At 71.5% G+C, this 57,462-nt stretch carries 48 protein-coding genes (1 of these 48 only partly in view); 21 read left to right on the top strand and 27 right to left on the bottom strand.

Features of this window, described 5'->3' with window-relative positions; genetic code table 11:
* The 3 genes from ACIBG7_RS35615 to ACIBG7_RS35605 form a co-directional block, all read right to left on the bottom strand.
* On the bottom strand, nt 1-244 hold the 5' portion of the coding sequence (locus ACIBG7_RS35615) for a polyprenyl synthetase family protein (RefSeq protein WP_397339111.1). It extends 764 nt beyond the left edge of the window; only the first 244 of its 1,008 coding nucleotides appear in the window; the start codon lies at nt 242-244; its stop codon lies off the left edge, out of view.
* Between the two features lie 253 nt (nt 245-497).
* Nucleotides 498-1,853 (bottom strand): cellulose binding domain-containing protein, encoded by a 1,356-nt coding sequence (locus ACIBG7_RS35610; RefSeq protein ID WP_397339110.1) that lies wholly within the window; start codon nt 1,851-1,853, stop codon nt 498-500.
* Between the two features lie 152 nt (nt 1,854-2,005).
* The gene (locus ACIBG7_RS35605; RefSeq protein ID WP_397339109.1) at nt 2,006-2,623 is read right to left on the bottom strand and encodes a TetR/AcrR family transcriptional regulator; all 618 of its coding nucleotides are present in this window, start codon (nt 2,621-2,623) and stop codon (nt 2,006-2,008) included.
* A gap of 201 nt (nt 2,624-2,824) precedes the next feature.
* Between ACIBG7_RS35605 and ACIBG7_RS35600 the strand changes: the two genes are divergently transcribed.
* Nucleotides 2,825-3,781: an alpha/beta hydrolase gene (locus tag ACIBG7_RS35600; protein ID WP_397339107.1), complete on the top strand. Its 957-nt coding sequence runs from the start codon at nt 2,825-2,827 to the stop codon at nt 3,779-3,781.
* Nucleotides 3,782-3,783: 2 nt separating this feature from the next.
* On the opposite strand, the gene ACIBG7_RS35595 is transcribed toward ACIBG7_RS35600, so the two are convergent.
* From ACIBG7_RS35595 to ureA, 4 genes are read right to left on the bottom strand one after another with little or no spacing between them, the layout of a single operon-like run.
* The gene (locus tag ACIBG7_RS35595) at nt 3,784-5,403 is read right to left on the bottom strand and encodes an amidohydrolase (protein WP_397339106.1); all 1,620 of its coding nucleotides are present in this window, start codon (nt 5,401-5,403) and stop codon (nt 3,784-3,786) included.
* The gene (locus ACIBG7_RS35590; protein ID WP_397339105.1) at nt 5,403-6,671 is read right to left on the bottom strand and encodes an MFS transporter; all 1,269 of its coding nucleotides are present in this window, start codon (nt 6,669-6,671) and stop codon (nt 5,403-5,405) included. Before ACIBG7_RS35590 ends, ACIBG7_RS35595 begins: the two co-directional genes overlap by 1 nt.
* 10 nt (nt 6,672-6,681) lie before the next feature.
* Complete coding sequence (locus tag ACIBG7_RS35585) at nt 6,682-8,313, bottom strand: urease subunit alpha (protein WP_397339104.1); 1,632 nt, start codon at nt 8,311-8,313, stop codon at nt 6,682-6,684.
* On the bottom strand, nt 8,310-8,873 hold the full coding sequence (gene ureA, locus ACIBG7_RS35580) for an urease subunit gamma (RefSeq protein WP_397339103.1): 564 nt from the start codon (nt 8,871-8,873) through the stop codon (nt 8,310-8,312). The genes ACIBG7_RS35585 and ureA overlap by 4 nt, the downstream gene beginning before the upstream one ends.
* An 88-nt stretch (nt 8,874-8,961) precedes the next feature.
* Here ureA and ACIBG7_RS35575 point away from each other — a divergent pair, with 88 nt between their 5' ends.
* A complete protein-coding gene (locus ACIBG7_RS35575) occupies nt 8,962-10,122 on the top strand; it encodes a PucR family transcriptional regulator (protein ID WP_397339102.1) in 1,161 nt (386 codons plus the stop codon).
* A gap of 25 nt (nt 10,123-10,147) precedes the next feature.
* Here the strand turns inward: ACIBG7_RS35575 and ACIBG7_RS35570 are convergent, their stop codons facing one another.
* The gene (locus ACIBG7_RS35570; RefSeq protein ID WP_397339101.1) at nt 10,148-10,531 is read right to left on the bottom strand and encodes an NAD(P)H-binding protein; all 384 of its coding nucleotides are present in this window, start codon (nt 10,529-10,531) and stop codon (nt 10,148-10,150) included.
* A 33-nt stretch (nt 10,532-10,564) separates the two neighbouring features.
* Nucleotides 10,565-11,479: an acyl-CoA desaturase gene (locus ACIBG7_RS35565; protein ID WP_397339100.1), complete on the bottom strand. Its 915-nt coding sequence runs from the start codon at nt 11,477-11,479 to the stop codon at nt 10,565-10,567.
* 149 nt (nt 11,480-11,628) lie between these two features.
* Here ACIBG7_RS35565 and ACIBG7_RS35560 point away from each other — a divergent pair, with 149 nt between their 5' ends.
* From ACIBG7_RS35560 to ACIBG7_RS35545, 4 genes are read left to right on the top strand one after another with little or no spacing between them, the layout of a single operon-like run.
* Nucleotides 11,629-12,924, top strand: coding sequence for a cytochrome P450 (locus ACIBG7_RS35560; RefSeq protein WP_397339099.1), 1,296 nt, complete (start codon nt 11,629-11,631; stop codon nt 12,922-12,924).
* Nucleotides 12,925-12,961: 37 nt separating this feature from the next.
* On the top strand, nt 12,962-14,530 hold the full coding sequence (locus tag ACIBG7_RS35555; protein WP_397339098.1) for a peroxidase family protein: 1,569 nt from the start codon (nt 12,962-12,964) through the stop codon (nt 14,528-14,530).
* Entirely contained in the window at nt 14,527-16,710 is a 2,184-nt protein-coding gene (locus ACIBG7_RS35550) for a hypothetical protein (RefSeq protein ID WP_397339097.1), read from the top strand. The genes ACIBG7_RS35555 and ACIBG7_RS35550 overlap by 4 nt, the downstream gene beginning before the upstream one ends.
* A 12-nt stretch (nt 16,711-16,722) precedes the next feature.
* Nucleotides 16,723-16,941: a hypothetical protein gene (locus ACIBG7_RS35545; protein WP_397339096.1), complete on the top strand. Its 219-nt coding sequence runs from the start codon at nt 16,723-16,725 to the stop codon at nt 16,939-16,941.
* 468 nt (nt 16,942-17,409) lie between these two features.
* On the opposite strand, the gene ACIBG7_RS35540 is transcribed toward ACIBG7_RS35545, so the two are convergent.
* The 4 genes from ACIBG7_RS35540 to ACIBG7_RS35525 form a co-directional block, all read right to left on the bottom strand.
* Entirely contained in the window at nt 17,410-18,516 is a 1,107-nt protein-coding gene (locus ACIBG7_RS35540; RefSeq protein ID WP_397339094.1) for an ABC transporter ATP-binding protein, read from the bottom strand.
* A gap of 11 nt (nt 18,517-18,527) precedes the next feature.
* The gene (locus ACIBG7_RS35535) at nt 18,528-20,102 is read right to left on the bottom strand and encodes an ABC transporter permease (protein WP_397339093.1); all 1,575 of its coding nucleotides are present in this window, start codon (nt 20,100-20,102) and stop codon (nt 18,528-18,530) included.
* A gap of 97 nt (nt 20,103-20,199) precedes the next feature.
* The gene (locus ACIBG7_RS35530) at nt 20,200-21,234 is read right to left on the bottom strand and encodes an ABC transporter substrate-binding protein (RefSeq protein WP_357935905.1); all 1,035 of its coding nucleotides are present in this window, start codon (nt 21,232-21,234) and stop codon (nt 20,200-20,202) included.
* Nucleotides 21,235-22,444: 1,210 nt separating this feature from the next.
* On the bottom strand, nt 22,445-22,684 hold the full coding sequence (locus tag ACIBG7_RS35525) for a hypothetical protein (protein ID WP_357935907.1): 240 nt from the start codon (nt 22,682-22,684) through the stop codon (nt 22,445-22,447).
* Between the two features lie 101 nt (nt 22,685-22,785).
* Between ACIBG7_RS35525 and ACIBG7_RS35520 the strand changes: the two genes are divergently transcribed.
* Nucleotides 22,786-22,935: a hypothetical protein gene (locus ACIBG7_RS35520; protein ID WP_397339092.1), complete on the top strand. Its 150-nt coding sequence runs from the start codon at nt 22,786-22,788 to the stop codon at nt 22,933-22,935.
* Nucleotides 22,936-23,006: 71 nt separating this feature from the next.
* Here ACIBG7_RS35520 and ACIBG7_RS35515 read toward each other — a convergent pair whose 3' ends face one another.
* The 8 genes from ACIBG7_RS35515 to ACIBG7_RS35480 form a co-directional block, all read right to left on the bottom strand.
* Nucleotides 23,007-24,707 carry an amylo-alpha-1,6-glucosidase gene (locus ACIBG7_RS35515; protein WP_397339091.1) on the bottom strand — a complete coding sequence of 567 codons (1,701 nt, stop codon included), beginning with the start codon at nt 24,705-24,707 and terminating at the stop codon, nt 23,007-23,009.
* 22 nt (nt 24,708-24,729) lie between these two features.
* Entirely contained in the window at nt 24,730-26,430 is a 1,701-nt protein-coding gene (locus ACIBG7_RS35510; protein WP_397339090.1) for a hypothetical protein, read from the bottom strand.
* Between the two features lies 1 nt (nt 26,431).
* A complete protein-coding gene (locus tag ACIBG7_RS35505; protein WP_397339089.1) occupies nt 26,432-28,339 on the bottom strand; it encodes a glycoside hydrolase family 127 protein in 1,908 nt (635 codons plus the stop codon).
* Nucleotides 28,340-28,357: 18 nt separating this feature from the next.
* Entirely contained in the window at nt 28,358-29,164 is an 807-nt protein-coding gene (locus tag ACIBG7_RS35500) for a carbohydrate ABC transporter permease (RefSeq protein WP_397339088.1), read from the bottom strand.
* Complete coding sequence (locus ACIBG7_RS35495) at nt 29,161-30,090, bottom strand: carbohydrate ABC transporter permease (RefSeq protein ID WP_397339087.1); 930 nt, start codon at nt 30,088-30,090, stop codon at nt 29,161-29,163. Before ACIBG7_RS35495 ends, ACIBG7_RS35500 begins: the two co-directional genes overlap by 4 nt.
* A gap of 11 nt (nt 30,091-30,101) precedes the next feature.
* Nucleotides 30,102-31,352 carry an extracellular solute-binding protein gene (locus ACIBG7_RS35490; RefSeq protein WP_397339086.1) on the bottom strand — a complete coding sequence of 417 codons (1,251 nt, stop codon included), beginning with the start codon at nt 31,350-31,352 and terminating at the stop codon, nt 30,102-30,104.
* A gap of 66 nt (nt 31,353-31,418) precedes the next feature.
* The gene (locus ACIBG7_RS35485) at nt 31,419-32,444 is read right to left on the bottom strand and encodes a LacI family DNA-binding transcriptional regulator (protein WP_397339219.1); all 1,026 of its coding nucleotides are present in this window, start codon (nt 32,442-32,444) and stop codon (nt 31,419-31,421) included.
* A 135-nt stretch (nt 32,445-32,579) separates the two neighbouring features.
* A complete protein-coding gene (locus ACIBG7_RS35480) occupies nt 32,580-33,482 on the bottom strand; it encodes an NB-ARC domain-containing protein (RefSeq protein WP_397339085.1) in 903 nt (300 codons plus the stop codon).
* A 13-nt stretch (nt 33,483-33,495) separates the two neighbouring features.
* On the opposite strand from ACIBG7_RS35480, the gene ACIBG7_RS35475 reads away from it, so the two are divergent.
* A complete protein-coding gene (locus tag ACIBG7_RS35475) occupies nt 33,496-36,603 on the top strand; it encodes an AfsR/SARP family transcriptional regulator (protein ID WP_397339084.1) in 3,108 nt (1,035 codons plus the stop codon).
* A 39-nt stretch (nt 36,604-36,642) separates the two neighbouring features.
* On the opposite strand, the gene ACIBG7_RS35470 is transcribed toward ACIBG7_RS35475, so the two are convergent.
* The 3 genes from ACIBG7_RS35470 to ACIBG7_RS35460 form a co-directional block, all read right to left on the bottom strand.
* On the bottom strand, nt 36,643-40,545 hold the full coding sequence (locus ACIBG7_RS35470; protein WP_397339082.1) for a hypothetical protein: 3,903 nt from the start codon (nt 40,543-40,545) through the stop codon (nt 36,643-36,645).
* A 21-nt stretch (nt 40,546-40,566) separates the two neighbouring features.
* Nucleotides 40,567-41,166 carry an RICIN domain-containing protein gene (locus ACIBG7_RS35465; protein ID WP_357935939.1) on the bottom strand — a complete coding sequence of 200 codons (600 nt, stop codon included), beginning with the start codon at nt 41,164-41,166 and terminating at the stop codon, nt 40,567-40,569.
* 63 nt (nt 41,167-41,229) lie between these two features.
* Nucleotides 41,230-41,784: a hypothetical protein gene (locus ACIBG7_RS35460; RefSeq protein ID WP_397339081.1), complete on the bottom strand. Its 555-nt coding sequence runs from the start codon at nt 41,782-41,784 to the stop codon at nt 41,230-41,232.
* A 1,752-nt stretch (nt 41,785-43,536) separates the two neighbouring features.
* On the opposite strand from ACIBG7_RS35460, the gene ACIBG7_RS35455 reads away from it, so the two are divergent.
* From ACIBG7_RS35455 to ACIBG7_RS35400, 12 genes are all read left to right on the top strand, one after another.
* Nucleotides 43,537-43,728 carry a GNAT family N-acetyltransferase gene (locus tag ACIBG7_RS35455; protein ID WP_357935946.1) on the top strand — a complete coding sequence of 64 codons (192 nt, stop codon included), beginning with the start codon at nt 43,537-43,539 and terminating at the stop codon, nt 43,726-43,728.
* 270 nt (nt 43,729-43,998) lie between these two features.
* Nucleotides 43,999-44,325, top strand: coding sequence for a carboxymuconolactone decarboxylase family protein (locus ACIBG7_RS35450; protein WP_397339218.1), 327 nt, complete (start codon nt 43,999-44,001; stop codon nt 44,323-44,325).
* A 124-nt stretch (nt 44,326-44,449) separates the two neighbouring features.
* Complete coding sequence (locus ACIBG7_RS35445; RefSeq protein WP_397339080.1) at nt 44,450-44,779, top strand: hypothetical protein; 330 nt, start codon at nt 44,450-44,452, stop codon at nt 44,777-44,779.
* Nucleotides 44,776-45,480 (top strand): SDR family oxidoreductase, encoded by a 705-nt coding sequence (locus ACIBG7_RS35440; RefSeq protein ID WP_397339079.1) that lies wholly within the window; start codon nt 44,776-44,778, stop codon nt 45,478-45,480. Before ACIBG7_RS35445 ends, ACIBG7_RS35440 begins: the two co-directional genes overlap by 4 nt.
* 206 nt (nt 45,481-45,686) lie before the next feature.
* Nucleotides 45,687-46,835: a serine hydrolase domain-containing protein gene (locus tag ACIBG7_RS35435; RefSeq protein WP_397339078.1), complete on the top strand. Its 1,149-nt coding sequence runs from the start codon at nt 45,687-45,689 to the stop codon at nt 46,833-46,835.
* 11 nt (nt 46,836-46,846) lie between these two features.
* Nucleotides 46,847-48,280 (top strand): MFS transporter, encoded by a 1,434-nt coding sequence (locus tag ACIBG7_RS35430; protein WP_397339077.1) that lies wholly within the window; start codon nt 46,847-46,849, stop codon nt 48,278-48,280.
* Between the two features lie 71 nt (nt 48,281-48,351).
* Complete coding sequence (locus ACIBG7_RS35425; protein WP_357935958.1) at nt 48,352-48,840, top strand: carboxymuconolactone decarboxylase family protein; 489 nt, start codon at nt 48,352-48,354, stop codon at nt 48,838-48,840.
* Between the two features lie 206 nt (nt 48,841-49,046).
* Nucleotides 49,047-49,232, top strand: a complete 186-nt coding sequence (locus ACIBG7_RS35420; protein ID WP_397339075.1) for a hypothetical protein — start codon at nt 49,047-49,049, stop codon at nt 49,230-49,232.
* 15 nt (nt 49,233-49,247) lie between these two features.
* Nucleotides 49,248-50,291: an alpha/beta fold hydrolase gene (locus ACIBG7_RS35415; RefSeq protein WP_397339074.1), complete on the top strand. Its 1,044-nt coding sequence runs from the start codon at nt 49,248-49,250 to the stop codon at nt 50,289-50,291.
* 284 nt (nt 50,292-50,575) lie between these two features.
* On the top strand, nt 50,576-51,463 hold the full coding sequence (gene sigJ, locus ACIBG7_RS35410; protein WP_397339073.1) for an RNA polymerase sigma factor SigJ: 888 nt from the start codon (nt 50,576-50,578) through the stop codon (nt 51,461-51,463).
* A 368-nt stretch (nt 51,464-51,831) separates the two neighbouring features.
* Nucleotides 51,832-52,008, top strand: coding sequence for a hypothetical protein (locus ACIBG7_RS35405; RefSeq protein WP_397339072.1), 177 nt, complete (start codon nt 51,832-51,834; stop codon nt 52,006-52,008).
* A gap of 266 nt (nt 52,009-52,274) precedes the next feature.
* Complete coding sequence (locus ACIBG7_RS35400; protein WP_397339071.1) at nt 52,275-53,051, top strand: lysostaphin resistance A-like protein; 777 nt, start codon at nt 52,275-52,277, stop codon at nt 53,049-53,051.
* Between the two features lie 31 nt (nt 53,052-53,082).
* Here ACIBG7_RS35400 and ACIBG7_RS35395 read toward each other — a convergent pair whose 3' ends face one another.
* From ACIBG7_RS35395 to ACIBG7_RS35385, 3 genes are all read right to left on the bottom strand, one after another.
* Nucleotides 53,083-53,772: a response regulator gene (locus ACIBG7_RS35395; RefSeq protein WP_397339070.1), complete on the bottom strand. Its 690-nt coding sequence runs from the start codon at nt 53,770-53,772 to the stop codon at nt 53,083-53,085.
* On the bottom strand, nt 53,769-54,953 hold the full coding sequence (locus tag ACIBG7_RS35390) for a sensor histidine kinase (protein WP_397339069.1): 1,185 nt from the start codon (nt 54,951-54,953) through the stop codon (nt 53,769-53,771). Before ACIBG7_RS35390 ends, ACIBG7_RS35395 begins: the two co-directional genes overlap by 4 nt.
* 727 nt (nt 54,954-55,680) lie before the next feature.
* Nucleotides 55,681-56,709: a helix-turn-helix transcriptional regulator gene (locus tag ACIBG7_RS35385; protein ID WP_397339068.1), complete on the bottom strand. Its 1,029-nt coding sequence runs from the start codon at nt 56,707-56,709 to the stop codon at nt 55,681-55,683.
* A 51-nt stretch (nt 56,710-56,760) separates the two neighbouring features.
* On the opposite strand from ACIBG7_RS35385, the gene ACIBG7_RS35380 reads away from it, so the two are divergent.
* On the top strand, nt 56,761-57,198 hold the full coding sequence (locus tag ACIBG7_RS35380) for a VOC family protein (protein ID WP_397339067.1): 438 nt from the start codon (nt 56,761-56,763) through the stop codon (nt 57,196-57,198).
* Nucleotides 57,199-57,462 lie beyond the last annotated feature (264 nt).

The following is a 57,462-nucleotide window of genomic DNA, read 5'->3' as shown; positions in this document are numbered from 1 at the left end:
CGGCGGCCACCACGGTCTCCAGGTCCTCGTCCCGGCCGCCGGCGGCACGGTGACCCCAGTACACGAACATCGGGCGCAGCCGTTTGCCGCTGTCGCCCAGAAACGGCGCGAGCGCCTCCCGCAGGACCGCCACGTGCTCGTCGCCGACGAATCCGAGCTCGTCGAGCCGCTGTGCGGCGAACGTGTCCAGCTTGGCGTCGACCAGGGTGCGCACGTGATCGGCGGGCGCGGTCGCAACGGTCATGCGCTGACTCCTCAGGGCTGTGGCGGTGGGGATGCCGGGGGGCGCCCTGCGGCGAACACATCCGCACTGCCGATGCTCAGCTTGCTCAACGAGTCTTCGCGGCCATCCCGGCCGCGGTTGCGCATGACACCGATGAATTGTTCAGAACTTACTCATCCCCAGGTCAGGGCAGGGCCGTCCGGAGAGGGACTCACCGCGCGGTGCGAACCGGGCGCCAGTCACCTCCCGGACGGCCGAGGCCTCGGGACGCTCCCTAGGGGTTGGGGACGGTGTCGACGAAGGCGGTCGACGAGGCGCGGTAGGCGGCGACGCGGCTCAGCACCTCGGCGGGCGCGACGACCTCGTTCTGCGCGTGGTAGACCCAGTCGACCTGCTGCCGGTAGGCGCGCGGCGTGGTCGAGCCCTGCAGGTCGATGAACCACTGGTTGAACATGATCCACATGGGCGTCTCGGGATAGTAGATGCCGCCGTGCTCACCGAACAGGCGGCCGTCGAGGTAGTAGCGGATCGTGCCGCCCGACACCTGGATCACCAGGTCGTGCCAGCCCGCGAAGCTGACCCGCTCGGCGGTGTGGGTGTTGACGGCCTGCCACGGGTCGGCCTGGTAGGTCTCCCAGCTCGTGGCGTACATGATGGCCGAGGGCTCGCCCCAGCCGCCGTTGGGCAGGTACTCGAAGTCCAGCTCGCCGTAGTTCGGGTCCATGTTCTGCTGCAGCGGGGTGATCGTGAAGAAGGTCTGCACGATGTGCTCGCCGTCGGGGCCGCTCACCGGGGCGTCGCTGAAGTTCACCCGGGCGGCGTAGGTGCCCTCGAAGAACTTGCGGTTGCTGGTCGACAGCTCCGTCTGCACCGTGCCAGAACCGGTGCCGTTGGTCGACGACTCCAGTTGGAGCAGGCCGTTCGGGAAGGTGACGCCCGCGGGCGACCAGGTCGCGCCGGGCACGCCGGGACCGCCCGAGCTGGAGCGGACCGTCCAGCCGCGCTGGGCCAGGCGGGGGTCGCCGGAACCGGTGTAGCTGAAGTCGTCGAACAGCTTGCCGCCGCCGGGGTTGCCGGTCGGCGTGACGGTCGGGCTGGGTGACGGCGAGCCGCCGGTCGGCGGGACGCCCCAGACCAGCGAGCCGCCCTGGAAGACGGCGGCCTTGGTCCAGTCGGCGTAGGCGGTCTGGACGCCGAAGGAGTGGTCGTCGCTCTGCGTGAAGGTCTGCCAGTCGGCGCGGTAGAAGCGCAGTTGCAGGTCACCGGTGTTCGCGCCGGGGGCCAGCGAGCCGGAGGTGAAGCCCACCTCCAGGTACTGCCGGCCGCCCGTCAGCGGGACGAAGGTCCCGGTCACCGTGGAGCAGCCGACGACCGCCCAGGAGCAGGCGAAGCGGTAGCTCTCGCTGCCCGTCAGGTAGTAGCGGATCTTGACCTGGCTGAGCGGGACCGGGCTCGACCCGTCGTTGACGAGCTTGAACCACGGCTCGGCCTGTGCGGTGGTGGCCCCGGTCGAGCTGTTCTTGTACTGCAGGCGCAGCCCGGGCGCTGCCGCCGCGCTGGCCTGCGCGACGCCGAACAGCGCCAGGGGCAGGGCTAAGGCGAGGATGATCTTCATGGGGTGGCGGAACAAGATGTTTCTCCTTCTCGATGGACCCCCGGGGCAGTGCGGGACACCCCCTTAGTGTGAAAATTATGCTCAGTGCATGGGGGTTGCAAGAGGTTGGGTGATAATTATTGATGTCAGACGCCGATGGAGTGTCGGCGGAAATAATTATCGAAACGTCAGGGGTAGTCGCCCGGCAGGCCCAGCCCGCGGTGGATCGTCCGGTGCAGGTGCAGCCGGAAGCGCTGGGCGCTGCGCGGGTCGGCGAAGCCGGAGCGGTTGCCGTGCTCGCGCGGCACCCCGCCCTGGCCGAAGCCGTGCACCATCCACATCAGCGTGTGCCAGGTGTACTCCAGATCGGCGTCCGCGCGGATGAACCCGCGTTCCTGCGCCGGGCCGAGGATGCCGAGCGCGGCGCTGTAGAGCGGTTCGGCGTAGCGGCGCTCCAGCTCGGTGAGGTCGGTCGCGTCCGACAGCCACCGGTGCAGCCACAACGCCAGCACCTCGGGATGCTCGGCGGCGAAGTCGAGGTAGCCGTCGATCAGGTGGTGGATCCCGCGCACGCAGCCTTCCTGGGTGTCGCAGGACACCTGCTCCAGGCACGCGGCGAACGCCGCCTGCTCGGCCTGGAAGCCGCGCTCCATGACGGCGAGGTAGAGCTCCTGCTTGCCGCCGAACTCGCGGCGCAGGTCCTCGGCCGTCCGGCCGCTGGCATCGGCGACCTGCTCCAGCGAGGTCGCGTCGTAGCCCATCGCCGCGAACAGCCGGGTCGCGGCCTCGATGACCTGTGGGTCCATGGTGCCGACCCTACGCAAGGGCGATCAAGCGGCCGGTAAGGACGCCGTCAAGGGTGGGACGGGGTTCGTGGGAGCACGCTCCCAGCCCGGCGGCTCGCCGTACTCCCCGAGAGCTACGCGCGGAGGGGCCGTGATGAGGAGGTGACGGGCCGAGCCCGCTGAGAGCCTGATCTCCGAGGGCTGACCAGGGGAGGCAGACGCATGGGAGCGGTTCCGAAGCGGTCGCGGAGGGTGCGGAGACTCGCCGGACGGGCCGCGCTCGTGCTGCTCCTCCTGGCCGCGGGCGGGTTCGCCGCCGAGACGATCGCCAGGACGGGCGACGCCGCCGGGCACGCGCCGCCCGGCCGGCTGGTGGACGTGGGCGGGCACCGGCTGCACCTGCACTGCGTCGGCACGGGCGGCCCGACCGTGGTGTTCGAGGCCGGTTGGGGCGAGTCGGCGGCGAACTGGGCCGGCGTGCAGGCCAGTATCGCGGCCGGGATCGGCGGCCGGTCGATGCGGGCCTGCGCCTACGACCGCGCCGGCTACGCCTGGAGCGAGCCCGGGCCCGGCCCGAGGGACGCCGCCCGAGCCGCGGACGAGCTGCGGGTGCTGCTGGAGCGCGGCGGCGAACGCGGCCCGTTCGTGTTCGCCGCGCACTCCTACGGCGGGCACGTCGTCCGGCTGTTCGCGCACCGGCACCCCGAGCGCGTGGCCGGGCTGGTGCTGGTGGACGTCTCCGACGCCTCGGACCACGCCGACGGCCCCGGCCGGGTGGCCGTTCCGCTGATGGTGGCGCAGACGACGGTGTACCAGTTCGCCGCCTGCGTCGGGCTGGTACGGCTGGCCGGCGCGGCGATGACGCCCGAAGGCTCACCCGGCCTGGCCAGGCGGCACGCCGCCGTCGTCTACGGCTCCGGGTCGATGAGCGCCGCCCGGGACGAGGCGCTGGCGTTCCCCACGAGCACCGAGCAGGTCCGAGCCGCCGAACGGCCCGGCGCCTGGAGGCGGCTGCCCGTCACGGTGATCAGTCCCGCCGGCGGGGATCCGCTCGGCACGCACCGCGACCTGGCCGGGCGCTCCGCCCAGGGCAGGCACGTGCTGGCCGGGACCGGCGACCACTACGTCCACCTGCGGGAGCCGCACCTGGTGGCGGAGGCGATCGCCGCGGTGGCCTGAGGTCAGGCGGTGTACCCGGCCGCGTCGTGGGTGAACGCGCCGCCGACGACCGTGGCCGTCACGGTGATGTCGCGGATGCCCGCCGGATGCACCGCGAACAGGTCGTCGGACAGCACCGCGAAGTCGGCCAGCTTGCCTCGCTCCAGGCTGCCCTTGACGCCCTCCTCGAAGCTCGCGTACGCCGACCCCAGCGTGTAGGCGCGCAGCGCCTGCTCGACGGTGAGCGCCTCGTCCGGGTTGAACGGCTCGCCGGCGGCGGTCCGCTGGTTGACCAGGTCGTGCAGCCCGAGCAGCGGCGCGCCCTCCACGACCGGGCAGTCGGAGCTGCCCGGCAGTACGATCCCGGCGTCCAGGAACGAGCGCTGCCGGTAGCAACCGCGAGCGCGCGAGGGGCCGAGCGCGGCGAGCATGCCGTCGCCGATCTCGGAGATGAACCGCCCCTGCGGCACCGGGATGACCCCGAGCGCGGCGATCCGGGCGACCTGCTCGTCGCTGGTGACCGCGCAGTGCTCGATGCGGTGCCGCGCCTCCGGCCGGGGCCGGCGGGCCTGGGCCTCGGCGTAGGCGTCGAGGACCACGTCGACCGCGTGGTCGCCGATGGCGTGCGTGGCGATCTGCCAGCCGGCGTCGTGCGCGCGCAGGATGAGCTCGCGCAGCGTCCCGGCGTCCTCCTGGAGGAAGCCGCGGTTGCCCGGCTCGCCGGCGTAGTCGCAGCACATGGCGGCGGTCCGGCCGATCAGCGAGCCGTCGGAGAAGATCTTCACCGCGCCGATGCGCAGCCGTTCGTCGCCCAGGCCGGTGCCGATGCCCAGGTCGAGCCCGAACCCGTCGCCGACGGCGTGCAGGTTGGGCGAGCCGGGCATCAGCGTGGCCCGCTGCCGCAGCAGCCCCCGGCGCAGCGCCTCCTGGAAGGCCGCCACGTCGAGGGGGCCGTTGCCCACCAGGCCGTGGCCGACGCCCGGCTCGGCGAAGCTGGTCAGCCCCTCGCTCGCGGCCGCCTGGGAGGCCAGCGCGATGCCCTCGATGAACTCCTCCTGCGCGACCGGCCGCAGCACCCGGTGGGCCAGCTCCTGCGCCTGCTCGGTGAGCAGGCCGTCGGGCAGCCCGGCCGCGTCCCGGCCGACCGAACCACCGGGCACGTCGGGCACCGCGGTCAGGTCCGGGAAGCCCATGAGCGCGAAGGCCGCCGTGCTGGCCACGCCCATGTGGCCCGAGGTGTGCTGCAACCAGACCGGCCGCCCGCCGGCGGCCCGGTCCAGCGCCTCGCGGGAGGGGTGGGCGCCGAGCTTGTTCTGGTCGTAGCCCGAGCCGCGCACCCACGCGCTGGCGGGCAGCTCCGCCGCCCGCTCGGCCACCCGGGCGTAGAGCTCCTCTAGGTCGGACAGCCGCAGGTCGAGCTCGCGCAGCCGCTGCCCGCGCAGGCTGAGGTGGTGGTGGGCGTCGTTGAAGCCGGGTACGGCAGGCGCCCCGCGCAGGTCCACGACGACCTCGGCGCGCACCCCGTCGACCTCCTCGTCCAGCCCGGCGATTCGCCCGCCGAACACGCCCAGCCGGGTGGCGAAGGGCCGGCGCGGATCGAGGGTGGTGAAGCGGCCGTTGACGAACAGGGTGTCCAGCAGCATCAGACCTCCACCGCGACTCGTGCCGCCGACCTGCGCCGCAGCCCGATCACGCAGGCCATGGTGAGCAGGATGACGACCAGGTACTGGACGACCACGGCCCAGATGGTGCCGGTGGCCCCGAGCAGCGCCTGCGCGATCATGGGCGTGGTGCCGCCGATCAGCGCGCCGCAGAGCTGGTAGGCCAGGGAGATGCCGGTGTAGCGCACCCGGGCGGGGAAGGCCTCGGCCAGGAAGCCGGCCAGCGCGGCGTAGGAGGAGCCGCTGAAGACGACGCTCAGGCCGAGCCCGACCGCCGCCAGGACCGGCGAGCCGGTGCCGACCATCAGGAAGGTGATCGGCGTGCAGACGATCAGCGCGCCGAAGGCGATGAGCATGTAGCGAGCCGCGCCCATCCGCTGGCCGAGCACCGCGCCGATCGGCTGGGTGACGAACTGGGTGATCGAGACGACCAGGAGCACGTTGAGCATGGTGCTCTTGGCGATGCCCAGGTCGGTGGTCGCCCACGACAGGATGAAGGTGTTGGTGAAGTACGCCGAGGCGATGCCGACGCCGCTGGCGCCGATGCCGAGCAGGACCAGTGGCCACGCCGTACGGAAGACCTCCGCGATCGGGAGCTTGACCACCTCGCGCTGCTCGCGCATCCGCACGAACTCCGGCGACTCCTCCACCCTCAGCCGGATGACCAGGCCGATGACCACCAGCACGGCCGACAGCAGGAACGGGATGCGCCAGCCGTACGACAGGAAGGACTCCTCTGGCAGCAGGCTGACGACCGCGAAGACGCCGGTGGCCAGGATGGAACCGGCCGGGGAGCCCTGCTGGGCGAAGGCGGCGTAGAAGACGCGCTTGGGCCCGGCGTGCTCGGCCGCGATCAGCACCGCGCCGCCCCACTCGCCGCCGACCGCGATGCCCTGCACGAAGCGGAGCGTGGCCAGCAGGATCGGGGCCAGGACGCCGACGCTGGCGTAGGTGGGCAGCACGCCGACCAGCGTCGTGGCGACGCCCATCAGCAGCAGCGTGGCCACCAGCGTGCCCTTGCGGCCGATCCGGTCGCCGAGGTGACCGAAGATCACCCCGCCGAGCGGGCGGGCCAGGAAGCCGACCCAGAAGGTGGCGAAGGAGGCCATCACCCCGGCCGCCGGGCTGGCCTCGGGGAAGAACAGCCGGCCGAAGACCAGGGCGGAGGCGGTGCCGTAGATGTAGAAGTCGTACCACTCGATGGAGGTGCCGACGAAGGACGCGATTCCGGCGCCACGGGGATTGCTCATGAGGGGGGTCCTAGGCGAAGTGGTGGAGTTGGGCCAGCGGCACCCGGGTGGCGGGTTCCATGCTCACCTCGACGCCGTCGACGAGGACGGGCGCGGGTTCGCGCGGGACCACCACTGTCGGGGTCGCGGTGTTGCGGTGCATGTCGGCCCGGGTGAGGCCGCGGGAGTGGCGGATGGCCGCGTAGCGCAGGCCGCGCGGTAGCGTGTCGCGGGCGTCGGCCGAGTCGAGCGCCTCGTGGGCGACGAAGATCCGGGACAGCAGGGCGGGCGCGTCGCCGAGCCCGCCGAAGTAGGAGCGGTAGACGCGGGGCTGAGTGAGCCGGGTCGAGCCCGAGCCGCTGCCGGACACGCCGTGCGCGACGAACCCGGACTTGATCACCAGCTCCGGCTTGGTCCCGAACCAGGCCGGGTGCCACAGCACGATGTCGGCCAGGCGGCCGGGCCGCAGCGAGCCGACCTCGTGGGCCAGCCCGTGCGCGACGGCCGGGTTGACGGTGAGCTTGGCCAGGTAGCGCAGGATGCGCTCGTTGCCGGGCCGCGGGTCGAGCAGCTCGTGCAGGTGGGCGAGCTGCCAGGTGCGACGGACCGTCTCGGCGATGCGGCCCATGCCCATGGAGTCGGAGTTGACGATGCTGATCGCCCCGAGGTCGTGCAGCACGTTCTCGGCCGCGATGCCGTGGGCGCGCACCCGGCTGCGGGTCACCTCCACGTCGCTGCCGATGTGGTGGTTCTGCCGGTGCACGGTCATCGTCATCGGGAACAGCTCGCCGGCCGTGTTCGTGGTGTACGGGATGGTCGGCGTGGTCGAGGAGGGCAGCACGTGCGGCTGGCTGAGGATCTCCAGCAGGTCGGGATGGCCGCCGCCGCCCTCGACGTGGTAGGCGTGCACGGTACGGCCGCGCGTCGCGGCCACGGTGTCGGCCAGGTAGCCCGACTCGTTCATCGAGTCCGAGTGCAGCGCCACCGGCAGGTCGGCGTCCTCGGCCACGCCGAGGCAGGTGTCGATGATCCGCGGCGTCGCGCCGAAGTCCTCGTGGATCTTGAAGCCGCCCGCGCCCGCCAGCACCGCCTCCTCCAGCAGGCGCCGCGAGCTGGAGGAGCCGCGGGCCAGGAAGGCGACGTTGAGCGGCGTGCCGCGCCAGGCGGACATCAGCGTGTGCAGGTTGCGCGCCGGGTTGACGCCCACGTCCCACACCCCGCCCAGGCCCATGCCGACGACGGTGGTGACGCCGGAGGACAGCGCCGCCGGGGCGATCTCGGGCGAGGACAGGTGCACGTGCGAGTCGACGATGCCCGGCGTGGCGATCAGCCCTTCGCCGGGGACGATCGCGGTGTGCGAGTCGATGATCGCGTCGCGCACCGGCACCACGCGGCCGTCCTTGACGCCGATGTGCGTCTTGCGCACGCCGAGCACCGGGTCGATCAGCACCACGCCTGCGACGACGAGGTCCAGCGCCGACTCGCGCTCGCCGCGCGGGCGGGCCAGCAGCCCGTCGCGCAACGTCTTGCCGCAGCCGCCGAGCAGCTCGTCGCCGTGGGTGACGTCGTCGGTCTCGACCACGGCCCACAGGCCGGTGTCGCCGAGCCGTACCCGGTCACCGGTGGTGGGGCCGTAGATGGCGTTGTAGGTATCCCTGTTCATGCGCGGATCACCTGCACCTCGATGGTCTGGCCGGGCCGGAACGCGGTGGCGGTGCCCGCCGGGATGTCCAGCCGCAGGCCCGTGGGGTCGCGGTCGAAGGTCAGGGCCTCGTTGACCTCGCTCAGCGGGAAGTGCGAGGACACGAAGACGGTGAGCGGGCCGCCGTTGGTCACCACCAGCCGCTCGCGCTCGTGACCCGGGTTGATCTCGATCGGCTCGTCGGCCGTGCGCACCGCGCCGGGGCCGCCGGGCGGGGCCGGGGCGATGGGCGCGTCCACCGCGACCAGCGCGGTGCCGTTCGGGAACAGCGCCTCCACCTGGACGTGGGTGACCAGGGCGGGCACGCCTTCCATGACGTCGTCCGGTCCGAGCACCGCCTGAGCCCCGGCGACCACCTCCGCCAGCGACGCGCCGTCCCAGGCCAGTTCCAGGATCTCGTCGCAGATCAGGGCGATCGACTCGGGCGCGTTCAGCCTGCGGCCACGGGCGCGCCGCCGCCTGGCGAGCTCCGCCAGGGTGAAGATGGTGAGCCGTTCCTGCTCACGAGGCGTCAGATGCACGACCAACCTCCTTTGCACTCACCGTAAGGGCAGGTAGACGGGTAGCCAACGGCGATACAGTGCGTAAACGGCAGGTTAAATTGTGCATATGACTAACGGCGTGGTTTCCCGGCTGGCCGCTCGGACGCTGCTGCGCTACGAGGAACTCATCGAGCCGTGGCTCGCCCAGGTCCTCGCGATCGAGCCGTACGCCCAGGGGCTCGTGCCCGTGGAGGAGGTGCGCGGGGGCGCCCGGATCGTGCTCGGCCTCATCCTGCGCGAGCTGGCCGACGGGCGGCCCTCGACCGAGCTGACCGCGCACTCCGAGCGCATGGGGGAGCGGCGGGCCGGACAGGGCATGCCCCTCGACTCGCTGCTGGCCGCGGCCCGGCTGGACGCCAAGGTGTTGTGGCAGGGGCTGGTCGCCCAGGCCGACCCGGCCGACCTGACCGAGCTGCTGGAGGCCGCCTACCTGGTGTGGGAGGCGGTGGAGCGGCACAACACCGGGCTGATGACCGGCTACCAGCGGGCCGTTTTGGAGATGGGGCGGCAGCGGGAGGACGAGCGCCGCACCTGGTTCGCCCGGCTCCTGGACAACGACGGGCGCAACCCCGACGTGGTCCGCGACGCGGGGCGCATCCTGGGCTTCGACCCGGAGGCCACCTTCGTCGTCCTCGCCGCCGACCGGACGACCACCCCCGTGCCCGACCCCGGTGTCGTGTCGTTGCGAGGCGCGGCCTCCGGGCTGGGGTTGCGGCTGCACCTGCACGACTCGCCGTCCGGGGAACTGCTCGTCGTGCAGGTGCCCGCGCGGGGCGCGGCTCCCGACCTGGTCCTGCGTGCGGTGGCGGGCGTGCCGTGCGGGGTCGCGCCCCCGGTCGCGGGGCTGGCCGCGGTGCCCCACGCGGTACGGCTGGCCGCCGCCACCGCCCGGCTCGCCACGCCTGAGGGAGGGCCGCTACGACTGGAGGACGCCTGGCTCGACGTCTTCGCCCGCCAGAGCCCCGACCTGGCCGGCGAACTCGCCACCCGCGTGCTCGGCCCCCTGGCCGCCCTCGGCCAGAGCGAACGCGAGCGGCTGCTGGAAACGGTCCGCACCCACCTGGCCGGCGACGGCTCCATCGCGGGCACCGCGGCGGCGCTGTACTGCCACCGCAACACCGTCCAGCACCGGTTCGGCCGCTTCAAGGAGGTAACCGGCCGCGACGTCCGCGCCCCGGCCGACGCCGCCGTCGTCGCCCTCGCCCTCCGCGCCGCCACCTTCCTCTGACCTCACCGCCCGTCGTGAACGCGCCTTAGAGCCAGACCCCGTGCTCGTCCTCGGCGAACTGGCGCAAGGTGATCGGCTCGCGGCCCAGGAGCCGGCGCACGTCGTCGGTGACCCCGGCGGCGAGGCCGAACCGGCAGGCCAAGTACAGGGCCAGCGTGATCAGCGTCATCGGCACCGGCAGGCCGTGCCGGCGGACGTCGCCGATCTGGGGCGGGCGCATCAGGAACATGCGGTCCACGCCTCGGAAGGCGTCATGGAAGGTGGCGGGATCGGTGAAGGAGAACCGGACGTCGCCGCTCTGCCTGGGGCTGGTCGTGGCTCGCCGTACCGGCAGACCGGCCTGGACCAAGGTCTGCGCCACCTGCCGCCCGACCCGTCCGGTCGCGCCCGTGACCAGGACTTCTTCCATCTCACCACTGTAGGAACCGGCACGCCGCCGGCCTCAGCCGGGCCGGCGGTGGCCGGTCAGGCGGGACGGGTCGGGCCAGCGCACGTCGTAGGCCCAGCCGGCGCGCTCGAAGCAGCGGATCAGCCACGCGCTCGGGTCGGCCTGCCCGCGCAGGACGCCGTGCCGGGCGGAGGTCGGCTCGGCGTGGTGCCAGTTGTGCCAGCCCTCGCCGAGGGTGAGCAGGGCGACCCAGCGCACGTTGCTGGAGCGGTCGCGGGTGCGGAAGGGGCGGTCGCCGAAGGTGTGCGCCACCGAGTTCACCGACCAGGTGACGTGGTGCACGATCGCGTACCGCACGAATCCGCCCCAGAACAGGGCGGTCAGCGCCCCCGTCCACGACAGCGACCACACCCCGCCCACCACGGCCGGCAGCAGGAAGGACGCGACGACGACCAGCGGGTAGGCGGCGTCGAACCGGCGCACGTCCGGGTCGTCCAGCAGGTCGGGCACCCAGTGCCGCCGGTTGGAGCGCCGCCGGGCGGTGTAGAACCAGCCGACGTGCGCGTGCGCCATGCCGCGCAGCAGCGCCAGGCCGCTGTCGCCGTACGCCCAGGGGGAGTGCGGATCGCCCGGCTTGTCGGCGTACTTGTGGTGCCGCCGGTGCTCGGCCGCCCAGAGCGACACCGGCCCCTCGACCGCCAGCCCGCCGGCCAGCATCAGCGCGATGCGCAGCGGCCGGCGCGCCTTGAAGGCCCGATGGGTGAACAGCCGGTGGTAGCCGACCGCGATGCCGAAGATGTTCACCAGGTAGAGCACGGCCGCGATCGCCAGGTCGCGCGGCCCGACCCCCCACCCCCACGCCGCGGGCACCGCCGTCGCCAGGCCCGCCGCCGGCAGGACCACCAGGACGAGCAGATAGGAGGTTCGGCGTCCTCGAGGGACCGGCAGGGTCTCGGCGTCGCCATCCACGATCCCCGATTCAACGAGCGGCCCTGACCCGGCGTAAGTCACCCGGTGGTGATCGTTGCCTAACTCTTCGGAGTCATAACACTACATACGGCAGTCGCCGGGTCGGCTACAGAATGTCATTGATCCAGATCAGAGGGGCATGACGGCCGATGACTGCTGGCAAGACCTTCCTCGAACGGTACGGCGAAGCCGTACGCGACGACCCGCTGCGCGCGCTGGCCATGGTCCAGGGCTGGATGCGCACCGACTGGCGGGCCTTCTTCGCCGAACTGCGCACGGAGCGGCCGATCTTCGCCACGCCGGCCTTCACCGTGGTGACGCGCTACGCCGACGTGGCCGAGGTGCTGTCGCTGGAGCGGGTGTTCAGCGTCCGGGCCTTCGCGCCCCGGCTCGACGCGGCGCTCGGCGGGGCGTTCATGCTGGCCAGGGACGCCACGCCGATGAACTGGCGGGAGAAGGGGCTGATGCGGGCGCTGCTCGTCCCGGAGGACGCGACGGCGGTACGGGAGCTCGCCGGGCGGCTGGCCGAGGAGGCTCTGGACGCGGCCGAGGCCAGGAGCGGCGCCGAGCCGCGGGTCCGGGTCGAGGCGGTGCAGGAGGTGTTCCGGCACGTCGCGCTCCGGATCTGCGCCGACTACTTCGGCCTGCCGGGGCCGACCCCCGAGACGCTCGGCGGCTGGACCAGGGCGATCATCCTCGACGGGTTCGCCAACTACCACGGCGACCCGGCGGTGCGGGCGGCCTCGGAACGGGCGGGCGCGGAGCTGATGGCCTACCTGGCGGGACTGCTCGCCGAGCGGCGGAACGCCCTGGCCGACGGTGAACGGGACATCCTGTCCCGGCTGTTGCGGACCAGCCTGCCCGCCGAGCTCGGGCTGGACGAGCAGCGGCTGATGATCAACATGGCGGGGCTGCCGCTCGGCTGGGTGGAGAGCGGACCCGGGGCGATGGCCGAGGCGCTGGAGCAGCTCTTCGAGCACCCCGAGGCGCTCGCCGCGGCGGGCGAGGTGGCGGGCGAGCCGGAGCGGTTCGACCCCTACGTGTGGGAGGCGCTGCGGTTCAGCCCCTTCTTCAAGCTGCTGCCGCGGCTGTGCGAGCGCGACCATCTGCTGGCCGCGGGCACCTCGCGGGAGACGGTGATCAAGGCGGGCACCTTCGTGCTGGCCGCGCCCGCGTCGGCGATGTTCGATGCGCATGCCGTACCGGATCCTGAGGAGTTCCGCCTCGATCGGCCCGAGCACCTGCGGTTGTTCTTCGGCCTCGGCCACCACTCCTGCCTGGGCGTGCACCCGGCGGGGGCGGTCATCTGCGAGGTGGTGCGGCGGATGGTGCTGCGGCCGGGGCTGAGCCGCCTGCCCGCTCCCGAGGGGGACGTGATCCGGGTCGGCGCGGTCTTCCCCGACCGCTTCACGCTGACCTACGACCGCCAGGAGGCCCGCCGATGAGGATCAGGAGCCGCTTCGACCGCAGGGAGGTCCGCCGATGAAGGCCAGGAGCATCGCGACCGACGGGGCGGTCAACCGGCTGAGGTTCCTGGCGCTGACGCACGGCCGCCCGCTGTGGGATCTCGCCCAGCGCATCGAGCCGGTCCAGCGCCGCCTCAACGCCACGCTGATCGACCACGCCGTCCGCGAGATGCCGGCCAGGCCGGAGCCGCTGAGCACGATGGCCGCCTACACCTCCTGGACGTCGCTGACCGACCGCACCTACAGCGGCCGCCACCTGCCGCCCGCCCCGGAAAGCGCCGGCCGCCCGACCCCCGAGCAGGCCGGCACGTTGTTCGTCCGGGACGGCGAGCCGATCCTGTGCCCGCGCTCGACGGTGCTGTTCGCCTACTTCGCGCAGTGGTTCACCGACGGCTTCCTGCGCGGCGACGTCAACCTGCCGAGGGACCCGCGCCGCACCACCTCCAACCACCACATCGACCTGAACACCCTGTACGGCCTCGACGACACCGTCACCGCGGCCCTGCGCACCTTCGACGGCGGCCTGCTCAAGAGCCAGGTCCTCGACGGCGGCGAGTTCCCGCCCTTCCTGTGCGAGAACGGCCGGATCAAGCCGGAGTTCGCCGCGCTGCGGGTGCTGCGGTTCGAGGAGCTCGACGAGGAGCGGCGGGCCGGGCTGTTCGCGCTCGGCAGCGACCGGGGCAACATCCAGGTCGGCTTCACCATGCTCACCGTGCTGTTCCTGCGCGAGCACAACCGGGTCGCGCGGCTGCTGGCCGAGCGGTACCCGCACTGGGACGACGAGCGGCTCTTCCAGACCGCGCGCAACATCCTCATCGTGCTGGTCATCAAGCTGGTGGCCGAGGAGTACATCAACCACATCACGCCCTACCACTTCCGCTTCACCCTCGACCCGGCGCTCACCCGGCGGCTGGCGCACGCGCCCTGGCAGCGGGAGAACTGGGCGTCGGTGGAGTTCAACCTGGTCTACCGCTGGCACAGCCTGATCCCCGGCACGCTCGTGGTCGGCGGGCGGGAGCTGCCGCTGGGCGACACCCTGGTCGCCGGGCACCTGCTGCCGGCCGCCGGGCTGGGCCAGGCCTTCGAGGAGGCCTCCCGGCAGCGGGCGGGGCGGATCGGGCTGTTCAACACCGACCCGTCGCTGGTGCCGGTGGACGTCGCCAGCATCGCCGACTCGCGGGCGTTGCGGCTGGCGTCCTACAACGACTACCGGGCGCACTGCCGGTTGCGCCGGGTGCGCGGGTTCGAGGGGGTCACGGGGGATGCGCGGGTGCGCGGGGCGTTGCGGGAGCTCTATCGGAGCGTGGACGACCTCGATCTCTACGTGGGGTTGTTCGCGGAGGAGCCCGGCTCGCCGGAGGCCATCCTGCCGCCGCTGCTGACCAAGATCATCGCGATTGACGCGTTCTCGCAGGCGCTGACCAATCCGTTGATCGCGCCGCGGGTGTTCACCGCCGAGACCTTCTCGCCGGCCGGGATGGAGGTCATCGCGAGCACCCGGAGCCTGTCGGACCTGGTGCACCGCAACACGCCCGAGGACCCGCGGCCCCGCTTCGTCAGCATGAGCCGCCGAGGCCTGCGATGACCCCGTCGGACGGGTCCGACCTGGAGACGGGCGAGGGGGAGGCGCGATTGTTGCGGGGAGCGGCGCGGGAGCTGGCCGAGGTGGGGGTGGCGATCCACGAGGCCGCGGCCGAAGCCACCCGCGCGCTCGCGAGCACCACCCGCGGTACGGCACGCGCGCCGGTGCGGAGCTGGCGGGCGCAGCGGGCCCTGCTTCGGGCGCTGACCAGCCGCAGGGGCCTGGGGTTCGCGATCACCGGCGGCGGGCTGGGCGCCGTCACCGCCCGGCTGGGCGGGCTGCTGGGCGGGGAGAGCCTGGCCGTCCTGGTCCTGGCCACCTCGCTCCGGCTCCGGATCACCGCGGTCGCCCGGCTCCACCCCGAACTGGCCGACGACCCCCTGCTACGCCGGCTGATCGACGCCGTGGCCGCCGACCGAGACCTCGCCTCGCTCCGGGCGATGCGCGCGCTGGTGAAGGACCGGGGCGCGGTGCGGGCGCTCAGCGACCTGGCGCCGGTCTTCGGCGAGGTCCTCGCGCTCAAGGCGCTCCTCGACGAGAACCCGCTCAACGACCGGGCCGCCTGGCTGATCGCCACCGGCCAGGGGTACGCCACCGCCGACCCGATCACCGGCATCAGCAACCGCCTCGTCGCCGCCCTCGACCGCGGGCGAGGGGCGGCTCGCCGTACGGCGCCGAGGGCGGGGGAGAGGTTCAACGAGCACGGCTCGCTGCTCGCGTTCCTCACCAACATCGCCACCATCGGCACCACCGGCCGGGTCCTGATCCAGGCCGTCACCGGCCCGGACGGCGTGACCCGGCACGTCGTGCAGGCCCCGGGCATGCGGCTCGGCCGGGTGGACAACGACTCGCCGCAGGACCTGCTCGGCGCCTTCAGCAGCTCGGTGCTCGCCTCCAGCCCCTACAGCAGGGCTGTCGCCAAGGCCGTGCACGACCTCGGGCTGCCGGAGGGGGCCGAGCTGGCGCTGATCGGGCACAGCACCGGCGGCTCGGCGATCATGAACCTGGTCCAGGACCCCGCGTTCTGCGCCCGCTACCGCGTCACGCACGCCGTCGCGGTCGGCTCGCCGATCGACTTCAAACGGCCCGCCGACCCGCGCACCTGGATCGCCAGCGTCACCAACCAGCACGACATCATCCCCACGCTGGACGGCCAGGGCAGCGGCACCTGCTTCGAGCTGCACCCCGACTGGTACGTGGTCGACTACCGCGACCCCAGCCACCTGTTCCCGATCTGCCACAGCATCGGCCGCTACCTGGCCAACCTGACCGACGACCTGCCCGAGGCACGGGCCCGCATCGACGCCGCGCTCACCCTCTACCGCGGGCCGGTCACCGAATCCCGGCTGTACCGGCTCTACGACGACCCGCCGGCGCCGCCCGGCCACCCGTTCCTCACCGTCCCGACCTACCGGCGGCACGGCCTGGACCTGCCGATCACCTGCTCCCGGGGCAGCTCCGTGACCGCCTACTTCGCCGCCGACCCCGCGGTCGCCGCCGAACTCCTGGCCACGCGGGGCCTCGGTCCGGCCGTCCGGCTCGGCTGGCGGGGTCTCGGTCCCGCGGTCCGGCTCAGTTGGCGGGGCCTCGGTTCCGGCGTCCGGCTCGGCTCTCCCGCCTCGGCCGGGGCCCGCGCGGTGGTCAGCCTCTGCTTCAGCGACCACCACGACAGCAGCGCCGGGCCGTACCGGGAGCTGACCGCCGGGCTGCTCGTCCACGACCCGTGGCGGCCTCGCCGCTGGGGCGTCTGGTTCGACCTGCTGCGGCCGCCCGGCCGCCGCCGCTCCGGCACCTGCCTCCTCGGCGGCCTCACCAGCTCGCCCGAGCTCGCCGCCGCCGCCCCCGACCTCTGGGGGTACGAGCCGCACGCCTTCCCACTGCGGACCGAGACCGGCCCGGTCGTCCTGCGCGGCCCACTCGGCCCCGGCCTGCCCGTCCCCGCTCATGATCACGTGCTGTACGGCTACCGCCACGGCACGGTGCTGCGTTCGACGATCCAGGTCCGAGGCCGTACCCGCCTGCATCCCGCACCGAGGGTGCGTCTAGCCGTCGCCGCCACCGGGCACCCTCTCGCCAGGCTGCTGACCGACCTCGGCCTCCACGGCGCCCGCCCGCTGCTGTGCCTGTCCACCCCCGCGCACCAGACGCTCCGCAGCGCCGGGGCGCCCGTGCCGATCACCTGAGGAGGCCTCGCCATGAGTTCGGCAGACCGCCTGGAGGAGCAGGCCCGCGCGCTGGCCGCCTGTACCGCACGCCTGCGCCGCATCCTCGCCGACCTGGGCGAGGCCGCCCCGCCCTGGCTGAGCGTCAGCATCGACGCCCACCTCACCGCCTGCGCGGTGGCCGCCCACGACCTGACCCGGGCCGCCCACCACCTGCGCGCTCTGGACGAACCTCCGCTCAGCGGGGGATGAGCAGGGCCGACCCGTCGCGGACGGTCACCGTACCTCAGTGAACCCCGGACGGCGAGGGCAGCGCGAGCGGCCGGGCCGACGTCGAGCGCGCATGCTGTAAGAGGCCGGATCGCCCACCCCGGGCGGCAAGCGGAGTACCCGCGGCTCCTCGGACGGCCCGCTCACCTCCACCGCGGTGAGCTCCACGCCCAGGCCGTCCCCGGCCGCCTTCAGCACCGCGTCCTTCCACGCCCACCAGATGAGGAAGCCGCCCGCCACCCCAGCCCCGCCAGCGGCTAGATCATCGTCAGAGGCTCGTTACCAGCTCGAGCAAGCCAATCGATCAGCGCCGGGACGGGATGGGAAGCTCCTTCTGCCCCCATCTCTCGGCCAGCGTCACAGCTGGCCATCGGTGGGCAGGAAGCACGATCACCGCCTACGAGGCTACGTGCTTATCCGCTATGGCGTGGGCGGCGCAGCCGTAGCTGCTCAGGACCCTGGGAACACCCGGATCCTGGAAGGCTGGACCGACAGGGTGATCTCGTTCGCCAAGCCTCGCCCGGAGGTCTCGTACTCGTCGACGAAGACGTCCCGGTCGGCCACGCGCACGAGGGTGCGGGACAGCGCGCCGAGAAACTGCTGCCCGATGACCTTCCCGCTGATGCGGTTTCGGCGCTCAGCCGGATCGCCCCGCTGGCCGGGACCGGCCGGAGGCAGGCGTTTGAGGTTCTCCGGCCGCATCGACAGCAGGACCCGGTCACCCGGTTTGGGCAGGTGGGTCTGTTCCCGGGCGTCCGCCGTCACGAGCTGGCCGTCGTCCAGCACGAGTAGCAGATCATCGCCCCCGATGCTCTCGCAGCGGGCCGGCAGGAGGTTGTTGAGCCCGATGAAGTCGGCGACGAACCGATTCACCGGCTGGTGGTAGAGCTTGTCCGGCGTCGCGTACTGCTGCAGTTCCCCGCGGTCCATCACCGCCACCCGGTCGGCCATGGAGAGCGCCTCCTCCTGGTCGTGCGTGACGTAGACGGTGGTGAGCCCGAGACGCTTGTGGAGCTGCCGCAGTTCGGTGCGGAGCCGGATGCGCATCTTGGCGTCGAGGTTGGACAGCGGCTCGTCCATCAGCAGCACCTTGGGCTCGGTGACGAGGCTGCGCGCCAGCGCGACCCGCTGCTGCTGTCCGCCGGAGAGCTGGTTGGGATACCGATCTCCGAGCTGCTCCAGGGCCAGCAGCTCCAGCATCGCCTCGATCCGGCGCCGGGCCTGCTCGGCGGGCACCCGCTGCGCGCGCAAGCCGTACCCGATGTTCCTGCGCACGGTCATGTGCGGGAACAGGGCGTAGTCCTGGAACACGATCGAGGTGGGCCGCCGGTGCGGGGGCACGCCGGACAACTCGCGGCCGTCGATGGCCACCGACCCGCCATCGGGCTCGACGAAGCCCGCGATCATGCGCAGTGTCGTCGTCTTACCGCAGCCGCTCGGTCCGAGCAGGCAGACGAACTCGCCTTCGGCCATCTCCAGATGCAGGTCACGGACGGCGTGGTCGTCGCCATACCTCTTGATCAGCCCATGCAGCGCCACGTATGCGTCAGGTCCCACGAGGAGGCTCCTCACAACTCGAACAGCTTGACCCGGCCCCCGGTGAGGAGGCGGAAGAGCGCCAGCGCCGCGAACGTCACCAGCATCAGCCCGGCGGCCAGCGCGGTGGCCTCGCCCCAGTAGCCGTGCTCGGCCAGTCCCATGATCGAGACGGAGGCGAGTTGCGTCCCTGGCGAGACGAGGAAGATGACCGCGCTGAGGGTGTTGATGGACTTGACGAACGCGTAGATGAAGGCGGCGGTGAACGCCGTCCGCATCAGCGGCAACATCACGGTGCCGAACGTCCGCAGTGAGCCCGCTCCGAGATCCTGCGCGCTCTCGTCCAGGGACGGGCCGATCTGTTGCAGAGCCGATACGCCGCTGCGGTAGCCGACGGGCAGCGACCGTACGATCATCATCAGCACGACGATCAGCGCGGTCCCGGTGATCGCGATGGGCCCGGTGTGGAAGGTGATCAGCCAGGCGATGCCGATCATGGTTCCCGGGAGCGCGCCGGGCAGGACGGCGAGCATGTCCATCGCGCTTCGCCCGATCAGGGGCCGGCGTTGGATGAAGAACGCGGCGAGTACGGCGAGCACCGCGCAGCAGAAGCCCGCGATCACCGCGTAGAGCGTGCTGTTGGCCAGGTCCCCCGCCCGCAGCACCGTGTACTCGAAATGCTCCAGCGTCACACTCCAGTTCACGCCCCAGGTCTTGGTCAGCGCGCCGGCGAAGACCGAGGCGTAGGTCAGCAGCATGAAGGCCGACACCGCACTGAGCACGCCGAACAGCGTCCAGCGCACCGGTGCGGGCGTCGGTACCGGATCGAGCGTGCTCTCCTTGCCCGTCACGGTGACGTACGATCGGCGCTCCAGCCAGACGCGCTGGAACCAGAAGAACAATCCGGTCGGCACCAGCAGGGCGACGCAGAGCACAGCGGCCATGCCCGGGTCGAACACGCCGACCACCTGCTGGTAGGCCTCGACCGCGAGGACCCGGTAGGAACCGGCGACCAGCATCGGGTTCCCGAAGTCGGCCAGGACGTACATGCCGACCAGCAGCCCGGCGCTGGCCAGGCCGGGGACGGCCAGCGGCAGCGTGACGGTGCGGAAGATGCCCCACCAGTTGCGGCCCAGATCGCGACCCGCCCACTCCAGTGCGGGGCTCTGCCGCCGCAGCACGCCGCTCAGCGCGAGCACGGCCACCGGGTAGTACGCGATGGTCTGCACCGCCCACAGTCCCGGCAGGCCGTAGACGTCGAGGTTCAGCCCCAGGAGCTCGTGCGTCACCAGCCCGCGCCGGCCGAACAACAGGATCAGCGACAGGCCGATGACGAAGGGCGGGGAGACCAGCGGCAGCACCGACATCACCCGGAAGAACGCCTTGCCCGGGATGTCCGGACGGCTGAGCGCGTAGGCGAACAGGAAGCCCAGCACGGTCGCCGAGACGGTGGACAGCAGAGTCATCAGGCCGGTGTTCGCGGCGACCTGCCACAGGCGGGCACTGCCCAGGAATCGGGCCCAGTGCTCCGATTCTGGCCGCAGGAAGACGTTGACCGCCGGCCACAGGACGAAGACCACCAGTGTGCCCGCGATGACCAGGGTCATCACCAGTGTGACGGGCTCGCGGCGCAGCCGCTGAACCCATCGGCCGGCGCGACCGGACGGGGCCGGCCGTATCTGGTCCGAAAGCAGGCTCACCCCGTCACCCGCCGACTTGCTCGGTCCACGTGCGCAGCACCTTGTCGCGGTTCTGCGCGGCCCACTGCACGTCGAAGTCGACCAGGTTGAGCTGGTCGAGTGATACCGCCCCGGCGGGCACGGCCACGTCCTTGCGGATGGCCGTGCGCTTGCTCAGGTCTGTGTGGAGCTGATTGGCCTCGCGACCGAGCATCCAGTCGACGAACCTCTTGGCCGGTTCGGCGTTCGGGCCGCCCTTGACGATCGAGACCGCTCCCACCTCGAAGCCCGTGGCCTGCGGATAGACCAGCTCCAGCGGGTATCCCGCCTCGATGGGCTTGAGGATGTCATGGCCGAACGCGACCGCGAGGGGATACTCGCCCGCCCCTGCCATCCGGGCGGGCGCCGCGCCGCTGTCGGTGTAGTGGGCGACGGTGGTGTCGAACTTCTTGATGAACTCCCACGCCCGTTCCTCGCCGAGGCGGAAGATCTGGGTGGCGACGAAGTTGTAGGCGGTGCCGGAGGAGGCGGGACGGGCGATGACCAGCTTGTCCTTCAGCGCCGGGTCGAGCAGTTCGTCCCAGGTCTTGGGCACCGGGCGCCCGCCCATCTCCTCCTTCCAGCGTTCGGTGTTGACCGCCAGGCCGAGCGCTCCCACGTAGAAACCGTGCCAGTGGTGGGCCGGGTCGTAGAAGCGCTTGTCATAGTCCTTGGCAGAGGAGGATTGGTACGGCTGGAGCAGCCCGGACAGGGCGAGTGCCTGGTGGTTCTCGCTCGGGCCGCCGAGAATGACGTCGCCGGTGGGTTTGGCCTTCTCGGCCTGCACCCGGGCGACGATCTCGCCGGCGCTCAGCCGGACGAACTCGGTCTTGATACCGCTGTGCTCCTCGAAGGCCTTGAGTAGCCGGGCGGTCTCGCTCTCGTGCAGGGCGCCGTAGACGACGAGCTTGCCGCCTTCCCGTGCAGCGGTCGTCTCCGGCCCGCCGGAGCCGCACGCGGCGAGCACCAGGACGGTGGCTGCGCCTAAGGAGAGCAGGTGCAGACGCTTCGCTCTGAACATTCTTGGTCTCCTCGCGACAGGTGAGCGGGGGTCATTCACACGCTGTTCACACTGGAAGCTGCCAGAAGTGTCCTTAGGACCGTATGTCCTGTCAATAGGTCCTCTTATTATCATTACTGCCGAGCGATGCATGGGCGGGACCGCCCCAATGGAGTCCTCTGGCCTGGTCCATGACCACATTGCAGCCTGAACCCGCACCTGGCCTTCGGCTCCCGGCGCCCACTCCTGCCTGGATCAGGCGCTGGCCCGCACCGAGTTCCAGGCCGTGCTTGGTGTGCTGCGTTCCGGTGACGGGTCAGGACGCCGCTGGTGCCGGGTTCGCCGAGTGGGGTGAGGGGCTCGGTGCCGTGGATGACGACGTCCCCGGTGATCTGGTCCAGGTCAAAGGCGCCGGCGGGCAGCTCGTGCCGTACGGACGGAGACGAGGTTGGAGGAGTCAGAACTTCACAGGTATGGTTCGCGGCCCACCGACGGCCAGGGCTTCCTCGCGCTCCAACTCCTCCCCCGGCATCGCCGGCTCCAGGTTCGGCGGCCTGCGCGCACCGCACCCGCGTCACCGAGGAATCCACCCGGGCTGTCTTCGTCCTGGAACCCCTTCAGGCCACCCGCAACGGCCACCTGCTCATGAGCACGGCAGAGGAACTGAACGACCTGCTCGCCCGGATACCGAACCTGCGATCCCGAGGGGATCATGGCCGGCGCAGGTGAGCTCGCCGCTCAAGTCGAGCAGTGCTAACGCACATCGCCATTCCCCTGGACGAGGTCCAGGGGAATCCGTCCTGCTAACAGCGCTCTCCCTCAGGGCTCGGTCGTACGGGCCGCACATCAGCGTCGCCGCAGTCACGTTCGCCTGTGGCAGTCATCGGGCCGCATGCCGTGGGCCAGTGTCGGAGGTCATCGGCCACTCGAGTTCGCCCGCCGCCGCTTCGCCGGCTGATGGCTCGTATCAAGCAGGCAGGACGAGGATCTGACGACGGCCCGTTCACCGAAGACTCCCTTGCCAAGCTCGCGCTGGCCGCCACCGCCCGCGAGCTGGCCGACTTCGCCGCCGGGTTCGTCGCGGTCTACCCCGGCCGGCCCTGTGAGGTGGTCGAGTGGGAGGACATCGGCCCGCCCTGGACATCACCAAGCAGTCGGCGCACGCCCACTTCCGCCAGGCCGTCGAGGAGTGGGAGCAGGTGGTACGCCGCCCTCTGGTCATCGAAGAGATCTATGGCGTGTCTGGCCTGGAGACGCGCGTGGGCTCACGGATGCCCGCCGGCACCGCCCGGCCGGAGGAGACCGCCGCCCACCTCGACCGGTGGGCGCTGGCGCACGCGGCCGCCGACGGCCGCCCCGCTCTGGGCGCCGACGAGCACCGGCCGGTGTCGGGCGGGATGACCCGCATGGACCCGCTGACCGAGCTGATGACGCTGACCGACCGCACCGCCGCCATCCGCGATGAGTTCATGGAGCCGCCGCCGCACCTGATGGCAGGTGCTGCGCAACCTCGCGGCCATCCTGGAGAGCGAGGGAGCGAGCCTGGCGAGCATCGTGCACTGACGCATCGCCGTGGTCGATGGGCACGCGTTCGACGAGGGCGTGGCCGCCTTCCAGGAGGTGTGGAACCGGGCCGACCCGCCGCCGGCGATCACCGTCCACGTGGTGGCCGGCCTGGGCCCGGGGTTTCTCGTCGAGATCGACGCCGTCGCCGTCGCATGAGGCGGCCGCGGCGCCCAGCGGGCGTCGTCATGCGCCACTCCGCCGGCTTGCCGCCGGCTTCGACAGCACGCTCACGGCGAGCTGAGGCGCCCGCGTCGCGCACGAGCCGAGGACGAGGTTCGCCTCACGTGGGCGGCGGCCAGGTGGAGATAGGCGGCGGCCGTCCAGGTGTAGGCACGATCGCGCAGGCCCTGGCCGGTGCGGGCGTCGAAGTTCTCGGCGAACCCCGCCATCTCACACAGCGCGCGGAAGCGGCTGCTGATCTCGTCGGCCAGATCCGTATACCCGGCGCGGCGCAGCCCGTCCTCGATCAGTACGGTCGAAGGCGCCCAGATGGGACCGCGCCAGTAGCCGTCGTCCAGGTAGTGCGGCGAGTCCGGCGACTCGGTCGCGAGCCCGAACGCGGTCAGATGCCGCTCGATCCCGGCGGCCAGCGCCGCCCGGACGGGACGCGGCAGCTCCTTCCCCAGCACGATAGGCATGAGGTCGAGCAGGCTTGAGCTGGACCAGGAACGTCCCGACAGCACGCCACGGGCGACGAACCGTTCACCGTCCCACAGCTCGGCGAGCAGGGCGTCGCGCATCCGGTCGGCCTGCGCGCTCCACCGGCCGGAGGCGGCCTGGTCGGGGGCCAGGCGAGCCAGTTCCCGCAGTTGGAGGATGAGGAAGGCGGCCAGGTCGGCGCTCTGCACGACGCGTTCAGTGTCGAAGGTGGTGGCGTTGTCCCAGCCGCTGTCGTTGCCGTGCTGGTAGTGCGGCAGCTCGTGGCCGGGGACGCGGCGGGCGGTGAGCCAGAAGATGGTCCAGCGTTCCAGCAGCGGGTATACGTCGTCCGGCGCCGCGGGAAGATGCCGCAGGGCCCAGCCGTGGACAGGCGGTTTGACGAAGTTGTAGAGGACTTCGGAGTGCGTGATGGAGTCGGGCAGAGCGCCGGAGGCGTCCTGGTGGTCGAAGGGGAGGCGATACTGGTCCCAGGCCAGGCCGGGCAGGCCCGCGGCCAGGGCGATGGCGTTGAAGCAGTGGTCCCAGCTCCACACTTTGTCCATCCAGTGCTTCGACATCAGCACCGCCGGGCGGGTGACGAAACCGGCCGGGCGCACGGTGGCCGACCACAACACGTACGCAGCCAGTTCGGCGGCGGGCGTCCGGTTGCCGCGCCACGGCGCGACCGCCTCCGCGAACGCCTCGAACTCCGCCCGCGCCGCCTTGACCACCTGATCGAAAGAGTTCTGGGCGGCGTAGGGAGCGCGGGCGGTCTCGTACTCCTCGACGGCGATCTCCCACTCGCCGCTCAGGCGGATTCCCCGCTCGGCGGCGCCGAGCACCTGCGCGCCCAGGTGCTCGGCCCGCCCGCCGAGAAGGGTGATCCGGTAGCGGCGACCGGTCTGGTAGAGGGTGAAGACGTACGAGCCGTCCACGGGGTCCTGGTAGAAGTACGGCCCGCTGAACGGCGTCAGGACCGGGTCCGCGGCCAGCAGGCGCAGCCCGAGGCCGCGGCCTCGCACCCGCACCGTGTCCACGCTCTCGTAGGCGAGGTCTATCAGACGCTCGCCGTCCTGCCAGGTGAGCCGGTGCGGGGTGGCCGTGATCGCGGCGGCGGTCTCGGGGATCAGCTTCATGACCGCGTGCATGCCGCTCTGGTGCGAGACCAGATGCACCTCCTCCGCGTAGGTCCCCTCCGCCACCACGGGCGAGAAGCCGAACCACGATCCGTGGTAGCTGAACGGGATCTCCCATGGGGAGAACATCGGGCCTGAGGCGGCGACAGTCATGGAGCCGAGCGTCCCTTCGAGATCAGGTGAGGTGGATGTAGTCCAGTTCGGCGTATCCGGTGCCGCCCGCGAAGTACGGCGAGCCCTTGGCCAGCCGGATCACGTTGTATCCGGCGCGGAGGTTGACGGTGGTGCTGACCGTGGCGCCGAACTGGCCCCAGCCGGCGGTCGCTGGGTAGCTGACCGTGCTCCAGGCGCCGCCGTTGTAGGCCAGACCCTGGGTGGCGGTGGCGCCGGTGCCGTTGGCGTAGCCGATGGTCATCGTGTACGCGCGGGCTGCGGGCACGTTGACGACGAAGTCGACGTAGCTGTCGGTTCGCGGGGTGCCGGAGTTGTCGATGCGGCCGACGTAACCGCCCGCCGACGCGCTGGCCGAGGTCAGCCGCTGGGCGCGGAAGACGGAGGCGTTCTCGGCCTCGTAGCGCTGCTGGTAGGAGGGCACGCCGGAGGCCGGCTCGACGACGAGCTGATAGGCGCTGGTGGCGACCATGTTCGGCACGGAAACGGTGAGCCGGCCGCCCGAGACGGCATGGGTGGTGGTGGAGACGGTGGTGGGGGCGGCCACGGCCGTGAAGCGGCCGCTGGAGGGGGTGGACAGGAGGGTGACGCGGACACTTGAGCCGAGCGCTTGCAGGCCGGTCAGGTCGATGGTGTTGGTGCCCGCCTCGTCGCCGAAGACCACGTTGACGATCCTGCGGGAGGGGTCGTAGGAGGCGAATCCGTCGAGTCCGGCCTGCCCGCCGGGCGTCGTGGCGACCATGTTGCCGGCCATGTCGCCGTACCACTTGTACAGCCACCACGTGCCGGTCGGCTGGTTGCCGCCGGTGACCAGGCCGTTCATGGTGCCGTACTCGTACCAGAAGGCGCGGTGCGCGGACTCGACGCCGCCGCGCTCGAACTTGGCGACGTAACTGGCCACCCGGCCGGGCACGTCCACCTCGGCGGGAGCGGCGTACTCGTTGATCGCGATGCGGCGCGGGCTGATGCCCAGCGACGCCTCCAGGTTGCGGTAGTCGGCCAGGTCGGCGGCGACCCTGGCCGGGTTCTGCAGCTCGTGCCAGCAGATGATGTCGGGCAGCGTGCCGGTGTCGCGGGCGCGGGTCAGGAACGCCTGCATCCAGGAGCGGCTGTAGACGGCCGTGCTCGGGCCGACGATCGGCGTCTGCGGGTCGAGGGCGCGCACGGCCCGGTACGTACGCACCCAGCCGTCGTTGAAGTTGCCCGCGGCGGCGGTGTTCCAGGTGAAGTCGGGCTCGTTCCAGAGCTCCCAGCCGAGGACGTTGGTGACGGTGGTGGCGTTGAGTCGCGCCCGCACCATGGTGTCGACCTTGGCCAGCCAGTCGTTCCAGCTCACCCACCGGTAGGGGAAGTCGGGGTAGATGTCGGGCATCCGGATGAACTGGCCGGCCCCGACGCGGTCGGCCTGCGGGGCGATCAGCAGCGAGTCGCCGCCGGGCGGCTGGCCGTTGGGTCGCTGGCCGACGCCGGGGGCGGGCTGCGTCAGCGAGTTGACCTTGATCGGCAGCAGCGTGGAGTCGGCCGGGCGGGAGTTCTCCGCCAGCCCGTACAGGCCGCCGGAGGCGGCGTGCGTGACGGGGCGGAACGGCTGGGCGACGTTGACGGTCAGGGTGGCGCCGGCCGCTCGGGCGGGGGTCGCGGCGACGCCGATGGAGGCGGTGGCGGTTGTGAGCGCTAACAACAGTGCTCTGACGCGTGGACGCATGTCACTCTCCTTCAGGGGTGGGGGTGGCGGCGGGCAGCCAGACGCGCATGCCCGCCGGGCCCCGCTGAGCCCAGGAGTGGTAAGGCCGCAGCGGGAGGTCGATCCATCCGGCGTCGCTCTCCGGAGCCGCCGGACGGGTGGAATAGGGCCAGGCGCTGCCGGGATGCGAGGGAAGCAGGGCGCGGGCGAAAGCGGCGTCGTCACCTGCCTTGAGCCCGGCGCGGGTGTCGATCACGAGGGCGTCGAGCGCGGCGGGGCCGGGCAGGTCGTGCGATTCGGCGCAGAGCACCTCGGGGCCGCGCTCGACGGCGACGCAGCCGCGTACCGCGTCGATGCGCGGGTCGGGCCAGGTGAAGCGGGGCTCCACCGGCAGATCGAGCGTGATGAGGTCATCCGCGCGGAAGGCCCGCCGCAGCTCGGCCACGCCCGGGGCGACCTCCCGGGTGCGTCCCTCGTCGGTCAAGGTGGCTCCGGAGGCCCAGGCGGGGACGCGCAGGGTTAGTGTCCAGGGCGCGTCGGCGTCGGCCGTGATCCGTACCCGGACGGTCCCTGTCCGCGGGTAGCCGGTCTCGACCCGCAGGCCGGCCCGCCGGCCGCCCGGCAGCTCGGCGCTAATCGAGCAGGGGGCGTACTGGTGGAGCTGGAGGCCGTCGTCGTCACTGGTGGCGAGGTAACCGTGCAGGCCGGCCAGGGTGCGGGCGACATTGGTCGGGCAGCAGGAGACGTCGAACCAGGCGGCCCGGGTGCCGCCCTCGGCGCGCGGGCTCACCTCCTCCGGGTCGGCGGGTTTGCCCGGTGTGCGCTGGTGCAGGGGGTTGGCGTAGAAGAAGGCCCGGCCGTCGGGGCTCGGCGAGGCGGCGACGACGTTGTAGAGCGTGCGCTCGATCAGGTCGGCGTAGCGCACCTCGCCGGTGGCCAGCAGGAGCCGCCAGGACACCATGATCGAGGCGACCCCGGCGCAGGTCTCGCAGTAGGCACGGTCCGGCGGCAGTTCCCAGTCCTCGCCGAAGCCCTCGTCCTGGTGGCGCGAGCCCATGCCGCCGGTGATGTACGTGCGCCGCGCGACCGAGCGCTCCCACTGCCGTTCCACCGCGTGCAGCAGTTCGTCGTCGCCGAGCTCGACCGCCACGTCCACGGCCGCCGCGGACAGGTACAGGGCCCGGACGGCGTGGCCGCGCCACACGTCGGCCTCGCGGATGGGGAGGTCGTCCTGGAAGTAGGCGCGGCCGAGCGGGATGTCGCGCAGCGTCCCGTGGCCGCGTCGGTCGAGGAACAGGCGGGCCTGCTCGATGTAGCGCTCCTCACCGAGAGCGCGGCCGAGCTCGGCCAGGCCGAGCTCGATCTGCGGGTGGCCGCAGATGCCCGCCCGCCCGTCCGGGCCGAAGACGCGGCAGACATGGTCGGCGGCCCGGCGCGCGAGCCGTACCAGGTCGTCCTCGCCGTGCGTGCGCAGCCGGGCGACGGCGGCCTGCAGCAGGTGGCCGGTGTTGTACAGCTCGTGCCCGCCTTCGAGATCGCTGTAGCGCGGCGTCTGGTCACCATGGCCGAAACAGGTGTTCACGTAGCCGTCGGGGTCCTGGGCCCGGGCGACGCGGGCGGTGAGCCGCTTGATCGCCGCCTCGGCCTCCGGGTCGCCGGTCCGCGCGGCCTCCCAGGCCAGGGCCTCGAGCAGTTTGTAGACCTCGGAGTCGGAGAACGGCCAGCCGGGCCGGTCGGGCCCGGTGGTGCCGTCGGCGACCCGGTCGAAGTTGGCCAGCCAGCCGAGGCGCTCCATCCACGACTCGCAGTGGGCGAGCGTGGCCGAGGCGTTCACGACCTGCCGCTCGTGCCAGAAGCCGCCGGTGAGGCGGACCTGGGGGAGCCCGAGCGGACGTAGGCGGCCGTGGGAGGGCAGCACGGGGCTGCTCATAGGGCGAAACCTCTCTTGTCAGTCCTTTACCGCGCCCGCGGTGACCCCGGCGGCGATGTAGCGCTGCGCGAGGATCAGCAGGAAGGCCGCAGGGATAGACGCGATCACGGCGGTCGCCATGATCGAATTCCATTGCGTGGTGTTGTTGCCGATGTAGCGGAAGATGCCGAGCGTGATGGGGATGACGTCGCTGTTGCGGTTGAGCGTGGAGGCGAAGATGAAGTCCGACCATGCCCACAGGAACGTGAACAGCGACACGGTGATCACCGAGTTGCGGCTCAGCGGCAGGATGATCGAGCGGAACGTCCGCCACGTCGTCGCCCCGTCCATCTGCGCGGCCGACAGCAGCTCGCCGGGGATGCCCGCCATGAACGCGCGGAACAGCAGCACCCCGAACGGCACGGCGAGCGTCGAGTCGGCCACGATGAGCCCTGGGACGGTGTTGAGCAGGCCCAGCCTGATGTAGATCGCGTAGAAGCCCATGGCCATGACGACCGCGGGGATCATCTGGGCGACCAGCAGCAGGAAGTCGATCGCCCGCCCGCCGCGTGGGCAGAGCTTGGCCAGCGCGTAACCGGCCGGCAGCGACACCGCCAGCGTGAGCACGACCGTGCCCAGGCCGATGAACAGGCTGGTGGCCAGGGCGGGGAGTTGCTGGCCGAAGGCCGCCGCGTACCCCTCGAACGTGGGGTTCCATGGGAACCAGTGCGGCGGGTCGGCCCGCATGTCGCTCGTCCGCGTGAGCGAGACGTTGACCATCCAGTAGACCGGGAAGAGCATCACCGCCACCAGGACGACGCCCGCGGCCGTCTTCCACGCTCTCATGGGGCCTCCTTCCGCAGCCGCACGTGCACCAGCCCGGCGGCGAAGGCGATGAGGATGAGCAGGTTGCCGACCGCCGCCGCGGGGGAGAAGTCGGGCTGCCCGGTGCCGAACGCCTCGCGGTACGACCAGATCGCGAGCGTCGTGGAGGCGTCGGCCGGCCCGCCCCTGGTCATGATCCAGATGATGTCGACGACCTTGAGCGTGTAGATCAGGCCGAGCAGCAGCGTGATCGCCGACACCGGGCGCAGCAGCGGGAACGTGATGCGCCAGAACTGCTGCCACCCGTTCGCCCCGTCGAGCCCGGCGGCCTCGTACAGGGTGGCGGGGATGTTCTGCAGCCCCGCGTACAGGATGACCAGGTTGAACGGGATGCCGAGCCAGATGTTGGCGATCGTGACCGCCAGCAGCGAGGTGTCCGGCGAGGTCAGCCAGTTGATCTGGCCGATCCCGAACGCCTGCAGGGCCGCGTTGACGATCCCGTTCTCGCTGTTGAGCATCCACGACCAGGTCGAGGCGGACACGATCAGCGGCAGCAGCCACGGCACCAGGAACATCGCGCGCAGCACCGCCGACAGCCGGAAGCCGCGGTGGAAGAAGACCGCCAGGGCCAGGCCGAGCGCGTACTGCACGGCGATGGAGCCCAGGGTGAACAGCGCCGTGTTGCCCAGCGCGCGCAGGAACGCGCCGTCGGAGAGGATCTTGACGTAGTTGTCCAGGCCGGTGAACTCGGGATTGCCCTGGACGAAAGCGCGGGGCGTGTAGTCGTGGAGGCTGAGCTCGATGTTGCGGTAGAGCGGATAGGCGTAGAACAGCAGCAGGTAGACGATCAGCGGCGCGAGGAAAGCCAGCGTCGTCCACCGGAGAGGCCGCCGCGCCGCCCGGTGCGCGGGGTGCGCGAGCGCTCCGGCCGTGCGAATCGAAGCCATGGGGTGTCCGATCAGTCGCCGGTGGCCTGCTGGGCCTGGGCGTCCTTGAGCGCGTCAGCCGGGCTCGCCGCGCCGCTCAGCGCCTTCTGCACGCCGGTCCAGAGGGCCTCGGAGATCTTCGGGTACTTGGTGCCGAGGTTGTCGCTGGTACGGCCCTTGGCGGACTGGACGGCCGCCACCCACGGCTTCAGGCTCGGCTCCTTGGCGAGGATGGCCTGCTGTCCGTCGGCGGTGGAGGGGATGTAGTAGGCGAACGTGGTGCCGGTCTCGACCAGGCCCTCGGGCGTGGTCATGCACTCGAGGATCTTCTTGGTGACGTCGTAGCGCTTGGTGTCCTTCTGGACCGGGACTGTGATGAACTCGCCGCCCGTGGGCGTGGCGGCGGTCCCGCCGCCCTTGCCGGGGATCTGCACGATACCGGTCGGGAAGTTCGCCTCGGCGGCGCTGTTGATCTGCCAGGTGCCGTTCTCGGCGAAGGCGAACTCGCCGGTCAGGAACTCCTCCCAGGCCGTGTTCTGGGAGTTGCTGATCACGGAGTTCGGCGCGAGGCCGTCCTTGAGCCAGGAGCTCCACAGTTGCAGGGCCTCGATCGCCTGTGGCGAGTCGAGCTGCGTGAGCTGGGCGCCGGCGCCCCAGAACCAGGGCAGGAACTGGAAGGAGCCCTCCTCGGTGCCGATGGCGGCGAACGTGATCGGCTTCTTGCCGGCGGCCTTGACCTTCTTCAGCGCCGCGTTCAGCGACGCCCAGTCCTTGATCGAGGCGGGATCGACGCCGGCGTGGTCGAGGATCTTCTTGTTGTAGTACAGCGCGAGGGTGTTGGCGCCGATGGGGATGCCGTAGGTCTTGCCGTTCAGCTCGCCGGCGGCGATGAGGTTCTTGTCGAACCGGTTCACCTCAAGGCCGAAATCCGACATGGCGGTCAGCATGCCGGCGTCCGCCAGGGTCGAGACGGCCGGGTTGTCGAGGAGGATGACGTCGGGCGCATTGCCCTCCTGGCCCGCGAGAAGGGCCTGGTTGGTCAGCGCGGTGGTGTCGTAGGCGGTGCGCTTGATGGTGACGCCGGCCTGCTGTCCGCAGGTGCTCACCCGCCCGGCCCACGCGGAGCTCGCATCGTGCTGCGGGTACGGGTCCCACCAGGTGTACGCGCCGCCGCCGCTCGCCTCGGCGGGCGTGGCGCCGCTCTGAGGCGGCGTGGATGCGCAGGCGGCCAGAGCCAGAACGGCGGTGCCGATCATGGCGGCCCTCGCGGACGTACGGTTCATCCGATCTCTCCAGTGTTAGCGCTAACAATGAGCGCAGTGGAACGGTGTGGGCTGTCTTCCCCGAGGTCAGCGGGGAAGCGGGGGTGCGGTGCTGCCGAGTGAGACCAGCTCGGGGGAGATGAAGCGCACGACGAACGGCTCCTCACGGGCCGCCTGGGACTCCACGCGGCGCACGAGTTGGCGCACCGCCATGGCGCCCAGGCGGTCGGGTGCACTGTCGATATGGGAGTAGGGCAGGGAGAAGGTCGCGGCGAACTCGGGGGAGTAGCGCCCGATGACCGACAGGTCCTCAGGTACTCGCAGCCCTCGCGCGTGGGTGACGGAGGGCAGCGCCGCCGCGGCCGCCTCGTTGTTGATCAGCAGGCCGGTGGCTTCGGGGTGGGCGTCGAGGAACTGGTTGAGCAGGCGCCCCACGGCCGGTTGCCGGGACTCGCCGTACACGGCGTGCAGGGTGATGCCGCGCTGGCGGGCACGTTCGAGTGCGGCGTCGCGCAGGCGCCAGACGTACGCGCCGCCCCGCTCCACCACGTGCTCAGGCTGTGAGATGAGGATGAGCTCGCGGTGGCCGAGCCGGTGCAGGTGATCGACCATGGCCCGGCCGGCCTCCTCGAAGTCCAGGTCGAACACGTCCAGGCCGGAGCAGTCGCCGGGCAGGCCCACCAGTGCGCCGGGCTGCGGGGCGGCCCGCAGGATGGGCAGGCGGGGGTCGTCCTGGGCGATGTTCAGGAGCACCACGCCGTCCACCATCCGCGAGTCGGTGACGCGGCGCAGCGCCCGGACCCCGTCGGCCTCGGTGACCAGCAGCGTGTCATAGCCCACGTCCCGAGCGGTATTGGTGACGCCCAGGATGTACTGCAACATCGCGGGCGCGAACTCGTCTTCGTGGAACTGGGCGAGCAGACCGAGGACCTTGGTCTGGGCGGTGGCGAGCGCGCGGGCGCCTGCGTTCGGCGTGTACGCCAGCGCCTCGGCGGCCGCCAGCACGCGCCGGCGCACCTCCTGTGAGATGGGCCGCTTGCCCGACAGCGCGTACGACGCCGTGCTGCGGCTCACCCCAGCCTCCCGGGCCACGTCTCCGATCGTCGCCACCATCACCTCCTGATTGTCGAACCGGTTCGACGACATGCTGCACTGGTCCCTTGGCATCATTGACCCGAAGTCGCCTTCTTCCTGGAGATGGGCCGGCCTGCTTCACGCCGACGCATTCTGCTGGGTAGGCGAACCGGTTCAACGATGTGGCATGACTGTCGCGCCCCGTACGGGGGACGTCAAGACCGCCCACGGTCGGCGATACCGAATCGTAATATGTCGGAAACAGTGGAAGATCGCTCCACTGACGGGCGGGAAGGGGCTCGGTCGGGCCTGCAGCCGGTTGCCGGCGATGCGCAGCGCCAGCGGCAGGTTCTCGCACAGGCTCGCCACCCGCGCCACCCCGTCCGGGTCGGCCTGGGCCCGTTCGGCCCCGACGATGCCGCGCAGCAGCTCGGCCGCCTCCTCGGTGGCCAGGTGCGCGAGGGGGATCCGGCGCACGCCCTCCAGACCGGCCAGCGGCCGGCGGCTGGTGATCAGGACCATCACGGGACCGGCGGACGGCAACAGCGAGCGCACCTGGCTCTCGTGCGCCGCGTTGTCCAGGATGATCAGGCACCGCCGTCCGCGCAGCAGGGCCCGATAGTGGCCCGCGCGGTCCTCCTCGCCGGCGGGGATGCGCTGCTCGGCCACGCCCAGCGCGGTGAGCAGCCGCGACAGCGCTGTCCCCGCGTCGAGCGGGACCGGGTCCATGCCGCGCAGGTCCAGGTAGAAGCGGCCGTCGGGGAACAGGTCCGCCAGTTGCCCGGCGGCCCGTACGGCCAGGGCTGTCTTGCCGATCCCCGCGGTGCCGGAGATCGCGGCCACGACAGCGGTCCCCGCGTCCGATTCGATCGCGGTGTCGTGGTCTGCGGCGCGGATCGCCAGGTCGCGCAGCGTGCGCAGTTCCCGGGTCCGGCCGGTGAAGTCGCCCACGCCACGGGGGAGCTCGCACGCGCCCCTCGCCAGGGCGTCCTGGCGCAGCCGTCCGTCGCGCGCCGCCGCGAGAACGGCGAATCCGGCGGCACTAGCCTGAGCGGGAACGGCACTCGATTGGCGCATCGTGGGAGGCGCGGTGACCGCTCGACGTTTCTCGGTCCTCGGCCCGGTGACCGTGGCGCGTGACGGGAGGCACACCTCCGTCCCCGGAGGAAAGGCCCGCACCCTGCTCGCGGCCCTCCTGCTCCGCCCCAACCAGGTCGTGCTGCCGCGACACCTCGCCGAACGGCTGTGGGACGGCGACCCTCCGCCGAACCCGCGCCGGGCCCTGCAGGTCAACGTCGCGCGCCTGCGGCGGTCCCTGGACCTGAGCGAGGTGATCATGACGGTGCCGGGCGGTTACGTCGCCCGTGTCGGCCGCGGCGAGCTCGATCTACTCGACTTCCAGCGCCTGACCCAGGAGGCCGCCCTGGCGGCGACACCCGTGCTGGAGAGGCGGCTCCTGCGCGAAGCGCTCGCTCTGTGGCGCGGCCCGGCGTGCTCGGACGTGGAGTCCGGCACGCTGCACCGGCTCGACGTCCAGCCCCTCGCCGAGCAGCGCCTCCAGGCCCTCGAACGCCGCGTCGAGCTCGGCCTCCAACTGGGCGAGGGCGCGGACCTGGTCGCCGAGCTGCGGAACCTGACCGCCGGGCATGCCCTGCCGGAACGCTTGTGGGGCCGGCTCATGACCGCGCTCGACCAGGACGCACGCGGGGCGGCGGCCGCCGGGGCAGGCGAGGACCAGGCGCTGGGCGCGTTGCTGCGCGCCTGGCGGGAACGGGCGCTGCTGACCCAGGATCAGCTCGCGGAGCGGACCGGCCTCAACGTCCGCACCGTCCGCCGGCTGGAGTCTGGTCAGCTGCGCCGGCCGCGCCCGGCGTCGATCCGGCTGATCAGCGAGGCGCTGGACCTGGACCCGTCGGAGACGTCGATCCTGACGAGGTCCCCGAGCCCCGTCCCGTCACGGACGACGCCGCGCCAGCTTCCCGCCGACGTGGTGGCGTTCGTCGGGCGGGAGCGGGAGATGGCCGCGCTCGACCATCCCGGCGCCGGAGCGAGGATCGTCGCCATCGACGGCATGGCGGGGGTCGGCAAGACCGCGTTGGCCGTCCACGCCGCCCACCGGCTCGCGCCCGGCTTCCCCGACGGCGACCTGTTCCTCGACCTGAACGGCTTCAGCCGCGGCATGACCCCCGCCGACCCCGCCGACACGCTCGCCCGCGTGCTGGGCCTGCTGGGCCTCCCCGGGGAGTCGATCCCGCAGCACGCCGAGGACCGCGCGGCCCTGTATCGCAGCGTGCTGGCCGGACGGAGGATGCTCCTCGTACTGGACAACGCCGCCGGCGAGGATCAGGTGCGGCCCCTGTTACCCGGCGCGGGAGACTGCCTGGTGCTCATCACGAGCCGCCGGCGGCTCACCGGGCTGGACGAGGCCCGCACGGTGACGGTGGACGTCCTGCCGGAGGCGGAGGCGATCGCGTTGTTCACCGGCACGGCCGGCCGGGAGCGGCTCGCGGACGCCCCGTCGGAGGCGGTGGCCGAGGTCGTACGGCGCTGCGGCCTGCTGCCGCTGGCGATCCAGCTCGCCGCGGCCCGGCTGAAGGCGCATCCCGTCTGGAGCGTGAGCGACCTGCTCGAACGGCTGACGGCGCACGAGCGACGGCTGGGCGAGCTGCAGTCCGGACAGCGCAGCGTCGCAGCCGCGCTCGTCCTGTCCTACCGGGAGCTCACCCCCGCAGAACGGCGCGCCTACCGGCTGCTCGGGCTGCACCCCGGCGCCGACATCGGCTTCGAGGCCGCCGCCGCGACGCTCGCCGCCGGCACGGACACCATGACGCTGCTGGAGCGGCTGCTGGAGCTCAACCTGCTGCAGGAACGGGTGCCCGGACGCTACCGCTTCCACGACCTGGTCCGCGCCCACGCCGCCGAGACAGCCGCCGCCGAGGAACCGGAACCGGACCGGCGCGCCGCCCTGACCCGGCTGCTGGACCACTACGGCCAGGCCGCCTCGGCGGCGATGGACCGCCTCTACCCGTACGAGGCCGACCTACGTCCGCACCCCGCCACCGACACCATTCCCCTCCCCAGTGAGGCGGCGGCCATCGCCTGGCTGGAGGCGGAGCTGGCCAACCTGCTCGCTCTCGCCAGGTACGCGGCCGAGCACGGCTTCCCCAGCCACATCCGGCACCTGTCGGGCACCCTGCACCAGTGCCTGCGCACCCGCGGCCGCTACGCCGAGGCCGAGGCCCTGCTCACTCGCGCGCTGACCGCCGCGCTCGCGGTCTCCGACCGCACCGGGGAGATGGAGGCGCTCCTCGGGCTGGGAGAGATCCGCCACGCGCAGAGCCGGTACGACACCGCCGTCGCCGACACCACGCTCGCCCTGGACCTGGCCTGCGCCATCGGACACCACGCGGGCCGGCTCCGGGCGCTGAACAACCTCGGCGACATCCACCTCAGCTCGGCCAGGCTCAGCCAGGCCGCCGGCCACTTCGCCCAGGCGCTGGAGGTCGCCCGCGGGATCGGGCACCGTACCGGCGAACTGGAGGCGCTGACCGGCGCCGGCAACACCTACCGGCTGTGGGGACGCCACGACGACGGGCTCAGGTACCTCTCCCAGGCGCTCGCCCTCGCCCAGGAGGTCGGCCACCACACCAGCGAGCTGCGGGCGCTGACCGGCGTCGGCTACATCCACCTGGCGCGGGGCGGGTTCGGGGCGGCCACCGAGTACTTCGACCAGGTCCTGAGCCTCGCCCGCGCCACCGGCCACCGCACCGGCGAGCTCAACAGCCTCAACGCCCTGGCCCACCTGGCCCGCCTCCAGGGGCGGCACGAGCGGGCCCGCGAGCTTTATGCGAGCGTCGCCGGCCTCGCCCGTGAGATCGGCAACCGCAACTGGCAGTTCGAGGCCGTGTACGGCCTCGGCCGCCTCCAGCACGACACCGGCCACGACGAGCAGGCGATCGACAGCCACCGCCGGGCTCTCGACCTGGCCATCGAGCTCGGCCAGCCCAGCGACCAGGCACGCGTCCACGACGGCCTCGCCCACGCCCACGCCGCGCTCGGCCACCAGGCCCACGCGCGCCGCCACTGGGCCCACGCCTTGACCCTGCTGGCCTCGATGGGCATCGACCGGATGGACGAGAACGGGATCGACGTCGTGACCATCCGGGCCCACCTCGACGCCACGCCCCCGGACGCCTGACCAGGCGTCCGGGGAACCGTACCGGGAACCCTGCCTCGGTCAGCCGGTCAAGGCCAGTATCCGGGCCAGCGTGTCGGCATAGGCCGACGTCCCGCTGTCGTTCGGGTGGAACGACTCCCGGCTCAGACACACCGGGTCGGAGACGTCGAGCGGATTGAAGATGCAGCTCGCCGGGGCGTCCCCGGGGTGAAAGTCACCTTCGCCGTTCGGGGTGATCATGATGAGGTTGATCCAGGCGACGTCCGCGCAGGCCTCGTGGCCGCCGAAGTAGCCGATCGGGCTGGCCGCGTAGACCTCGATCCCTTCGTCGGTCTGAAGCTGGGTGGCCAGTTCCGCCTGCTTCCCTTCCATGTACCGGGCGAGTTCGGAGAGCGCGGCGGCCTCCCCATCGGTGATCAGGGCGGTGCCGGCGACGCTGCAGCCGCCCGCGGCGATCAGCTTCGGATAGCCCAGTAGGACGATCTTCGCGTTCGGCGCCTTGTCCGGGGCGTGGATGTCCCGGATGACCTCCTTCACCTTGGCGGCCGTCCTGTCGATGATCGCCTTGTACGTGGGCAGGAACGAGTCACCGGTGCACTCCACGAGCGGGATGATGCAGTTGCTGAGCGCGTTGGTGAAGGCCCCCTCGTCGTTGCCGCCGAGGGTGAGGGTGACCAGGGTGGTGTTCTCGTCGAGCACGCCGGACCTCATCTGCCCGACCTCGTGGAACTGGCCCTCGCCGCGCTTGTACCTGTCCGGGTGCTGCCACGACTCGGGGACCAGGTCCCCGGTCACATTCCACGTCTGCGCGCCGGAGCAGGCCACGAACCCCAGCTCGTGGTTGGGGTCGAAGCGGTCGACCAGCGTGCCCAGGTTCTCGGTGTCGCCCGGCAGGACCACCTTGCGCGGGTAGGCGTCGTTGCTGCGCCTGCAGGCGTTCCAGTCGGGCGTGCCGTGGTCAGCGTCGGACTCGGCGAAGTAGTTTCCGGCGCCTTCGCCGGAGCTGTAGGAGTCACCGAGGGCGGCGACGATGTGCCTCGGCTTGGCGTTGAGCTTCTGGACGGCGATCGCGTCCCAGCCCACCCGTACGGTGCCCTTGCCGTCCTGGGTGACGTTGCTGAGGCGGACGCTGGGCACGGTGCCGTTGAAGTTGTACACCCCCAGGGACACCCAGCCGTTGCGGCCGAGCCGCTGCGGCAGGTAGCGGCGCTTGTTGTAGGTACGGCTGCCGTCCACGTCGATCTCGTAGCGGGCCTGCTGCGTGCGGGCCCCGACGACCGGGAGGTGGACGAACACCCTGGCCCATCCGGCGCTCTGGTTCAGCGTCCAGGTGCCGACGGCGCTGCGGGCGGAGTCAGTGCCGGGGATGGTGTTGCTCATCCAGAACTGGCCGGCGAAACCGCTGCCTATCTGGTGCACGTCGATCTTGCCCGGATAGGTGCCGGCGGCGTCCGGCCGGAAGGTGAGCCGGAACGAGCCAGCCTCGGTGTAGGCCGGGGAACAGCCGGGTCTGACGGAGGGAACCGCCCTGGCCACGTTGTCGACGATGAGCGCGCCGGACGGCAGGCCGGCCAGGCCGCAGTTCGGCGGGTAGTTGGCGCCGTCCTCCTGGTAGGCGTAGCCGGGGTCGAAGCGGATGAACTCGCGGCCGCAGTCGTTCTGGCAGTCGGCCTTCCACGTGGCCGGGGAGTGGTACCAGCACTGCAGGTCGTACTGGCCGGCGCTGTTCTTGTGACCGCACGGGCCGGCGGGCTCGCCGATCACCTCAGGGGCGTTGGGCGGGTAGGAGGCGCCGGGAACGCAGTCGTTGCTCGCGTCGCAGAACAGCGTGGTGGGCGGCTGGACGAGGTAGCGGTCCGACGCCGTCAGCCACCAGGCGGGCACGAAGTTGTGGACGAGCTTGCCTGGGGTTTCGATGAGCTCGATCGGATGGCCGGCGAAGCCCATCACCTTCTCCGGGTACGGCCAGTCCTGAGGGTGGGCGGCGTCCGCGTACGACTCCTCCATGAAGGGGGTGCGGTCGGCGGGATAGCGCGGGTTGATCGGGTTGTTGAGCCAGCCCACGCCCCAGGGCTTCCCGTTGCCGAGGTTGGGGTGGAAGCCGGAGTTGTACGCCCAGGCGGCGAAGAACCAGTTCTCGATCCGGTCGGCGCTGCCGTTGTTGAGTCTCAGCCCGGCGCGGCGGGTTTCGTTCCACTTGTCCTGCAACATCTGCATGCCCTTGGCGATGTTGGCCGCGAAGTCCAGCGCGATCGCCCGCTGCTGGTCGAGAGGCAGCGCTGTCTCTCCCGGCCGCTCCTTGCCGGCCAGTCGCATGCCGTCGGTGACCTGCATGATGCCGTACCCGCAGTCGGCGTCCGCCCAGTTGATCGTCCAGTCGTCGCCTTCGTCGTCGTTGTAGTAGTCGATGCCGAAATAGTTGCCGATCAAGGGATTCGCGGTCACCCCAGGGATGGCGAAGCGGGCCGCCTGCCAGGTGTTCGACTCCTGGGTGGCCACGCCCAGCAGGACCTGCGCGGGCACGCGACCGCCGCCGTCGAGCGTCCTGGGCGGGAACAGGCCCTGCGGCGTGTAGGCGGGCATGCCCAGGTTCTTCCAGTTCGCCGGCCGCGGCACGGTGAGCCGGCCGTACACGGCCTGGTCGACGGCCCACTCCACCTGGCGCGGCTTGGGCTGCATGGTCTGGTTACGCGGGTCGTTGCGCGCCACCGAGCAGTACCGCTGGTCGCCGTCGGCGGGGGAGTGCGGGTCGCCGGCCGCGGCGGGCGCGGCCCTGCCGAGCGCGGGGCTCGGCTCCGCCCCGCCGCCCGCGCCCGCCACCGGCGTCACCGAGAGCGTGAACGGCTTGTTCGTGGCCAGCGACGTGGCGGTGATGTTCACCCGCTGCGCCGCGTCCGGTTCGGTGGGTGCCACCCGCGGGTCCTTGGTGCGCTCGCGGAGCACGGAGGTCACGGCGACGCCACCCGACAGCGACACGTCCACGTCGTCCGGCACGCCGGCGAGCGCCACGCTCGGCGCCGCCGCGCGGGCCTGCGTGGACTTGGCGCCCGTCACGTACACCCGGCCCCCGCGAGCGGAGCGTACGCTCAGGCCCGTGACAGCGCCGGTGGCCAATAGGGTCACGGCGTTCCCCCCGGCGAGGTCCACGCGGCGCACAGAGGCGGTTGCCTTGTCCTCCACCTGGGCATACACCACGCCGCCATCGGCGTCTGGAGCCAGCCGGTACGGCACGCCCCTCGCCCGGGCCAGCAGAGTCCGCGTGCCGTCGGGCCGTACCCGCACCAGCGCGCCGGAGTCGGCCGCCACGATGCCGTCCTTGGCGGGCACGGCCGACGTAAGCTGTCCCGGCACCTCGATCGGCGGCTTCACCTTCCCCTTCACGGTGTCCAGTTCCAGCAGCCGGGTCGCCGCCAGGTCCTCCCCGCCGCCCTGGGTGAGCACCGCCGACTCCGACGGGCCGCAGCCGGGGTTGAAGTAGGCCAGGCTGGTCTGCACCTTCAGCTTGCGCACCCGGCCGCCGTCGAGGTCCACGATCGCGGTGAACCCGCCGCGGTCGGCCAGCTCGGCCTTGTTGGGGAACGTGCGCGGCGCGTACACCACCACGGCTCGCTCGCCGGACGCCGTCACGCAGACGTTGCCGATCCACAGGTCGGTGTCGAAGCCCGGCTCCGACAGGGATGCCGCCGTCCGCCACCGGTAACCGTCCTTGGCGTCCGCCACCAGCACGTGGAAACCGGTGGCGTCGCCCGCGGTGGTCACCGCCCGATCGGACGACTTCTCCCAGTCCCCGCCCAGCAGCCCCGCCCGTTCGGCGGGCGCGACGCTCTCCGGCGCGGCGGCCTGGGTGGCCGGGACCGTGAGCTCCTGGCCAGGCGGCGGGGTCGGCGTCGCCCGCGCGGGAATCGGCGCGGATAACAAGGCCGAGACGGACAGAACGGCGGTGAGGGCTGCTCGGGCACGCATGGTCACTCCTCGGGCGAAGGGTCAGGCCTTGTACGACAGCCAGGTCTGATGGGCCCGACGGTGGCAGTCCCACTGAACGATCTTGGTGAGGTCGGCCAGCGAGCCGCCCTGGACCTCCATGCAGTAGTGCGAGGCGTCGTTCGTCTGCTGGTTGAGGTGGGTGCTGGTGTTGTACCAAACCTGGTTGGACAGGCCGAGGTAGCAGGTGTACTGCAGGAGCGGGGCGCCGCGCGTCATGGTCGGGATGGGTTCCAGGCACTTCCCGCTGTTGCCGTTGCCGATCAGGTGGAAGTCGATGGAGCCGTCGCCCTCGGTGTGCCACAGGTACCACATCTGCGAGGTCCGGCCGGCGATGCACCGGTACTGCACCGCCTGCGCGCCGCTGTCCTTGGAGGCGCCCCGGACGTCCAGGCATTTCCCGCTGTTGAGGTTCCGGTAGGTGTAGGGGCCGATCCAGGAGCCCTGCGCCTGGACGCCGTCCTTCGTCAGGGGTGGTGGCGGCGGCGGCACGTCCGCGCCGGCGACCGGTACGAACCGCGCCGCCGCGGTCGCCGTGCCGGACAGCCCGGCCGCCAGCAGGACCGCGGTCGCCGCGATGGTGAGAATGCGTCGGATGCCCATGGGCCTTCTTCCTCCGTGCTCGGTTGATGAGATCGATCGGGTCAGGCGGGACCCGCCCAGGTGCTATGCGCCGTCGACGGCCCACGCGTGCGTGAGCACGCCGTCGAGGTTCCACCGGGGCGTCGCGTCGGTGGTGTAGTGATTCATCAGGCGCGCGTTCACCGCACGCCACGCCCCCGACCGGCTGATCCGCCACACCGTGGCGAGCCGTTCACCCGTAGGGAGCGGGTTCTGGTCGACCTTGCCGTCCGCGTCGACGAAGCCGAGGACGCCTTCGTCGATGAAGGCGCCGCCGTCCCGCAGCGCGGCCGCCTCCTGCGGCAGCGCGAGAAGGTACGAGGCCCGGCCGACGGCGCGAAGCCGGTGGAGCGCCGTGCTGCCGGCGAACTGCGTACGGGAGACGTACCGTGCGGCCTGCACGCCCGCCGGGCCGAATCCGTGCTCGCGGATCGCCGCGTCCAGCTCCGTCTCGCTGGTGGTGTAGAAGTATCCGCCGATCGGGGTGGCCAGCTCGTACAGCCTGACTAGCTGGACCGAGCCCGTCCCGGCCTCGGCCGGCGAGACGGTCAGGGCCAGGAGGGACGCGGCTGTCGCGAGCAGGATCGAACGTCGTGACATGGACGTCATGGACAGTCCTCCACTCGAGGTCATCGGATCGCCCGATGGTGATCAAGGACGCCGCGCGGTCCGTGCCGCTCGCGCACGGTTCTGTCTCCTCCGAAGCCACAGACCGGCAGGTCCGTACGGCCCGAATCCTGCCAACGGCCAGCCACGCTCCCCAGGGCGCCAACCGGACATTTTCCGGACATCTCCCGCGCGCTAGGCCGAGCGACCAGATGCCGCGTCCGAGGACGAGTACCTCAGGGAACGACACAGGGTGCCTGGCGCTAGGCGGGCTGGCCGCCGTCGGGACCAGGCCGTCAGCTCATGCATTCCTGTTCCGGAGAAGGCAGCAGGTGACGGATTCACCAACGACGCCGCCGTGAACCCGTCGACGCCCAGCCCCGACTGAACGGTTCCGGGGGAACACCTGTGGCCATGGACTCGCTGCGGCCTGCTTCTGAGCCCTGATGGAACTGACGACAGCCCGCTGGACACGACCAATGGTGAGGTGATGCGGCCACCTGCGGATCCGCGTGAGCAGGCCGGCGGCTGGATCGCGATCCCGTAGGGGCGAATGTCAGAGCCGGGAGCCGTGCGGGCCAGGAGGTGCAGACAGCGGGGATGGACACGGCGTGTACGTGCGTGAAACAGGGCGCGAAACCGCACTCGGTGTCTGATCGCCTACTCTGCGATGGTTCCGTAGATGCGCACTGAGGGCGCTCGGAGTGCCGCAGCAGAGCCGCGACCTGTGCCGGGGCGGCTGGGGGCCCGGTCGCGGGCTGCTGCCTCTCATTTCCAGCCAGGAGACCTGCGATGCCGCCCCACTCGCTACTGGATCACAGCGGCGAACCGGTGCTGTGTGCGGCCTGTGAAGGTGTACGGCCGGCGAGCCGCCCGGAGAGCTACATCCCGGCCCGGGCTCGCCTGATCGTGCCCCACGGCTTTTCGCATCGAGCGCCATCAGAGGACGAACGACGGTCAGGTGGATCGTCCGCGGACCTCCCGCCCCGAGCGCGTAGCGAGGAAGCCGCCGCCGAGAACAACGGCGCGACCGGGCCGGACCCTCGGCAGACGATGACCGGGCGGCCTGCGCCCTGCTCCACCTTCGACCATGTCCAAGCACTTCAGGCATCCGACCCGTGAGAGCATCTCCACTTAGCCTGGCCCGCTCCGGTCGATGTTCAAGACCATGTGCTTCAACCACGGCATCGCCCTGCGTGCCTTGAAGACCTGCCCCGATGGCCGGCCTCGCACCTGTGTGTCCGGTTGCCGATGCATGTCGCCGACCGGCTCTTCCGCCGGGTCGAGGTCGGAAGCACGGTCCGTGTCCGCCCATGACGAACACCGTCTCGCGCACACCTCACGCTTCGCGTGAGCGAGACGAGCGGGCAGAGAGAGATAGGCCGTGGCCCACGCCCGTCGAGTCGGCGATGGAAGCGCTGGTCCAGGACCTGCTGGTCAAGGAAGGCTGGCAGAGCGGCGAGCTGTGGACGTTGCTTCGGCGCGACCTAGCGGAGCCCGTGCCGGATCCTGGCGTCCACGTCGAGGTGACCGGGCCGGAACAGGCAGAGGAGTGGGCCGCGGTCCTGCGGGCGTCGTTCGACAGGTCGACGTTCAGCGGCGCGCACTGGCACGCGACGGCGGCGGGCGCCCCCTACGCAGATGCACGGTGCCTGACCGTACGCGACGACCAGGGCGAGGCGGTGGCGGTAGTGATCGTGTGGTCGGCGGGTGAGGGCAGGATAGGGCTGATCGAGCCTCTGGGGGGTGCATCGGGCACACCGGGGTCAGGGGTACGGCCGGGCGGTCACGATCGCCGCGGCCAGCGCGCTCCGGGAGCTGGGTTCGTCCCGCATGGTCGTGTACTGCGAGAGCTCCAATGTCGGTGCCGTCGCCACCCGCCGGTCGGCAGGCATGGAGCAGGTGTCCGAAAGGCGGGACATGTCCCGCGACGCTTGACGCTTGCGGGTCGGGGGCGTGGCCGCGAGAGAGCGCATGCGGTGATGCCGAGGGGGTGGTACGGCAGGAAGCTCGGCGACACCCTCGGAGCGCGGCATGCCTCGCCGCGGGCGTGGAAGGGCCCGGGGCTCTTATGGGCTGGACGGTCGTGCCGGTGCTGTGTCCAGGCAGGGCCCGCCTCAGGTGACGCTGTCGCTACTGGTGCGGGGTCCCAGTTCGCGGACGATTTGGGCGAGGGCGCGATGAGGCCGCTTTCGGCTTCGCTGCGAGATCAATGCCTGCGGCGCCTGTGTCCACGCCCACACCCAGGCCCTGGTCAAGGCGGGGGAGAGCGTCGAGCGGATCGCCGCGGTGGCCGCCTGGCGGGAGGCGCCGTTCTTCAGCGAAGCCGAGCGGGCCGCGCTGGAGCTGACCGAAGCGGTCACCCGGCTGGCGGACCGTTCCGGCGAGGCGGTGGACGACGAACTGTGGGGCCTGGTCGCCGGCCACTACGGCGAGAGGCAGATCTCCGCGCTGCTCCTGCTCGTCGGCGTGACGAACCTGTTCAACCGGCTCAACACCGCCATCAAGGAGCCCGCCGGCGCCACCTGGACGTGACCGGGATCAGCGCGCCGGGCATGGCGGCGATGTTCGCCGCCCACGACAGGCTGCGCGGCGAACTGACGCACCTGGCCCGCCTCGCCGTACGAAGCGACCGGAACCACCGCCGCTGCACCACGCCTTGGCCCAGCGACCGGACAGCCTGGGCCTGCTGGTGGCGATCGGGGCCGAGCATGCGGCGATCCACCAGCTCATCGGTGCGATCGACGAGCGGGTGGCCACCCACACCCGCGCCCATGCCAGCACCGGGCCAGGCGCGCTCGGCGACCGGATCGACTCCCTGGTCACAGGTTTGACCGGGCACCTGGTGCACGAGGAGCACGCGGCGCTCCCGCTGCTTCTGGGGACCATCACCCCACCCCAGTGGGCGCATTTCGCCCATCTCCACAGCCGGCTGACCACCGCCGACACGGCCCATACCGGCCCCGACCGTTGGAGTACGACACCATGACCACCGTCGCGCTGATCACAGGCGCCAATAGAGGCATCGGTCACGCCGCCGCCAAACTGCTCGCCGAACACGGCGTCACCGCGATCATCGGCGCCCGCGACGCCGTACGGGGCAAGGAGGCCGCCGGGCCGCTCGGCCTGCCGTACGTGCGGATCGACCTCACCGAGACCGACAGCGTCCGGGCGGCGGCCGCCCGGATCGAGCGGGAGTACGGCCGGCTCGACATTCTGATCAACAACGCCGGGATCACCGTCCCCGACGGTCCGCCCAGCGACACCACGGCCGAGGACGCCAGGCGGGTCTACGAGACCAACGTGTTCGGTGTCATCGCCGTCACCAACGCGCTGCTGCCGCTGCTGCGCCTCTCACCGGCGGGACGGATCGTGAACGTCTCCAGCGAGCGTGGTTCACTCGACCGCGCCCTGGACCGGGGCCATCCGCTGTGGCCGATGCTCAACCTGGCCTACACCTCCTCCAAGGCCGCCCGGAACATGATCACCGTGTCGTACGCCAAGGAGCTGTGGAACACACCGATCAAGGTCAACACCGTTGACCCGGGATGGGTCAAGACCGACATCAATCACAACACGGGGATCAAGAGCCCGGAGGAGGGCGCCGCGCCGATCGTCACCATGGCGCTGCTGGGCCCCGACGGCCCCACCGCCACCCTTGTCCAGCACGAGGGCCTTCTTCCCTGGTAGCTCGTGCCGGCCGAGTTGAGGCGGGCACCCAGGCCGGGACCCCGCCCAGGGCCGCGGGACGGCAGGAGCGCGGCCCACGATGGCGCGATCTGGCCCGAGTCCGAACGGGCCGGCCGCAGCCACGCCTCCTGGGCAGCGAAACCCGGTCACCTTTCCCCGGCGCCATCCGTCATGCCGCCGGGGACGAACACACGAAAGGTTTGACGATGAGTGACACGCACGTCCACGGGACGGTCGCCGACGGGTTCGAGCGGGTGCGCGAGGAGTTCGCCGCAGTGGTGACCGCGCAGCGCGGCCAGGTGGGCGCCCAACTGGCCGCCTACGCGCACGGGCGGCGGGTGGTGGACCTGTGGGCCGGCACGGACGTGGCCGGTGACACGCTGACCTGCGTCTACTCGGCCACCAAGGGCGCCGCGACGCTGGTGACGGCGCTGCTGGTGCAAGAGGGGGTCCTCAGCCTGGACGAGCCCGTGGCCCGGCACTGGCCGGAGTTCGCCGCTGCGGGCAAGGACGCGATCACGTTGCGCGATGTGCTCAGCCACCGCTCCGGAGTCATCGGTGTGGACGGTGGCCTGACTGCGGCCGAGCTCGCCGACGACGCGGTGATCGCGCGCCGCCTGGCTGGGCAGCGTCCGTACTGGCGGCCCGGGTCGGCCTACGGTTACGGCGGGTTCGTCACGTTCGCCGTGGTTAACGAAGTGATCCGGCGCGCGACAGGCCAGTCGCTCCAGCAGGTCTACGAGCAGCGCGTGCGGGCCCCGTACGGCCTGGACCTCTACCTGGGGCTGCCCGAGAGCGAGGAGGGCCGGTTCCGGCCGATCGAGTGGTGGACGGCCACGCCGGAGCAGGAGGCCGCGTTCTGGTCGAACCTGCCCGGTCCGCAGAGCATCCTCGGCATCGGCTACGGGCTTAACAGCACGCCGCCGCTGGACCAGGTCGCCTTCGCCAACACCCGCGCCGTCCGCGCGAACGGCCCGGCCTCGGCCGGCGGCGTGGGCAGCGCCCGCGGCCTGGCCGGTCTGTACGCGGCAGCGGTCTGGGGGATGGACGGACAGCCGCCACTGCTCACGCCCGACACCGTCGGCGAGTTCGCCCAGTTGCACTCCGTCGGCGCCGACCTGGTCCGCGGCGAGCAGGGCAACTACGCGCTCGGCTTCCAGGCCAAGGGCCTGCGCTACCCGTTCCTCAGCGCCAACGCCTTCGGCCACGACGGCTCGGCCGGCGCCGAAAGCTTTGCCGACCCGCGTGGAGGTATCGCCTTCGGCTACACACGCCGCCGCTACGGCTTCGCCTGGTCCTACCCCGAACACGACCGCCTCGCCGCCGCCGTGCACGCCGCCGTCGCCGCTTCCTGAAGGACGTTCACATGACCTCGATCGACGCTCCCCGTCCAGAACGCAGCGGCCTGGCGCTGCTGGTGATCGCCGCCGCCCAGCTGCTGATGGTGATGGACGGCACCATCGTGACCGTGGGCCTGCCCGTCATCGGAACCGGGCTCGGCATCCCCGAGGCCGACCTGGACTGGGTCTTGACCTCCTACGCGCTGGCCTTCGGCGGCTTGCTGCTGGCCGGCGGGCGCGCCGGCGACCTGTTCGGCCGGCGCAGGATGTTCCGCGTCGGACTGGTCGCCTTCCTGGCCGCCTCTCTGCTGGGAGGCGTGGCTGGCGACGGGACCACACTGGTCGTCGCCCGCGTGCTGCAGGGCGCGGGCGCGGCGATCGTCGCCCCGGCCGCGTTGTCCCTGCTCGCCGACACCTTCCCTGCCGGGCCGCAGCGCAACAAGGCGCTCGGCGTGTACGGCGCCATGGGCGGCCTCGGCTCGGTCGCCGGCCTGCTGCTGGGCGGCGCGCTGACGGAGTACCTGGGCTGGCGGTGGATCATGTTCGTCAACGTCCCCATCGCACTGCTGGTCCTGGCCGGCACCTTCGCCCTGGTGCCCGGCAGCCGCGAGCGCGGTGGCCTCGACCTGTCCGGCGCGGCCACCGTGACCCTCGCCCTCGGCTCGCTGGTCTACGCGATCAACCGGGCCGGCTCCTACGGCGACGGCCTCACCCTGGTCTTCGGCGCGGCGGCCGTGGCACTGCTCGCCGTGTTCGTGGTCATCCAGCGCACCGCGCGCAGCCCGATGCTGCCGCCGGCCGTGCTGGCCGACCGGAGCAGGCTCGGCGCCAATCTGATCATGCTGCTCATGGGCGCCGGGCAGCTAGCCACCTTCTACTTCCTCACCCTCTACATGCAGACGATCAAGCAGTACTCGCCCATGGTCACCGGGCTGGCGTACCTGCCGTTCGCCATCGGCATCGGCATCGGTTCCGGTCTCATCGGGCCCCGGCTGCAGGCGCGTGCCGCCACCCGGACCGTGCTGGTGATCGGGATGGCGGTGGCCGCCGCCGCGATGGGCTGGTTCAGCCTGCTCACGCCGGACCAGAACCCGCTGCTCGTGCTGCTGCCCGCCCAGCTCGCCGGCGGCGTCGGCCTGGGCATCGGCTTCGTGGCCGCCACCATCGGCGGCGTGCAGGGCGTCGCGCCGCGTGCCTCGGGCATCGCCTCCGGCCTGGTCAACACCAGCCAGCAGATCGGCGGCGCCATCGGCCTGGCCGTCCTGGCCGGCGTCGCGGTGGCCGCCACCACCGGCCGGCCGGCCGGAACGCCCCTGCCCGACGCGCTCACCAGCGGCTACACCACCGGCATGCTCGGCGCGGGTGGCTTCTACCTGGCCGCCGTCCTCGCCGCCGTCGTCCTCCTGCGCCCTCGCCCCGCCGACCAGGACGCCCCGGCCGTGCACGCCCTGCCTCATTGAGACCACCGGTCACCTTCGTGCCCCGCCGTCCGTCACCGCAGCGAAACACACCGAGGAAAGGAACCATCATCATGACCAGCACCGAACGTCAGTCGCGTCTGCCCAACCCCGCCGTGCTCATCCCCGAGCTCAAGGACGTCGGCGGCGCCCTGTACCGGGCGGCGGGCAACGGCTCGATCCCACAGTCCACGATCAGCCTGGTCCAGCTGCGGGCCGGCCAGCTCGCCGGCAGCACCTATCTGACCGTCCTGCACACCGGCAACCTGCGCAGCACCGGTGCGAGCGAGCAGGCCGTCACCGCCGTGTCCTCCTGGCGCGACGCTCCGTACTTCACCGACGCCGAACGTGTCGCGCTCGAGCTCGTCGAAGCAGTCCTGACCCCGAACCCGTCCGGCGAGCGCGTCCCCGACGACCTCTATGCCCGGGCCTGCCAGCAGTACGACGACAAGGCCCTGGCCACCCTCATCATGGCCATCGGCCAGGTCTGCTTCTTCCTCCCCCTGGCCCTCATCGGCAAGCCGTTGCCCGGCGTGTCCCCGGCCGAACAGTGGCGGAACTGACCCCTCCCGAAGGCCTCGCTCAGGGTGAGGACCGGCCTGCGAGCCTCACCCTGAGCGCTACCCCCTCGTGCCACCCCGAAGTGGCCGCCCCGCCGGAACCTCCTCATCGACTAGGCGGCTGGGGCGGCGCGTGGGCGACGGCCCACCGCCACCCCTGGTTCCCCTACGGGTCGCATCCGGGCTTCGACGGACACTCCGTCCGCCAGGTGATCAGAACCGCGGTGTCCGGCACGCACCTGCGCATCCGGCTGTCCAACGCCTACGGCACCACCCCGCTGCGGCTGACCGGGGCCCGCTCTCGCCAAGACGGCGACCGCCTGCACCCGAGCCCGACCGGCTATCAGGCCATGGCCGACGCCGTCGACCTGACCACTCTGACCGGCATCAAATGACCACGATCGAGATCGATGAGCGCGGCCCGGCCGTACGCACACCCGACCTCGAACACCTATGCACGGAGCACTGAAATGACCTTGAATCGTCGCAAGATGATCTCGCTCGGTACCGCCCTCGCCGCGGCGGGAAGCCTGGCGGCGAACGCGGGCCCTGCCTCGGCCGTCTCCTGGCCGACACCTCCCGGCGACGCCGAACTGGCCGCGTCGCTGCCCGGACGTTTCCGCAGCGAACACGCCCACGTCAACGGCACCCGGCTGCACTACGTGACCGGTGGCAAGGGGGAACCGCTCGTCCTGCTGCCCGGCTGGCCGGCCACCTGGTGGAGCTACCACAAGGTCATGCCGGCGCTCGCCCGCCGCTTTCGCGTGATCGCCGTCGACATCCGCGGCATGGGAGCGTCCGACAAACCGGCGGGCGGCTTCGACAAGAAGACGATGGCGCGCGACGTCTACGAGCTGGTGCGCAGGCTCGGCCACGACAGTGTCAACATCGCCGGGCACGACATCGGGGCGATGGTCGCCTTCAGCTTCGCGGCCAATCACCCCGAGGCGACGCGCAAGCTCGCCCTGCTGGACGTGCTGCATCCCGACGAGAGCCTCTACCAGATCCCGATGCTGCAACGGCCGGGCGGCGACACGCACATGTGGTGGTGGGCGTTCAACCAGGTTCAGGGCCTGCCGGAACAGCTGCTCGCGGGCCGGTCGCGCTTTCTGATCGACTGGCACTACGGCATCGGGCTCGTCGACCAGGCCTCGGTGACCGACCGCGACCGGGCCATCTACGCCCGTGCCTACGACAGGCCCGAGGCCATCCGGGCGGGCAACGGCTGGTACCAGGCCTGCCACCAGGACATCCAAGACATGAAGACCTATGCCCGGGTGACCGCGCCCGTGCTCGGCCTGGTCGCCCCGGACACCCGCCCCTGGTTCGAGGGCACCCTGCCCCACCTCGTCACGGACGTGCGTGGCATCGTCACGGTGGAGAAGGCACTGCACTGGCTGTGCGAGGAAGACCCCGAACTGGTGTCGCAGTCACTGGCCCGGTTCTTCGCCTGACGGCTCGGCCTGGCTCGGCGCCCGACGTGCCACAAGCCGCGTGCGGCTTCGAGCTCACCTGGGACGGAGGGGACACGACCTTCGGGCCGTTGGTCCACAAGGTCGCGAACAGGCTCACCATCCGGTACCCGGGCGGCCGGCTGTGCCTCCTGCCCGTCCTGCTCTCCGCTGCGGCGCACTCCTGCGGCGCCTGCTCGAAGCCGTCCGGTTGCGATCGCGCGGTCACCTTTGAGTGCTGTGATGCGTCAGCGTTTTGATATGGCTGACATGAGAGGAATGAAACCGTGACGCCCCATGACTTTCTGGCCGACCAGTTCCAGGGGCACCGTCCCCACCTGAAGGCGGTCGCCTACCGCATGCTCGGCTCACTGAGCGAGGCCGAGGACGCGGTCCAGGAGGCGTGGCTGCGCCTGGCGCGTTCGGACTCGGGTGACATCGACAATCTCGGTGGCTGGCTGACCACCGTGGTGGGCCGGGTGTGTCTGGACATGCTGCGGAGCCGCAAGGCCCGCCGCGAGGAGTCGCTGGAAGACCGCCTGCCCGATCCGGTGATCAGCCGTGCCGATGCCGCCGACCCGGAGCAGGAGGTGCTGCTGGCCGACTCGGTGGGCCTGGCGCTGCTGGTCGTGCTGGAGTCGCTGACCCCGGCCGAACGGCTGGCGTTCGTGCTCCATGACATGTTCGGTCTGCCGTTCGAGCAGATCGCGCCCATAGTGGACCGCACTCCCGTGGCGGCCAAGAAGCTCGCCAGCCGGGCGCGCCAGCGAGTCCGCGGCGCGACCCCGAGCCCCGACCCTGATCTGACCGGTCAGCGGCAGGCGGTGGACGCGTTCCTGGCCGCCGCACGTGGCGGCGACTTCGACGCGCTGCTGGCCATCCTCGACCCCGAGGTGGTGCTGCGCGCCGACGGCGGGGTGCTCACCGGCGGCATGCGGGTCATCCGCGGCGCCACGGCCGTGGCCGGACAGCTTGCCACCTTCCAGCGCATGGCCACCAGCGCCACCACCCACCCGGCGCTGGTCAACGGCCTGGCCGGCCTGGTCAACACTGTCGAGGGCCGGCTGTTCTCCGTCATGAGCTTCACCATCTCCGTCGGCAAGATCGCCGCGATCGACATCCTGTCCGACCCCGACCGGCTGGCCCGACTCAACCTCACCCACCTGGAGCCGTGATGTCCGACGCACGCCGGCACAGCAATGTCGCCGGTGCCCTCGAGTCGACTGAAAACACAACGGCGGATCTGATGATCAAGGAGACCCGTCCAAGGCCCGAGACCACCGTGGAGACACCGCCGTGAAGGAACCGACTGCCGAGCCGGCCCCCTCGATGACGGACGAGAAGTCGATCGCGATACACCTGGACCGAGCACGCAGTGAGGGCCCGTAGGGAGGGCCCGCACGCCAAAGATGCAACAAGCCCGCTCTCCGTGAGAGGAGCGGGCTCCCCGCCCGAGGCATTCGTCACGCCACGCCGTAGCAAGGCGAAACCGCGCGACCCTAGGGCGCCGACCGCGGTCGCCGCTGGGCTGGCCGTCGCCGTCGTGCCCGCCGGAGACCGGCGCGGCACGCTCCGCGACGACCTCGCCACCATCCCCATCGACGGGATCGAACCCTGTCAGGTGGTCGTCGTCACCCGTGCCGGCGACCGCAACCCGCTCGTCGCCCACTTCACGCAAGCCGCGAAGAACTACCTCGTGGGTACGGCGAGCACGCCGTAGTGCAGCTCGAAGCGGGGACGGTTCCTGATCCCCCGTGAGAGCTACCGCGATGTCCGTTCCACGGGGATGGCACGCCCGGCTCCGATCCCTAACGTCTCTTGAGCCGCGGAAGACACCGCGGAAACCTGATCGAAAGGATCGCGATCGTGGCGTCCACGGAGCACTCGGAAAGTACCCCCTCGGAAGCCGGCCCCGCTACGGGCCGCGGCCGGTTGCGCAGGTTCCGGTTCCCTGTCCTGCTGGTCGCGTTGTTCGGTGTGATGTCGATGACGGGCGGGATCAACCAGCTCGTCTCGCCCGTCCCTGCTCTCGCGCTGCCGGTGGGCGTCGGCCTGGCCGTAGCCGCGGTGGCCTGCTACCGCTGGTTGTGCCGGACCGTCGAGCTCCGCCCGGACGTTTCCGAACTCGGGAAGACGGGCCGATGGTCCCATCTGCTCCGCGGGACACTGCTCGGCCTTGCCCTGTTCGCCGGGTTGATGGCGCTCATCGCGGTGTTCGGCGGCTGGCAGGGGGTGTCCTGGGGCTCCTTCGGCGGCTTCCTCAGCACCGCGGGCATGATGGCGAGCGTCGCCGTCACCGAGGAACTGCTGTTCCGCGGAGTGGTGTTCCGCATCATGGAGGAACGTACCGGCACCGTGATCGCCCTGGTCGTCTCCATGCTGCTGTTCGGTGCGCTGCACCTGGTCAACGCCAACGCCACCCTGTGGGGTGCGTTCACGATCGCCTTGACGGGCGGAGCCATGCTGGCCGCCGCCTACGTCGCCACCCGCTCGCTCTGGCTGCCCATCGGCCTGCACTTCGCCTGGAACTTCACCCAAGCGGGGATCTTCGGTGTCACGATCTCCGGATCGGACGTCCCGCCCGAGGGCCTGCTGAACGTCACGCTGTCCGGCCCGACCGCGCTGACTGGCGGCACCTTCGGCCCCGAGGCCAGCCTGTTCGCCCTGCTGGTCTGCCTGGTGCCCACCCTCCTCCTGCTGCGGAGGGCCGCCCGCACCGGTCGGATTCGGCCACGTCCGCACCGCGCCGAAGTCTCCGCCTGACCGGATGCCGGCCGCGGAAGCCGGCGCCGCGTCAACTCTGATCGGCGGACACCAATCCCACCCGATAGGCGAGAACGACCGCCTGTACCCGGTCCCGGAGGTCCAGTTTCGTCAGGATCCGCGACACGTACGTCTTGACGGTCTCGGCGCTGATGGACAACCGTCCGGCGATCTCCGCGTTGGACAGGCCCTCAGCGAGTTGTTCGAGCACCTCCAGCTCCCGCTGAGTCAGCGCCCGCACGACCTGCTGCAATGCCGTACGGGAGGAGTCGGTGGGCCGCAGGCGCTCGGCGAAGCGGCCGATGAGGGCGCGGGTGACCGCGGGCGCCAGCAGGGAATCACCGCGCGCGATGGTGCGCACGCCGTCCACCAGTTCTTTCGGCCGAGCGTCCTTGAGCAGGAACCCGCTGGCGCCGGCCTTGAGCGCTTCGTAGGCGTGCTTGTCCACGTTGAACGTGGTCACCACCAGCACCTTCACCGGATCGGCTACGTCGGGCCCGGCCAGTCGCCTGGTGGCCTCGATGCCGTCCAGGACGGGCATCCGGATGTCCATCACGACGACGTCCGGCAGCAGCCGCCGGGCGGCCTCGATCGCCGCGCGGCCGTCCGCGGCCTCCCCGACGACCTCCATGTCGGGCTGGGCCGAGAAGATCGTGATGTAGCCGGTGCGCACCAGCTCGTGGTCCTCGCAGATGAGCACCCGGATCGGCGTTCTGGTCACGCAGCGCTCCTCGACGGGATGAGGGCCCGGACGGTGAACCCGCCCCCGGGCCGCGCACCGGCGGTCAGCTCGCCGTCCAGCAGGTGCAGGCGCCGGCGCAGCCCGTCCAGCCCCCGCCCTCCGGACGGTACGGCGGGGCCTTCCGCGCGAGCGGACCCGTCGGTGGTCACCTCGATGTCGATGTGGCCGGCGCGGTGGTGGACCGTGACCCTGGTGGGCCGGCCCGGCGCGTGCTTGACGGCGTTCGTGAGGGCTTCCTGAACCACCCGGTAGGCCGCCAGCTCGACGTCGACGGCTCGGGGGAGCCGCTCGCCGTACTCGGTCAGTTCGACGGGCTGGCCGGACATGCGGGCCTGTTCGACCAGGCCGGCCACCCTGCCGAGGGTCGGCGGATGGTTCGTGAGCGCGGTGTCGCCGGTCGCCTCCAGCACCCCGAGCAGGTGCCGGAGTTCCGTCAGCGCCTGCCGGCCGGTGTCGCCTATGGCGGACAGCCCCTGGCCCGCGCGTTCCGGCGCGGTGCCGACCAGGAACTGTGCCGCGTCGGCCTGCACGACCATGGCGGTCACGTGATGGGTGACCACGTCGTGCAGCTCGCGGGCGATGCGGGCCCGTTCGTCGGCGCCGGCCGCCAGCGCGGTGAGCCGCCGCCGTTCGGCCTCCTCGGCCCGCCGTCGGCGCATCGCCGCACCGGCCAGCCAGATCACCACCAGAACCAGAGAGAAGGCGAGGAAGTCGGTGATCCGGTTGGGGGATCCCAGCCGGCTCAGGACGATTGCCAGCGCGGCGTAGCCGGCGCTCACCGCCGCCGCGAGCGTACGGCGATGCCGGCTCTGCTGGGCTCCGACCGTGAACAGGGCCACGTAGAAGCCGATGCCGGCGAACGTCTGCGGATAGCCGAGCGCCTGATGCACGGCGAAGGCGGCACCGATGACGGCGAGGCAGGCCGCCGGGTGGCGGCTGCGAACCACCAGCGGCGCCGACTGCGCCACGGTCAGCACCGCCGCCAAGGCGTCGGCCGGGCGCGCCGGCAGGTCGCCGAGCTGCACGCCGATGACGGACAGCGTCGGTACGAAGGCCAGCGCCGTGAGCGCCGCCGCGAGCGCGCCGTCCTTGACCCAGGCCTGCCGGGCTCTCCACCAGACCGGCCATGAGCGGACGGCCAGGGGAACGCTCACGATCATCGGTGTAGTCTAACGGCCCTCTCTGCGTGCACCCGGCGGGGCGCTCAGCCCTCGACGCGGGCTCCGCCCGTCGGGCTCACAGGTGAGCTGTGTTGCTGCCCCGAGGGCGGACCGATCTCGCGGAAGCCCGCGTCCAGTGCTGCCGCGGCTTGTTCCCCTGCTGATGGGCTGACCTGTCCTAGCCCGTCCTGATGGGCTCTGGGCAAGGTGACGCGGTTGCGGGATCCAGTCCGTCTGGCGACGCCCGCCAGCGAGCTACCCCCCGGACCAGTGCTCGGCCGGTGGCCTGGCTGAACAGGGGACGAGGTCCGGCAGAGCGAGCTGCTCGGGGTCAGGAAGCGGCCGCGTCCGTTGGCGACATCGGGTTGGGATGGTGCTGGAGCGACCATCGCTGCCGGGAGCGGGTGTCGCACCCGGCAGCGCCGCCGCAGCGGGGCCCGCGGTCGACGGGACGACGAGGATGGCGGCGGCGGAGAGGGCGTGATGCGCCGGGCGCATGAGCGGTTTCTTCTTCCACAGTGTCCCGGCCAGCGTCATGGCTGGGCATCTGCGAGCAGGCTCCCCACCCGAGGCATCCGTCACGCTACGCGGCATAAAGGCGAAACCGAGCGACCCTACGGTGCCGACCGCGGCGCGGGACGCACGGGTCGGTCCTGGCTCTCCTGCCGGACGGCCGAGACCATGGCTCCTGCCGTCCTCACTTCGCCCTGACCTGCATCCCCAGCAGTCAGAAGCAGAAGGGAACCTCCCGTTCGCCGGCCCGCTCTCCGGGCCGCTGTGATAGGGCCGCTGCGCCGGCGCGGGCCGAATGGATGAGCCGGTCGGCGAACTCCACGACGAGGTCGCTGAGCTCGTCGGGTCGCTCGATGACGAAGGGCCGATCCAGTGACGCGAGTACGGCCGGCAGCCAGTCGAGCCGTTCCACCCGCAGCTCAACGCGTGACCAGTGCTCGGCGTCCGGCTCTGCCACGATCGCGACGCCGGCCGGCAGCCGGGTGCGGATCTGCTCGGCTGTCGCCTGGACTCGCAGAGTCACCTCGTAGCGGTAGGGAGCGGTGGCGAGCCCGGTGAGGACTCGCTCGGCCGGGTCGAGTCCGGCGGGCGGGTCGAAGGCTCCGGGCAGAGGTCTGGCGTCGGCGATGCGGTCCAGCCGGAACGTGCGATCCTCGCTGATCGCGGGATCCACTCCGGTCACGTACCACCTGCCCGAATGCGCGACGAGCCCGTACGGGTGCAGGGTGCGCTCGCTGCGCCGCCCGTCGGCGGCGGTGTACCGGATCGAGAGCGGTCGGTGATGACGCACCGCGTCGGCGATCGCGAGCAGGACGGTGCTGTCCGGTGGGGCTGGTTCGCGGGGCGGGGTGGTGAAGGCGACGGCCTCGAGTACGGCGTCGAGCCTGCGGCCAAGCCGCTCGGGCAGCACCCGCCGGATCTTGGCCGCCGCCGTCTCGCTCGCCGTACCCGTGGCCGTCATCAGGCCGGCTCGCCGGCCTGCGACCAGGCCGAGCAGTACGGCGAGGGCTTCGTCGTCGTTCAGCATGAGGGGAGGCATGCGGTAGCCGGGGGAGAGCCGGTAACCGCCGTAGCGACCGCGCACGGACTCGACGGGGACGTCGAGGTCGATGAGGTGGTCGACGTACCTGCGCACCGTGCGCTCGTCGACGCCCAGCCGGTCGGCGAGTTCGGCCACCGTCCGGGTGCCTCCCGCCTGCAGGAGCTCCAGCAGGGTGAGCACGCGAGCGATGGGCCGAGACATGGGCCGAGCCTCCTGCGAATACCGGGCGGGTTCTGTCCAGTATTGAGGATAGTGTCCCTGACGAATGCCCACCTGACCAGGGAGAACGTCATGGAGTTCGTCTCGATCCGCATCATCACCGGCGATGTCGCCCGCCTCGTCGGCTTTTACGAGCGGGTCATCGGGGTGCCGGCGAGCTGGGCCAACGAGGACTTCGCGGAGATCAGGACCGCCTCGGCCACTCTCGCCATCGGCGGTACGCGGACCGTCCCCTTGTTCGCCCCCGGCTCGGCGCGCCCGGCCGACAACCGCAGCGTCATCCTGGAGTTCCTGGTCGACGACGTCGACAGCGTGCACCAGGACCTGACCGGCTTCGTGAAGGACTTCGTCAACGAACCCACGACGATGCCGTGGGGCAATCGCGCGCTACTGTTCCGCGACCCCGATGGCAACCTGGTCAACTTCTTCACCCCGGTCACCCCGGCGGCCATCGAGAAGTTCGTCCGGTGAACACGCTGCCCGAAACCGACGCCTTGCTCGTGGGCCGCAGGGGGCCACCGAAAGTCGCACACGCCATCGAGGCCGCCACCAACCGAGTGCGTACGGCGCAGATCAACGCCAACCCGGCGGCGTCGACCACGTTCCAGGCGGTACAGGTCAGCGGTTGGTGGGGAATCCCAGGTTGACGCCGCCGTGCGAGGGGTCGAGCCAGCGGGAGGTGACGACCTTGCCGCGGGTGTAGAAGTGCACGCCCTCGGTGCCGTGCACGTGGGT

The organism is Nonomuraea sp. NPDC050328 (assembly GCF_044459405.1).
Classification (GTDB): Bacteria; Actinomycetota; Actinomycetes; order Streptosporangiales; family Streptosporangiaceae; genus Nonomuraea.
This window is presented reverse-complemented; position numbering and strand designations above follow the sequence as displayed.

Excerpts from the sequence above, each read along its gene's own strand:
- ACIBG7_RS35605 (WP_397339109.1), bottom strand. The coding sequence starts at position 2,623 with ATGGACCCACAGGTCATCGAGGCCGCGACCCGGCTGTTCGCGGCGATG.
- ACIBG7_RS35600 (WP_397339107.1), top strand. The coding sequence starts at position 2,825 with ATGGGAGCGGTTCCGAAGCGGTCGCGGAGGGTGCGGAGACTCGCCGGA.
- ACIBG7_RS35595 (WP_397339106.1), bottom strand. The coding sequence starts at position 5,403 with ATGCTGCTGGACACCCTGTTCGTCAACGGCCGCTTCACCACCCTCGAT.
- ACIBG7_RS35590 (WP_397339105.1), bottom strand. The coding sequence starts at position 6,671 with ATGAGCAATCCCCGTGGCGCCGGAATCGCGTCCTTCGTCGGCACCTCC.
- ACIBG7_RS35585 (WP_397339104.1), bottom strand. The coding sequence starts at position 8,313 with ATGAACAGGGATACCTACAACGCCATCTACGGCCCCACCACCGGTGAC.
- ACIBG7_RS35575 (WP_397339102.1), top strand. The coding sequence starts at position 8,962 with ATGACTAACGGCGTGGTTTCCCGGCTGGCCGCTCGGACGCTGCTGCGC.
- ACIBG7_RS35570 (WP_397339101.1), bottom strand. The coding sequence starts at position 10,531 with ATGGAAGAAGTCCTGGTCACGGGCGCGACCGGACGGGTCGGGCGGCAG.
- ACIBG7_RS35560 (WP_397339099.1), top strand. The coding sequence starts at position 11,629 with ATGACTGCTGGCAAGACCTTCCTCGAACGGTACGGCGAAGCCGTACGC.
- ACIBG7_RS35555 (WP_397339098.1), top strand. The coding sequence starts at position 12,962 with ATGAAGGCCAGGAGCATCGCGACCGACGGGGCGGTCAACCGGCTGAGG.
- ACIBG7_RS35550 (WP_397339097.1), top strand. The coding sequence starts at position 14,527 with ATGACCCCGTCGGACGGGTCCGACCTGGAGACGGGCGAGGGGGAGGCG.
- ACIBG7_RS35545 (WP_397339096.1), top strand. The coding sequence starts at position 16,723 with ATGAGTTCGGCAGACCGCCTGGAGGAGCAGGCCCGCGCGCTGGCCGCC.
- ACIBG7_RS35535 (WP_397339093.1), bottom strand. The coding sequence starts at position 20,102 with ATGACCCTGGTCATCGCGGGCACACTGGTGGTCTTCGTCCTGTGGCCG.
- ACIBG7_RS35530 (WP_357935905.1), bottom strand. The coding sequence starts at position 21,234 with ATGTTCAGAGCGAAGCGTCTGCACCTGCTCTCCTTAGGCGCAGCCACC.
- ACIBG7_RS35525 (WP_357935907.1), bottom strand. The coding sequence starts at position 22,684 with ATGAACTCATCGCGGATGGCGGCGGTGCGGTCGGTCAGCGTCATCAGC.
- ACIBG7_RS35515 (WP_397339091.1), bottom strand. The coding sequence starts at position 24,707 with ATGACTGTCGCCGCCTCAGGCCCGATGTTCTCCCCATGGGAGATCCCG.
- ACIBG7_RS35510 (WP_397339090.1), bottom strand. The coding sequence starts at position 26,430 with ATGCGTCCACGCGTCAGAGCACTGTTGTTAGCGCTCACAACCGCCACC.
- ACIBG7_RS35505 (WP_397339089.1), bottom strand. The coding sequence starts at position 28,339 with ATGAGCAGCCCCGTGCTGCCCTCCCACGGCCGCCTACGTCCGCTCGGG.
- ACIBG7_RS35500 (WP_397339088.1), bottom strand. The coding sequence starts at position 29,164 with ATGAGAGCGTGGAAGACGGCCGCGGGCGTCGTCCTGGTGGCGGTGATG.
- ACIBG7_RS35495 (WP_397339087.1), bottom strand. The coding sequence starts at position 30,090 with ATGGCTTCGATTCGCACGGCCGGAGCGCTCGCGCACCCCGCGCACCGG.
- ACIBG7_RS35490 (WP_397339086.1), bottom strand. The coding sequence starts at position 31,352 with ATGAACCGTACGTCCGCGAGGGCCGCCATGATCGGCACCGCCGTTCTG.
- ACIBG7_RS35485 (WP_397339219.1), bottom strand. The coding sequence starts at position 32,444 with ATGGTGGCGACGATCGGAGACGTGGCCCGGGAGGCTGGGGTGAGCCGC.
- ACIBG7_RS35480 (WP_397339085.1), bottom strand. The coding sequence starts at position 33,482 with ATGCGCCAATCGAGTGCCGTTCCCGCTCAGGCTAGTGCCGCCGGATTC.
- ACIBG7_RS35470 (WP_397339082.1), bottom strand. The coding sequence starts at position 40,545 with ATGCGTGCCCGAGCAGCCCTCACCGCCGTTCTGTCCGTCTCGGCCTTG.
- ACIBG7_RS35465 (WP_357935939.1), bottom strand. The coding sequence starts at position 41,166 with ATGGGCATCCGACGCATTCTCACCATCGCGGCGACCGCGGTCCTGCTG.
- ACIBG7_RS35460 (WP_397339081.1), bottom strand. The coding sequence starts at position 41,784 with ATGTCACGACGTTCGATCCTGCTCGCGACAGCCGCGTCCCTCCTGGCC.
- ACIBG7_RS35440 (WP_397339079.1), top strand. The coding sequence starts at position 44,776 with ATGACCACCGTCGCGCTGATCACAGGCGCCAATAGAGGCATCGGTCAC.
- ACIBG7_RS35435 (WP_397339078.1), top strand. The coding sequence starts at position 45,687 with ATGAGTGACACGCACGTCCACGGGACGGTCGCCGACGGGTTCGAGCGG.
- ACIBG7_RS35430 (WP_397339077.1), top strand. The coding sequence starts at position 46,847 with ATGACCTCGATCGACGCTCCCCGTCCAGAACGCAGCGGCCTGGCGCTG.
- ACIBG7_RS35425 (WP_357935958.1), top strand. The coding sequence starts at position 48,352 with ATGACCAGCACCGAACGTCAGTCGCGTCTGCCCAACCCCGCCGTGCTC.
- ACIBG7_RS35415 (WP_397339074.1), top strand. The coding sequence starts at position 49,248 with ATGAGCGCGGCCCGGCCGTACGCACACCCGACCTCGAACACCTATGCA.
- ACIBG7_RS35400 (WP_397339071.1), top strand. The coding sequence starts at position 52,275 with ATGACGGGCGGGATCAACCAGCTCGTCTCGCCCGTCCCTGCTCTCGCG.
- ACIBG7_RS35390 (WP_397339069.1), bottom strand. The coding sequence starts at position 54,953 with ATGATCGTGAGCGTTCCCCTGGCCGTCCGCTCATGGCCGGTCTGGTGG.
- ACIBG7_RS35385 (WP_397339068.1), bottom strand. The coding sequence starts at position 56,709 with ATGTCTCGGCCCATCGCTCGCGTGCTCACCCTGCTGGAGCTCCTGCAG.